Annotated in this window: 53 protein-coding genes and 1 tRNA gene (1 of these 54 running past the window's edge); 25 read left to right on the top strand and 29 right to left on the bottom strand. The window is 58.0% G+C overall.

The features are described 5' to 3' along the window. Positions 1-310 precede the first annotated feature (310 nt). The gene (locus tag ACIQUH_RS15505; protein WP_400816598.1) at positions 311-1,786 is read right to left on the bottom strand and encodes an NAD(P)H-hydrate dehydratase; all 1,476 of its coding nucleotides are present in this window, start codon (positions 1,784-1,786) and stop codon (positions 311-313) included. Positions 1,787-2,144: 358 nt separating this feature from the next. Here ACIQUH_RS15505 and ACIQUH_RS15510 point away from each other — a divergent pair, with 358 nt between their 5' ends. The 4 genes from ACIQUH_RS15510 to hspQ all read left to right on the top strand — a co-directional run bounded on the left by ACIQUH_RS15510 (position 2,145) and on the right by hspQ (position 5,403). After that, the gene (locus ACIQUH_RS15510; RefSeq protein ID WP_003508042.1) at positions 2,145-2,483 is read left to right on the top strand and encodes a P-II family nitrogen regulator; all 339 of its coding nucleotides are present in this window, start codon (positions 2,145-2,147) and stop codon (positions 2,481-2,483) included. A 71-nt stretch (positions 2,484-2,554) separates the two neighbouring features. Further along, positions 2,555-3,964 (top strand): type I glutamate--ammonia ligase, encoded by a 1,410-nt coding sequence (glnA, locus tag ACIQUH_RS15515; protein WP_003523416.1) that lies wholly within the window; start codon positions 2,555-2,557, stop codon positions 3,962-3,964. Between the two features lie 99 nt (positions 3,965-4,063). Further along, a complete protein-coding gene (locus ACIQUH_RS15520) occupies positions 4,064-4,990 on the top strand; it encodes a DMT family transporter (RefSeq protein WP_400816601.1) in 927 nt (308 codons plus the stop codon). Positions 4,991-5,073: 83 nt separating this feature from the next. Further along, the gene (gene hspQ, locus ACIQUH_RS15525) at positions 5,074-5,403 is read left to right on the top strand and encodes a heat shock protein HspQ (protein ID WP_400816603.1); all 330 of its coding nucleotides are present in this window, start codon (positions 5,074-5,076) and stop codon (positions 5,401-5,403) included. A 101-nt stretch (positions 5,404-5,504) separates the two neighbouring features. Here the strand turns inward: hspQ and ACIQUH_RS15530 are convergent, their stop codons facing one another. After that, positions 5,505-6,161: an invasion associated locus B family protein gene (locus ACIQUH_RS15530; protein WP_003523420.1), complete on the bottom strand. Its 657-nt coding sequence runs from the start codon at positions 6,159-6,161 to the stop codon at positions 5,505-5,507. 305 nt (positions 6,162-6,466) lie between these two features. Here ACIQUH_RS15530 and ACIQUH_RS15535 point away from each other — a divergent pair, with 305 nt between their 5' ends. From ACIQUH_RS15535 to ACIQUH_RS15545, 3 genes are read left to right on the top strand one after another with little or no spacing between them, the layout of a single operon-like run. Further along, positions 6,467-8,512, top strand: a complete 2,046-nt coding sequence (locus ACIQUH_RS15535; RefSeq protein ID WP_400816606.1) for an extracellular solute-binding protein — start codon at positions 6,467-6,469, stop codon at positions 8,510-8,512. Between the two features lie 44 nt (positions 8,513-8,556). Beyond that, a complete protein-coding gene (locus ACIQUH_RS15540) occupies positions 8,557-9,225 on the top strand; it encodes a DsbA family oxidoreductase (RefSeq protein WP_400816608.1) in 669 nt (222 codons plus the stop codon). A 51-nt stretch (positions 9,226-9,276) separates the two neighbouring features. Next, complete coding sequence (locus tag ACIQUH_RS15545; protein ID WP_400816610.1) at positions 9,277-10,218, top strand: DMT family transporter; 942 nt, start codon at positions 9,277-9,279, stop codon at positions 10,216-10,218. Between the two features lie 40 nt (positions 10,219-10,258). On the opposite strand, the gene ACIQUH_RS15550 is transcribed toward ACIQUH_RS15545, so the two are convergent. The 3 genes from ACIQUH_RS15550 to ACIQUH_RS15560 all read right to left on the bottom strand — a co-directional run bounded on the left by ACIQUH_RS15550 (position 10,259) and on the right by ACIQUH_RS15560 (position 14,880). Then, positions 10,259-10,597, bottom strand: coding sequence for a hypothetical protein (locus ACIQUH_RS15550; RefSeq protein WP_400816612.1), 339 nt, complete (start codon positions 10,595-10,597; stop codon positions 10,259-10,261). Between the two features lie 470 nt (positions 10,598-11,067). After that, a complete protein-coding gene (gene mfd, locus ACIQUH_RS15555; RefSeq protein WP_400816614.1) occupies positions 11,068-14,565 on the bottom strand; it encodes a transcription-repair coupling factor in 3,498 nt (1,165 codons plus the stop codon). A 3-nt stretch (positions 14,566-14,568) separates the two neighbouring features. Then, the gene (locus ACIQUH_RS15560; protein ID WP_077982075.1) at positions 14,569-14,880 is read right to left on the bottom strand and encodes a succinate dehydrogenase assembly factor 2; all 312 of its coding nucleotides are present in this window, start codon (positions 14,878-14,880) and stop codon (positions 14,569-14,571) included. A gap of 420 nt (positions 14,881-15,300) precedes the next feature. Here ACIQUH_RS15560 and recG point away from each other — a divergent pair, with 420 nt between their 5' ends. Then, the gene (recG, locus tag ACIQUH_RS15565; RefSeq protein WP_400816617.1) at positions 15,301-17,406 is read left to right on the top strand and encodes an ATP-dependent DNA helicase RecG; all 2,106 of its coding nucleotides are present in this window, start codon (positions 15,301-15,303) and stop codon (positions 17,404-17,406) included. Between the two features lie 12 nt (positions 17,407-17,418). Continuing rightward, positions 17,419-17,691: a hypothetical protein gene (locus ACIQUH_RS15570; protein ID WP_080834739.1), complete on the top strand. Its 273-nt coding sequence runs from the start codon at positions 17,419-17,421 to the stop codon at positions 17,689-17,691. Positions 17,692-17,715: 24 nt separating this feature from the next. Here the strand turns inward: ACIQUH_RS15570 and ACIQUH_RS15575 are convergent, their stop codons facing one another. From ACIQUH_RS15575 to pcsA, 12 genes are all read right to left on the bottom strand, one after another. Further along, positions 17,716-18,006: a type II toxin-antitoxin system RelE/ParE family toxin gene (locus ACIQUH_RS15575; RefSeq protein ID WP_400816620.1), complete on the bottom strand. Its 291-nt coding sequence runs from the start codon at positions 18,004-18,006 to the stop codon at positions 17,716-17,718. Further along, the gene (locus tag ACIQUH_RS15580) at positions 18,003-18,248 is read right to left on the bottom strand and encodes a CopG family ribbon-helix-helix protein (RefSeq protein ID WP_400816622.1); all 246 of its coding nucleotides are present in this window, start codon (positions 18,246-18,248) and stop codon (positions 18,003-18,005) included. The genes ACIQUH_RS15575 and ACIQUH_RS15580 overlap by 4 nt, the downstream gene beginning before the upstream one ends. A gap of 117 nt (positions 18,249-18,365) precedes the next feature. After that, complete coding sequence (locus ACIQUH_RS15585) at positions 18,366-19,034, bottom strand: DUF502 domain-containing protein (protein ID WP_020012801.1); 669 nt, start codon at positions 19,032-19,034, stop codon at positions 18,366-18,368. 13 nt (positions 19,035-19,047) lie between these two features. Beyond that, positions 19,048-19,551 carry a GNAT family N-acetyltransferase gene (locus ACIQUH_RS15590; RefSeq protein ID WP_400816624.1) on the bottom strand — a complete coding sequence of 168 codons (504 nt, stop codon included), beginning with the start codon at positions 19,549-19,551 and terminating at the stop codon, positions 19,048-19,050. Then, complete coding sequence (glmS, locus tag ACIQUH_RS15595; RefSeq protein WP_400816626.1) at positions 19,548-21,374, bottom strand: glutamine--fructose-6-phosphate transaminase (isomerizing); 1,827 nt, start codon at positions 21,372-21,374, stop codon at positions 19,548-19,550. The genes ACIQUH_RS15590 and glmS overlap by 4 nt, the downstream gene beginning before the upstream one ends. A gap of 204 nt (positions 21,375-21,578) precedes the next feature. After that, positions 21,579-22,940 carry a bifunctional UDP-N-acetylglucosamine diphosphorylase/glucosamine-1-phosphate N-acetyltransferase GlmU gene (gene glmU, locus ACIQUH_RS15600; protein WP_400816628.1) on the bottom strand — a complete coding sequence of 454 codons (1,362 nt, stop codon included), beginning with the start codon at positions 22,938-22,940 and terminating at the stop codon, positions 21,579-21,581. A gap of 222 nt (positions 22,941-23,162) precedes the next feature. Next, positions 23,163-23,900 carry a FadR/GntR family transcriptional regulator gene (locus tag ACIQUH_RS15605; RefSeq protein ID WP_400816935.1) on the bottom strand — a complete coding sequence of 246 codons (738 nt, stop codon included), beginning with the start codon at positions 23,898-23,900 and terminating at the stop codon, positions 23,163-23,165. Positions 23,901-24,111: 211 nt separating this feature from the next. Next, positions 24,112-25,185, bottom strand: a complete 1,074-nt coding sequence (locus tag ACIQUH_RS15610; RefSeq protein ID WP_400816630.1) for a BMP family ABC transporter substrate-binding protein — start codon at positions 25,183-25,185, stop codon at positions 24,112-24,114. Between the two features lie 38 nt (positions 25,186-25,223). Next, positions 25,224-26,144, bottom strand: coding sequence for an ABC transporter permease (locus tag ACIQUH_RS15615; RefSeq protein ID WP_400816937.1), 921 nt, complete (start codon positions 26,142-26,144; stop codon positions 25,224-25,226). After that, positions 26,144-27,235, bottom strand: a complete 1,092-nt coding sequence (locus ACIQUH_RS15620; protein WP_400816632.1) for an ABC transporter permease — start codon at positions 27,233-27,235, stop codon at positions 26,144-26,146. The genes ACIQUH_RS15615 and ACIQUH_RS15620 overlap by 1 nt, the downstream gene beginning before the upstream one ends. Beyond that, positions 27,225-28,784, bottom strand: coding sequence for an ABC transporter ATP-binding protein (locus ACIQUH_RS15625; protein WP_400816939.1), 1,560 nt, complete (start codon positions 28,782-28,784; stop codon positions 27,225-27,227). Before ACIQUH_RS15625 ends, ACIQUH_RS15620 begins: the two co-directional genes overlap by 11 nt. Positions 28,785-28,995: 211 nt before the next feature. Next, positions 28,996-29,721, bottom strand: a complete 726-nt coding sequence (gene pcsA, locus ACIQUH_RS15630; protein ID WP_400816634.1) for a phosphatidylcholine synthase — start codon at positions 29,719-29,721, stop codon at positions 28,996-28,998. A 209-nt stretch (positions 29,722-29,930) separates the two neighbouring features. Here pcsA and ACIQUH_RS15635 point away from each other — a divergent pair, with 209 nt between their 5' ends. Continuing rightward, on the top strand, positions 29,931-31,139 hold the full coding sequence (locus ACIQUH_RS15635; RefSeq protein ID WP_400816636.1) for a UbiH/UbiF family hydroxylase: 1,209 nt from the start codon (positions 29,931-29,933) through the stop codon (positions 31,137-31,139). On the opposite strand, the gene ACIQUH_RS15640 is transcribed toward ACIQUH_RS15635, so the two are convergent. Both ACIQUH_RS15640 and ACIQUH_RS15645 read right to left on the bottom strand, forming a co-directional pair. Next, positions 31,123-32,061 (bottom strand): AEC family transporter, encoded by a 939-nt coding sequence (locus ACIQUH_RS15640; protein WP_400816638.1) that lies wholly within the window; start codon positions 32,059-32,061, stop codon positions 31,123-31,125. The genes ACIQUH_RS15635 and ACIQUH_RS15640 overlap by 17 nt on opposite strands. 34 nt (positions 32,062-32,095) lie before the next feature. Further along, entirely contained in the window at positions 32,096-32,842 is a 747-nt protein-coding gene (locus ACIQUH_RS15645; RefSeq protein WP_400816640.1) for a cytochrome c biogenesis CcdA family protein, read from the bottom strand. A 281-nt stretch (positions 32,843-33,123) separates the two neighbouring features. On the opposite strand from ACIQUH_RS15645, the gene ACIQUH_RS15650 reads away from it, so the two are divergent. The 4 genes from ACIQUH_RS15650 (at position 33,124) to ACIQUH_RS15665 (ending at position 36,169) form a co-directional block, all read left to right on the top strand. Further along, positions 33,124-33,199 (top strand) — tRNA-Lys (locus ACIQUH_RS15650). A gap of 86 nt (positions 33,200-33,285) precedes the next feature. Further along, the gene (locus tag ACIQUH_RS15655; protein WP_400816642.1) at positions 33,286-34,449 is read left to right on the top strand and encodes a tyrosine-type recombinase/integrase; all 1,164 of its coding nucleotides are present in this window, start codon (positions 33,286-33,288) and stop codon (positions 34,447-34,449) included. A gap of 188 nt (positions 34,450-34,637) precedes the next feature. Beyond that, positions 34,638-35,687 (top strand): MobQ family relaxase, encoded by a 1,050-nt coding sequence (gene mobQ, locus ACIQUH_RS15660; RefSeq protein WP_400816644.1) that lies wholly within the window; start codon positions 34,638-34,640, stop codon positions 35,685-35,687. A gap of 89 nt (positions 35,688-35,776) precedes the next feature. Beyond that, positions 35,777-36,169 carry a hypothetical protein gene (locus ACIQUH_RS15665; RefSeq protein WP_400816646.1) on the top strand — a complete coding sequence of 131 codons (393 nt, stop codon included), beginning with the start codon at positions 35,777-35,779 and terminating at the stop codon, positions 36,167-36,169. Positions 36,170-37,296: 1,127 nt separating this feature from the next. Here ACIQUH_RS15665 and ACIQUH_RS15670 read toward each other — a convergent pair. Both ACIQUH_RS15670 and ACIQUH_RS15675 read right to left on the bottom strand, forming a co-directional pair. Further along, the gene (locus ACIQUH_RS15670; protein ID WP_400816648.1) at positions 37,297-37,893 is read right to left on the bottom strand and encodes a hypothetical protein; all 597 of its coding nucleotides are present in this window, start codon (positions 37,891-37,893) and stop codon (positions 37,297-37,299) included. Positions 37,894-37,984: 91 nt separating this feature from the next. Next, entirely contained in the window at positions 37,985-38,983 is a 999-nt protein-coding gene (locus ACIQUH_RS15675; RefSeq protein WP_400816650.1) for a restriction endonuclease, read from the bottom strand. A gap of 154 nt (positions 38,984-39,137) precedes the next feature. Here ACIQUH_RS15675 and ACIQUH_RS15680 point away from each other — a divergent pair, with 154 nt between their 5' ends. Next, complete coding sequence (locus tag ACIQUH_RS15680) at positions 39,138-39,410, top strand: hypothetical protein (protein WP_400816652.1); 273 nt, start codon at positions 39,138-39,140, stop codon at positions 39,408-39,410. 21 nt (positions 39,411-39,431) lie between these two features. After that, positions 39,432-39,887, top strand: coding sequence for a hypothetical protein (locus ACIQUH_RS15685; protein ID WP_400816654.1), 456 nt, complete (start codon positions 39,432-39,434; stop codon positions 39,885-39,887). 370 nt (positions 39,888-40,257) lie between these two features. On the opposite strand, the gene ACIQUH_RS15690 is transcribed toward ACIQUH_RS15685, so the two are convergent. From ACIQUH_RS15690 to ACIQUH_RS15710, 5 genes are all read right to left on the bottom strand, one after another. Then, the gene (locus ACIQUH_RS15690; RefSeq protein WP_400816656.1) at positions 40,258-41,241 is read right to left on the bottom strand and encodes an N-acetylmuramoyl-L-alanine amidase; all 984 of its coding nucleotides are present in this window, start codon (positions 41,239-41,241) and stop codon (positions 40,258-40,260) included. 67 nt (positions 41,242-41,308) lie between these two features. Continuing rightward, positions 41,309-42,682, bottom strand: coding sequence for a hypothetical protein (locus ACIQUH_RS15695; RefSeq protein WP_400816658.1), 1,374 nt, complete (start codon positions 42,680-42,682; stop codon positions 41,309-41,311). Between the two features lie 112 nt (positions 42,683-42,794). Then, positions 42,795-43,706 carry a hypothetical protein gene (locus ACIQUH_RS15700; protein ID WP_400816660.1) on the bottom strand — a complete coding sequence of 304 codons (912 nt, stop codon included), beginning with the start codon at positions 43,704-43,706 and terminating at the stop codon, positions 42,795-42,797. Positions 43,707-43,788: 82 nt separating this feature from the next. Then, positions 43,789-44,703, bottom strand: coding sequence for a M48 family metalloprotease (locus ACIQUH_RS15705; RefSeq protein ID WP_400816662.1), 915 nt, complete (start codon positions 44,701-44,703; stop codon positions 43,789-43,791). Between the two features lies 1 nt (position 44,704). Continuing rightward, the gene (locus ACIQUH_RS15710) at positions 44,705-46,393 is read right to left on the bottom strand and encodes a type IV secretory system conjugative DNA transfer family protein (protein ID WP_400816664.1); all 1,689 of its coding nucleotides are present in this window, start codon (positions 46,391-46,393) and stop codon (positions 44,705-44,707) included. Positions 46,394-46,519: 126 nt separating this feature from the next. Between ACIQUH_RS15710 and ACIQUH_RS15715 the strand changes: the two genes are divergently transcribed. From ACIQUH_RS15715 to ACIQUH_RS15735, 5 genes are all read left to right on the top strand, one after another. After that, positions 46,520-47,479, top strand: a complete 960-nt coding sequence (locus ACIQUH_RS15715) for a toll/interleukin-1 receptor domain-containing protein (RefSeq protein ID WP_400816666.1) — start codon at positions 46,520-46,522, stop codon at positions 47,477-47,479. A 10-nt stretch (positions 47,480-47,489) separates the two neighbouring features. Beyond that, complete coding sequence (locus tag ACIQUH_RS15720) at positions 47,490-47,948, top strand: hypothetical protein (RefSeq protein WP_400816668.1); 459 nt, start codon at positions 47,490-47,492, stop codon at positions 47,946-47,948. Positions 47,949-48,140: 192 nt separating this feature from the next. Then, positions 48,141-49,820 carry a ShlB/FhaC/HecB family hemolysin secretion/activation protein gene (locus ACIQUH_RS15725; RefSeq protein ID WP_400816670.1) on the top strand — a complete coding sequence of 560 codons (1,680 nt, stop codon included), beginning with the start codon at positions 48,141-48,143 and terminating at the stop codon, positions 49,818-49,820. Positions 49,821-49,904: 84 nt separating this feature from the next. Beyond that, positions 49,905-52,403 (top strand): filamentous hemagglutinin N-terminal domain-containing protein, encoded by a 2,499-nt coding sequence (locus tag ACIQUH_RS15730; protein WP_400816672.1) that lies wholly within the window; start codon positions 49,905-49,907, stop codon positions 52,401-52,403. 1 nt (position 52,404) lies between these two features. Continuing rightward, entirely contained in the window at positions 52,405-52,788 is a 384-nt protein-coding gene (locus ACIQUH_RS15735; RefSeq protein ID WP_400816674.1) for a hypothetical protein, read from the top strand. A gap of 91 nt (positions 52,789-52,879) precedes the next feature. On the opposite strand, the gene ACIQUH_RS15740 is transcribed toward ACIQUH_RS15735, so the two are convergent. Both ACIQUH_RS15740 and ACIQUH_RS15745 read right to left on the bottom strand, forming a co-directional pair. Further along, on the bottom strand, positions 52,880-53,155 hold the full coding sequence (locus tag ACIQUH_RS15740) for a hypothetical protein (protein ID WP_400816676.1): 276 nt from the start codon (positions 53,153-53,155) through the stop codon (positions 52,880-52,882). Between the two features lie 23 nt (positions 53,156-53,178). Further along, the gene (locus ACIQUH_RS15745) at positions 53,179-54,054 is read right to left on the bottom strand and encodes a phage integrase N-terminal domain-containing protein (protein WP_400816941.1); all 876 of its coding nucleotides are present in this window, start codon (positions 54,052-54,054) and stop codon (positions 53,179-53,181) included. A 1,028-nt stretch (positions 54,055-55,082) separates the two neighbouring features. Here ACIQUH_RS15745 and ACIQUH_RS15750 point away from each other — a divergent pair. From ACIQUH_RS15750 to ACIQUH_RS15765, 4 genes are all read left to right on the top strand, one after another. Next, the gene (locus ACIQUH_RS15750; RefSeq protein ID WP_400816678.1) at positions 55,083-55,289 is read left to right on the top strand and encodes a hypothetical protein; all 207 of its coding nucleotides are present in this window, start codon (positions 55,083-55,085) and stop codon (positions 55,287-55,289) included. Continuing rightward, positions 55,289-55,969 (top strand): DNA methyltransferase, encoded by a 681-nt coding sequence (locus tag ACIQUH_RS15755; RefSeq protein ID WP_400816680.1) that lies wholly within the window; start codon positions 55,289-55,291, stop codon positions 55,967-55,969. The genes ACIQUH_RS15750 and ACIQUH_RS15755 overlap by 1 nt, the downstream gene beginning before the upstream one ends. Positions 55,970-56,101: 132 nt before the next feature. Continuing rightward, positions 56,102-56,296 (top strand): hypothetical protein, encoded by a 195-nt coding sequence (locus ACIQUH_RS15760; RefSeq protein ID WP_400816682.1) that lies wholly within the window; start codon positions 56,102-56,104, stop codon positions 56,294-56,296. Next, positions 56,266-56,601, top strand: coding sequence for a hypothetical protein (locus ACIQUH_RS15765; protein ID WP_400816684.1), 336 nt, complete (start codon positions 56,266-56,268; stop codon positions 56,599-56,601). Before ACIQUH_RS15760 ends, ACIQUH_RS15765 begins: the two co-directional genes overlap by 31 nt. 12 nt (positions 56,602-56,613) lie before the next feature. Here the strand turns inward: ACIQUH_RS15765 and ACIQUH_RS15770 are convergent, their stop codons facing one another. After that, positions 56,614-56,927, bottom strand: the 3' portion of a protein-coding gene (locus ACIQUH_RS15770) for a Fic/DOC family protein (RefSeq protein WP_400816686.1). It continues 262 nt past the right edge of the window; only the last 314 of its 576 coding nucleotides appear in the window; the start codon falls outside the window, past its right edge; its stop codon occupies positions 56,614-56,616.

Consider the following 56,927-nt stretch of genomic DNA (forward strand, 5'->3'; position numbering starts at 1 on the left):
GATCGAGATGTGCCTTTGAGACGTCGCATCCGATGTAAACAGGGTGTACCATGGCAAGCCTCATCCTGTACTGCGAGGTCCGCGGTGACGGCCTCCATCAACTGTTCAGGTTGGGATTATCAAGAGCGGGCGGAGGCCAAAGCCAGCAAACGGTCTCAATCGACCAGGACCCCGACGGCCTTCCGCCCGCAACCCTTATAACACAAGTGCAATACACAGGACCCCGGATCAAGTCCGGGGTGACGAAGTGCGGATGATGGAACTGTGGTAAGATCGCAGGTTCAGCGAGCAGCCAGCAAATCAGACCAATTCACCCAAACGGCCGAACCGCATGGGCAAGGTCCTCCGCCGTCAGGCCGTCGCCTGCCCGGTGGCCGGCCTCGCCATGCAGCCAGACCCCGGCCGCAGCCGCTTCGAAGGCGGGAGCTCCCTGCGCCAGCAGCGCGCCGATGATACCGGCCAGCACATCCCCTGATCCGGCCGTCGCAAGGCTCGCGGGAGCATTGGTGTTGACCAGCGCCCGGCCATCCGGCGCGGCAATCACCGTATCCGCGCCCTTGTAGACCAGCACGGCGCCGCTGCGGGCCGAGGCGACCTGCGCCTTCTCGATCTTGCTCAGCATCTTGTCAGCGGCAAGATCGGGAAACAGTCTCGCAAACTCGCCCTCATGCGGCGTCAGCACGAATTTGCCCGTGCCAGACGTAATACGCTCGAACAGGACCTCCTTGTGATCCCTGAAAGCGGTGATTGCATCGGCATCCAGAACGACCGCCTTGTCTGCGAGCAGGGACATGAAGTGCCGCGCCTTTTCGAGGTCGCCGAAACCCGGACCGAGAACGAAAGTGCCATGACGCCCATCGTCCAGCCACGACCGCAGATCGTCGGCATCGTCGATCGGCGCATTCATCACCGCCGTCAGCGTGACGGACAGCACGTCGAGCGCATCTTTCGGGGCGGCGATGGTGACGATGCCCGCCCCCGCCTTCAGTGCCGCAAGCGCCGTCATGCGGCTTGCGCCGGTCGCATGGGCCGGGCCGGAAAAGACGGTCAGATGCCCTCTACGGAATTTATGGGTTTCCCTATCGGCATGAGGCAAGGCATCGCGCCAGACCAGCGGGCTATTTTCCGCCACCCATCCCGCATGGGTGTCAAGGATGCGGGACGGAATGCCGATATCGAACACCTCGAGTGCTCCGCAAAGCTCCCGTCCCGGCATCAGCAGATGACCCGGCTTGCGCGCCATGAAGGTCACCGTCCGCTCCGCCCTGAACGATGCGCCGAGAGGCACACCCCGCCTGCCGCAGAGGCCCGAGGGCAGATCGACGGCGAGAACCGGCACCTTCGCCTGCGTGACCGCCTCGATCACCCGGACAAGCTCCTGCGGAACATCGCGGGACAATCCGGCCCCGAACACCGCATCGATCACCACATCGCCGACAAGAGGCGCATAGCCGGCAAGCGGCAGCGGCGTCACGCCGCTCCGCTCGAATGCCGTCCGCGCATCGCCCCTGAGCGCGCCGACATCGCCGAGACGATGAACCGCGACAACCGCTCCGCTCTGCAAAAGCGCCCGCGCCGCCACATAACCATCGCCGCCATTATTGCCGCCGCCGCAGAGCACGACGAAACGCTGCGCCTGCGGATGGTGACGCAGCGCCGAGGCGGCAACCGCCTGCCCCGCCCGCTCCATCAGGTCATAAAGAGGAATGCCGGATTGCCCGGCCGCCGCGTCGATGCGGGCCATGGCAACAGGATCGATCAGGAAGAGGTGCGGGAGGGATTTCATGTCCCGATCATCCCTTCAAAACGCCGGAAAGGCAATCGATACAAAAATAAGCAAATCGCCATGTCTAAATAATAGACAAATGCATAAAATATAAACAAACAGCCATTTCTTTGTTCGCACCTTTCCAAATATTCAAAAAATCTAAAATAATACAAATTCACAGAAATGCTGATGGATTTTTCGGGTTTCCGCGAGAAATTCGCTGGAAAACGGTAAAAACCGAATGCATTTTGTGCCGGAAGGCCGGGGGATCGAAGTTTTTTCTTCAAGCCCGCTTCCGATCTGGCACAATACGTGCATTCTTGTGGCAGAGCGGGAGTTACCTGCTTTAACGGGAGAAGCGGAGAGATATTTTCTCATGAAAAAGATCGAAGCGATCATTAAGCCTTTCAAGCTCGATGAAGTGAAGGAAGCCCTTCAGGAAGTCGGACTTCAGGGAATCACGGTCACGGAAGCAAAAGGCTTTGGTCGTCAGAAGGGCCACACGGAACTCTACCGCGGTGCAGAGTACGTCGTGGACTTTTTGCCGAAAGTGAAAGTCGAAGTCGTATTGGCGGATGAGAATGCGGAAGCCGTCATCGAGGCGATCCGCAATGCGGCGCAGACCGGACGTATCGGCGACGGAAAGATTTTCGTTTCCAATATCGAGGAAGTCATCCGCATCCGTACCGGTGAAACAGGCGTGGACGCCATATAATCAAGAACGTCCCGAGCCGGGGAGGCTTGGGTTTTCACCTCGTCATCATCACACTCAAGGAAAACGTTTAAATGACGACCGCAAACGATATCTTGAAGCAGATCAAGGATAACGACATCAAGTTCGTGGACCTGCGCTTTACCGACCCCAAGGGCAAGCTGCAGCACGTCACCATGGATGTTGTCTGTGTGGACGAAGACATGTTCGCCGATGGCGTCATGTTCGACGGCTCCTCGATCGCCGGCTGGAAGGCCATCAACGAGTCAGACATGGTGCTGATGCCCGATCCGGCCACCGCCCATATCGACCCGTTCTTCGCCCAGTCCACCCTGGTCGTCCTTTGCGACATTCTCGACCCGGTCTCGGGCGAAGCCTATAACCGCGACCCGCGCGGCACCGCCAAGAAGGCCGAAGCCTATCTCAAGGCGTCGGGTATCGGCGACACCGTTTTCGTTGGCCCCGAGCCTGAATTCTTCGTCTTCGACGACGTGAAGTACAAGGCAGACCCCTACAATACGGGCTTCAAGCTCGACTCGTCCGAACTGCCGTCCAACGACGACACCGACTACGAAACCGGCAACCTCGGCCACCGTCCGCGCGTCAAGGGCGGTTATTTCCCCGTTCCGCCGATCGACAGCCTGCAGGACATGCGTTCCGAAATGCTGACGGTTCTGGCCGAAATGGGCGTCGTTGTTGAAAAGCACCACCACGAAGTGGCTGCCGCACAGCACGAGCTGGGCGTGAAGTTCGACACGCTGGTCTCCAGCGCCGACAAGATGCAGATCTACAAGTACGTCGTACACCAGGTCGCCAATGCCTATGGCAAGACGGCAACCTTCATGCCGAAGCCGATCTTCGGCGATAACGGTTCGGGTATGCACGTTCACCAGTCGATCTGGAAGGGCGGCAAGCCGACGTTTGCGGGCGACGAATATGCCGGCCTCTCCGAGACCTGCCTCTATTACATCGGCGGCATCATCAAGCACGCCAAGGCCATCAACGCCTTCACCAACCCCACCACCAACTCCTACAAGCGTCTGGTGCCGGGTTATGAAGCGCCCGTTCTGCTCGCCTACTCCGCGCGCAACCGCTCCGCATCGTGCCGTATTCCCTTCGGCTCCAACCCGAAGGCAAAGCGCGTCGAAGTCCGCTTCCCGGATCCGACCCAGAACCCCTATCTCGGTTTTGCGGCCATGCTGATGGCCGGCCTCGACGGCATCAAGAACAAGATCCACCCCGGCAAGCCGATGGACAAGGACCTTTACGATCTTCCTGCCAAGGAACTGAAAAAGATCCCGACCGTCTGCGGCTCGCTGCGCGAAGCGCTGGAAAGCCTCGACAAGGATCGCAAGTTCCTGACCGCCGGCGGCGTGTTCGACGACGACCAGATCGACTCGTTCATCGAGCTCAAGATGCAGGAAGTCATGCGTTTCGAAATGACCCCGCATCCGGTCGAATTCGACATGTATTACTCGGCCTGATCGGCATTCGGGACGCTCTTCGGGGCGTCCCTCTGCATTCCGGCGGTTTTCCAGGGAAGACCGCCGTTTTCTTTTGAAGCCCAGCCATCATTGCGAAGCATGTCGAACAAGCCAGCCTCTCAGCAACCACGCCTCACGGACTGGCTCATCTTTCTGGCGGTGCCGTTCTTTTTCTCCAGCAATGTCATTTTCGGCCGTGGCGTCGTCGGCGAAGTCTCGCCTTTCATCGCCGCCTTCATCCGCTGGATCGGATCGACCCTCATCATCGCCCCCTTCATGATCGCCGACTGGCGCAACTGCCTTGCTTTCGTGCGGCGCAAAACGCTGCTCTGGCTCGTCCTCGGCATTCTCGGCATGGGCATCTGCGGCGGCGTGGTCTATTGGGGCCTCACCATGACGACGGCCGCCAACGGCACGCTCATCTACACCACCTCGTCGCTGTTCATCATCCTGTTCCAGCGCATCTTTCAGGGCCGCCCGATCCGCAAGCTCGAAGTGGCCGGCATGATCATCGCCTTTGCCGGCGTGGCGGCCATCGTGCTCAAGGGCGACATGTCCGCCCTCTGGCGCCTGAATTTCAACATTGGCGATTTCGCCATACTGACGGCAGCCATCGCCTTTGCAGTCTATTCGCTGCTTTTGCGCGATCCGGCGGCGCGGCAGATGGCCTCCTTCAGCCTTTTCGGCCTGATCGCATTTTCCGGCGCGCTCGTACTGCTGCCGCCGGCCGCACTGGAACTGGCGCAGGGCGGTTTGCTGCCCGCCACCGGCACGGCCTGGGCGAAGATCGGTGGCATCATCCTGTTCGCCTCGCTATTGGCCTTCTATTGCTTCACCCATACCGTGCGCGTCTTCGGCCCCGTCACGGCGGGCGTCACGCTCTACATGATGCCGCCGGTCTCGATCCTCATGGCCACGCTGTTCCTCGGCGAGACCTTCGAGACCTACCACGCCATCGGCATCGTGCTCGTCACCGGCGGCGTCATCCTCGCCACAGCGCCCATCGGCGGAAAACGCCGAACCTGAACGACGGCAGACCGGCAGGAGACCGCCAGGTCTTGATATTTCGCATTCCGACACCAACTAATATTGGGAAAGGAAGTCATGCCATGAAACAAAGAAACGCAAAATTTACGCTTGGCGAGATCGTACGCCACAAGGTGTTTCCGTTCCGCGGCGTGGTGATCGACGTGGACCCGGAATATGCCAATACCGAGGAATGGTGGAACGCCATCCCCGCGGAAATCAGGCCGGATCGCGACCAGCCCTTCTATCATCTTCTCGCCGAAAACGAGGAGACGGAATATGTCGCCTATGTCTCGGAGCAGAACCTAGTCCATGACGAAAATGCGACGCCGCTTAGAAACCCCAATATCGGCCGCATCTTCGACAAGGCTCCGAACGGCGAATGGCGTCCGAAGATGTCGACGGCGCATTGACGCCCGTCAATCATCTCCCCGCCCTCCCAGGGTATGAAACGGGCATAAAAAAACCGGTCTGTCGCCAGACCGGTTTTCTGTTTTTGAAGCTTGCGCTGCAATCAGGGCTTCGGCGCGCCCTTGGCGGCGTCCTGAGCGGCTTCCAGCTTCTTGCGGGCTTCTTCAGCCTTCTTCTGCATGCCTTCCTGCAGGCTGCGCTGGCTTTCGGCCAGCTGCGACTGGGTGATCGCCGGGCCGTCATAGGCGCCGGTGAAACCGGAAAGCGCGATCTTGATGGGGTTCGGCGCGCGGCGGAAGTTGATGGAGGTGAAGACCACCTCGCTACCCTTCTTCAAGGAAGCGATCATGGCGTCCGTCAGCGGAACTTCGGCCGTGCACTTGTCGGGAAGGCAAACGGCGTAATCGAGCTTCTGGCCTTTGCCGCCATCGATCTGCATCATCACTCCCGGAGGAACGAGACGCGCGGTTGGAACGGAAACCTGCAGCAGCTTGCGGTTGACCTTGCCTTCAACGGTGATCAGGCCAACGGCGGTGATCATCTGGCCGTTCTGGGCAAGAACCACGTTCTGCACGACGCAGACATCGTTGTCTTCCTGCTTGGAGCAGGTCTTGAACCAGCCGAGCGGCGGAGCGCCGGCGCCCTGAGCGGCGGGAGCAGCATCCTGCGCCTGCGAGATGGCCGGAGCGGACATTGCGCCGAGAGAAAGGACCAGAGCGGACAGAGCCGTCCGGGTGAATGTGTTTGCCTTGTGCATCATAAGAGTTCCGTCTCCTGAATGTCTGCCAGAACAGAACCGCAAGGTCCTGTTCGCCGATGGCGGTATCCTTCTGCCCGTTCAACTGTCGTTTAAATGAGGCAAATGCGTGACCCGTCTCTTCCGGTCCCCCTGTTACATGCCGATCGCGGCGATATCCAGCACTTCTTTAACTTTTTCTTGAGCGGACCCAAGATTTCCCGCCCTCGCATGGGTCATGCAATGTCCGTGTGCTACATATCTGCCAGAATCATGACGATAAACGGGTCGTGACGCACATCGGACGGACAATTGGACAGGATAGTGACATGCGCAACCTTATGACGACAAAACACGTCAAAGCGGCTTCAAATGCCGGCGCATCTGTTATTCCCTCATTCCTGTGCCTGTCACAGGAATCCAGCCGACGCGCGTCTGCGCGGCGAGGAGAGTCCTTTCAGCCCAAGGACTTGGGCTGGCTGGATTCCTGTGACAGGCAGAGGAATGAGGGGGAGCATCTGCTGCGCCGGTCACGCGCTTTGTTCCGCACATTCGGTCTGACAATAGTTTTTGCAGCCGTGCTCCTGCCCGGAATATCGCAGGCACAGCCGCTTCACGGCATTTCCATGCATGGCACGCCCGCCCTGCCGGCAGATTTCCGCCACCTCCCTTATGTCAATCCGGACGTGAAGAAAGGCGGCCGCATCTCCTATGGCGTCGTTGGCACCTTCGACAGCCTCAATCCCTTCGTGCTCAAGGGAATGCGCACCACCGCACGCGGCGTCTGGGACCCGGAATTCGGCAATCTTCTCTACGAACCGCTGATGCTGCGCTCCAGCGACGAGCCTTTCAGCCTTTACGGCCTCCTGGCCGAAACCGCGGAGTGGGATGAGGAGCGCAGCTTCGTCCAGTTCAACCTCAACCCGAAGGCAAAATGGTCCGACGGCGAGCCTGTGACCGCAGATGACGTGATCTTCACCTTCAATCTCCTTAAGGAAAAAGGCCGCCCGCCCTTCAATACCCGTCTGGACGGCGTGGCGAAGCTGGAAAAAATCGGCGATCGCAGCGTGCGTTTCACCTTCAATGACAAGGCGAACCGCGAAACGCCGCTCATTCTCGCCTCCTCCACCCCGATCCTGCCGAAACATGCGATCGATCCGGAAAAATTCGAGCAAGCCGGGCTGGGGCCAGTCGTCGGCTCGGGTCCATACCGAATCAAGATCCTGCGGCCGGGCGAACGAATCATCTGGGAGCGGAACCCGGATTATTGGGGCAAGGATATTCCCGGTAAGGTCGGCTTCGACAATTACGACGAGATCAGCGTCACCTATTTCCTTCAGGTCACCACCATGTTCGAGGCCTTCAAGAAGGGCGATATCGACATTTATCCCGAAGGCGACGCCATCAACGGCACCTCCGATACCTCCCACTGGGGGCAGGCCTATAATTTCCCGGCCGTCCATCGCGGCGATATCGTCAAGGACGTCTTCCAGCCGCGCCTGCCCACCGGCATGTTCGGCCTCGTTTTCAACACCCGCCGCGCCGTCTTCGCCGACGAAAAGGTGCGCGAGGGCCTGTCCTATGCGCTTGATTTCGAATGGATGAACAAGAACATCCTCGGCGGCTCCTTCAAGCGTACGCAGAGTTACTGGCAGAACTCCCCGCTCGGCGCCTATGGCAATGCCGCAGACGAGCGCGAACTTGCCCTGCTTGGCGACGCCGCGAAAACCATGCCGCCGGAACTGCTGGCGGGAACCTATGCCATGCCGACCACCGATAGCACCGGCGCGGACCGCAAAGTTCTGAAAATGGCCGTCGACAAGCTGAAAGAGGCTGGCTACAGCATCAAGAACGGTAGGATGTCCGACGCCAACGGTCGTCAGCTCGCCTTCGAAATCATGACGCAGAACCCGGCGCAGGAGCGCATCGCGCTTGCCTATCAGCGTTCGCTGAACCTGATCGGCGTCGCCATGGGCATCCGCTCGGTCGATGACGGGCAATATCAGGCCCGCTCGAACAGCTTCGATTATGATATGATCATCCGCTCCCTGCCCTCCTCGCTCTCACCGGGCATGGAACAGCTCAACCGCTGGAGCTCGCTCTCGCGGGATGCGCAGGGCAGCTTCAACTATGCGGGCGCGGCAAATCCCGACATAGACCGCATGATCGAGGCGCTGCTGCAGGCGCGCTCGACGGAGGATTTTCAGGCCGCGGTGCGCGGTTACGACCGCCTTCTGGTCGCCGGCCACTACGTCATTCCGCTTTATTACATCGGCGCGCAATGGGTGGCCCGCTGGAAATATATCGACCGCCCGGATATGACGCCAATATCCGGCAATCAGAAACAGACCTGGTGGGACGCGCGGGCGCAATAAACCGCACCGCACCCATCCCCGGCAGAAAAAGGGAAGATAAAACCATGGAACGCATCGTTATCGACGTCGTATCGGATATGGTCTGCCCGTGGTGTTATCTCGGCAAGGCAAGGCTCGATCTCGCCATTGCCGAGGTGCAGGACGAAATCAGCGTCGACGTGAACTGGCGTCCTTACCGCCTCAACCCGGATTATCCGCCTGAAGGCGTCGACCAGAAAGCCGCTCTCGAGGAAAAGCTCGGCAAGGAGCGCCTGGAACAGGCCCATGCCACGCTGGTGCAGCTCGGCAGGGAAGTCGGCATCAACTACGATTTCGATGCGATTAAGATCGGGCCGAATACGCTCGACGCCCATCGGCTGTCGCTCTGGGCGCATTCGGAAGGCCGCGATGTGCAGGAGAAGGTCGTCACCGGTCTGTTCAAGGCCAATTTCGAGGAAGGGCGCAACATCGGCGATCACACGGTGCTGACCGATGTGGCCGAAAAATCCGGCATGGACGCCAAGGTCGTGGCGCGGCTTCTCGCCTCGGATGCGGACAAGGACACGGTCATCGCCGAAATTGATGCGGCGCAGCAAATGGGTGTCGCCGGCGTGCCGTTTTTCATCATCGACCAGAAATACGCCATAAGCGGTGCACAAACGCCCGACGTCTTGATTGCTGCACTGCGGGATATTGCAAAAATCAAGACGGACGAGCATAGATCGATGAACTGACGGTCAAATCACCGACGGTTTTCAGCAACTCGATTTTTCGCCGGTGTTTCCGTGTCCGACAAGACCCTGAAAGGCATTCTGCTCGCCTTTGCCGCCTTCGCTGCCTACGCCTGGAGCGATGCCAGCGTTAAACTCATAGAAGGCCAGATTTCGCCGATCGAATCGGCCTTCTTCGGCGCCCTGTTCGGCCTCATCGCCCTGCCCTTCATCCGCAAGCGCAATGATCGCTGGGTGGATGTGGTGAAGACGACGAACCGCCCTTTGTGGATCATCCGTTTTTTTGCCGCTGGCACGGGTGCCGTCGGCAGCGTAACCGCTTTCACCCATCTTTCCATGGCAGAAGCCTTTGCGCTGATCTTCCTGCTGCCTTCCTTCGTCACCATCATGTCGGTGGTGTTTTTGAAAGAACAGGTGGGCATCCGCCGCTGGTCGGCGGTCATCATCGGTTTTCTCGGGGTACTGGTCATCCTGCGTCCGGGCTTTCGCGAACTCGGCGTCGGCCATCTCGGCGCCATCATCGGCGGCTTCAGCGGCGCGCTCAGCATCGTCATCTTCCGCGCCATGGGCCCTTCGGAAAAGAACGTCTCACTTTATGGCGCCGGCGTGCTGGGCTGTCTCATCATCAGCGGCATCGCCATGGTGCCGACCTTTGTCATGCCAGGCGGCGAACAATGGCTGCTGCTGGCAGGCTATGGGCTGCTCGGCGCACTCGGCAACGTATTGGTGATGTATGCCGCCCAATATGCGCCGGCCGCAATGATCGGCCCGACGCAATATAGCCAGATGCTCTGGGCCATCCTGTTCGGTTATCTGATTTTCGGTGACCGCATCGACGGATGGATGCTGATCGGCATCGCCCTCATCGTCGGCTCCGGTCTGCTGACGCTCATCCGCGAAAAGCAGAGGAAAGTGCCGCTGCCCGCCTCCATCGCTGCGACCGACCAGAACGTGGCCGTGGGGATCACGCCGGAAGACGCGCCGCGGACCCTTTAGTCAACGGCGCGTTCCTGCATCGCTGCTTGAGCGGCAGGGCTCAGTCGCAGACCCGTGCGCGATACATGTCGCCCCAGGCATTCTGCCGCCAGACGACATGGCAACGCGGATATACCGGCTGATAGATCACCGGAGGGCCGTAAACCGGCGGACCATAAAAGGGATCGCCGTAATAGGGGCCGCCATAGGAATGCCGCGCCCCGGCGACGATAGCGCCGCCGATAATTGCGCCGGCAATTCCCGCGGCAATACCAGCGCCGCCATGCCCGTGTCCGAAATGGTTGCGTGCTTCCGCCTGGCCGGTGGTGGCAATTGTGGTGCCCGCAATTGTCAAAGCAACCAGACCTGCGGTGACGAACCTGTTCATGTTGGTCCACATCGTCTTGCTCCTTCGTCTTCCCACTCGCGCGTCATATTGGGCGCAGCAGAGGACATGAAAACAAGACTACGCCCGCCGAAGCTACCGCCGCATGTCCGTTTCATTACATCCCGGTAATGTTTGCAGAGCCTTGGGAGCGGGAGGTGAGGTAGAGCAGACGGATGGCAGATCCTTCCGTTTTCGTTTGTCCGGGAGTGTTTTAGGTGTTGGGTTTCGGGAAGTATTTATTGATAGCGGATCGAGGGTGGGTGGGGTTTTACCCCCCTCTGCCCTGCCGGGCATCTCCCCCTCAAGGGGGGAGATCAGCAGGAGGCCCTACCGCCACTTCATTCTCTGACCCTGAGATGGGCGAAACTTCGTCGCAGATCGATCTCCCCCCTTGAGGGGGAGATGCCCGGCAGGGCAGAGGGGGGTAAACCCCACCCATCTTCGGTTAGTTGCCAAATGGACAAGCTCCCGAAAGCTCAGATCTACGACCGCGCCAGTTCCGCCAGCTGCGTCATGATCATCGCCGCACCCGTCAGCCGCTTTTCCGGCGTCGGCAGATCGCGATTGAGGAACAGGCTGTGGTCAGGACGGATTTTCGCCATCGAGCCCTGCTTGCCGATGTAACCGACCAGCGCCGCCGGGTTCGGGAATTCCTTGTTGCGGAACTGCACGACGACGCCCTTCGGCCCGGCATCCAGCTTCTCGACATTGGCCGTGCGGCAGAGCGACTTGATGTAGACGATCTTGAGAAGATGCTGCACCTCTTTCGGCAGCGGGCCGAAACGGTCGATCATTTCCGCACCGAAACCGTCGATCTCGCTGATATCGGCAAGCTCGCCGAGACGGCGATAAAGACCCATGCGCAGATGCAGATCGGGAACGTAGTCTTCCGGGATCATCACCGAGGTACCGACGGAGATTTGCGGCGACCAGCCGCTATCCTGCACCTGCTCGTCACCCTTCACCTCGGCCACCGCCTCTTCCAGCATCTGCTGGTAAAGCTCGAAACCGACTTCCTTGATGTGACCGGACTGTTCTTCACCCAAGAGATTGCCCGCACCGCGAATATCGAGGTCGTGGCTTGCCAGCTGGAAGCCGGCACCCAGCGTATCGAGCGATTGCAGCACCTTCAGCCGGCGCTCGGCAGTCGTTGTCAGCACCTTGTTGACCGGCAGGGTGAAGAGCGCGAAGGCGCGCACCTTGGACCGGCCGACGCGGCCGCGCAGCTGGTAAAGCTGGGCGAGACCGAACATATCGGCCCGGTGCACGATCAGCGTATTGGCAGTCGGCACGTCGAGGCCGGATTCGACGATGGTGGTCGACAGCAGCACGTCATATTTGCCGTCGTAGAAGGCATTCATGATGTCTTCAAGTTCACCTGCCGGCATCTGGCCATGCGCCACCGCCACCTTCAGTTCCGGCACATCCGATTGCAGGAACGCGTGAATATCGGCAAGGTCGGCAAGACGCGGGCAGACATAAAAACTCTGGCCGCCGCGATAATGCTCGCGCATCAGCGTCTCGCGAATGACGAGCGGGTCGAACGGCGAAATGAAGGTACGCACCGCCATGCGGTCCACCGGCGGCGTGGTGATGAGCGACAACTCACGCACACCCGTCATGGCCAGTTGCAGCGTGCGGGGAATGGGCGTCGCGGATAGCGTCAGCACATGCACGTCGCTCTTCAGCTCCTTCAGCCGCTCTTTGTGCTTCACGCCGAAATGCTGCTCTTCGTCGATGATCAAGAGGCCGAGATTGGCAAAGCTGATGCCCGCGCCAAGCAGCGCATGGGTGCCGACAACGATATCGGTCTTGCCATCCGCCACTTCCTTTTTCGTCAACGTCAGTTCCTTGGAGCCGACAAGGCGCGAAGCCTGCTGCACCCGGATGGGCAGGCCACGGAAACGTTCCGAGAAAGTGCGGAAATGCTGGCGGGAAAGCAACGTAGTCGGCACCACCACTGCCACCTGCACGCCATTCATGGCGGCGAGGAAGGCGGCGCGGAGCGCCACTTCGGTCTTGCCGAAACCGACATCGCCGCAGATAAGGCGATCCATCGGCCGGCCGGCACCGAGATCTTCGCGAATGGCCTCGATGGCATTCAGCTGGTCTTCCGTCTCATCATAGGGGAAACGGGCAGCGAATTCGTCATAAAGCCCATCCGGCGCCGCCAGCACCGGCGCATGGCGCACCAGACGCGCAGCCGCAATGCGGATAAGCTCATCGGCCATATCGAGCAGGCGCTTCTTGAGCTTGGCCTTGCGCATCTGCCATGCGCCGCCGCCAAGCTTGTCCAGCTGCGCTTCCGCCGCATCCGAGCCGTAACGGGACAGAAGATCGATGTTTTCAACCGGCAGGAACAGCTTGGCATCGTCGGCATAATGCAGTTCCAGACAGGCGCGCGGCGCGCCCGCCGCCTCGATGGTGCGCAGGCCGACGAAGCGGCCGATACCATGTTCGGCATGGACGACCAGCGAGCCCTCATCCAGCCCCGCCACTTCCGAGATGAAATCCGCACCGCGCTTGCGGCGCTTGGAGCGCCGCACCATGCGGTCGCCGAGAATGTCCTGCTCGCCGATCACGGCAAGATTGCCGGTCTCGAAACCCGCTTCGAGGCTCAGCACCGCCGAGGCGGCCTCGCCCTTGCCGAGCGTCTCCACCTCTTTCAGCGCGGTGACGGGTTTGATCTTCTCAAGCCCGTGTTCGTTCAGCACCTGCAGCAGCCGGTCGAGCGAACCCTCCGACCAGCCTGTTATCAGCACCTTCCAGCCCTTGGCGCGGCGCTCGGCAATATGCTTCACCGCCAGATCGAAGACGTTGATCCGCTCGGCGCTCTCGCCTTCGGTCGGCGGACGCGCCCAGCGCGGCCCGACATGGGCGTCCAGCGTCGCGACCGGGCGGCCTTCGCTGTCCTGTTCGTTGAAAGGTGTCAGCCGAACCGCGTTGACGGCGGCGAGTGCTGCATCGAAACTCTTGCCATCGAGATAAAGCTGGCCGGGCGAAACCGGCTTGTATGGCGCGCCCTGCGTCGAACCCTTGGTCTCGCCGGAAGCCCGCCGAGCGTCGTAATAATCGAGCACCAGCTTGGAGCGTTCCTTCGCCGCCTCGCGCGCCGTGTGATCGGTGACGATGCGGAAACCCTTGAGATAATCAAAGGCGGTTTCCAGCTGCTCGTAAAACAGCGGCAGCCAGTGCTCCATGCCGGCATAACGGCGGCCTTCGGAGACGGCCTGATAAAGCGCATCGTCACGCGTCGCAGCACCGAACAGCGACAGGTAATTCTTGCGGAAACGGCTGATCGTATCCGGCGTCAGCGTCACTTCGCTCATCGGGTTCAGATCCAGCGAACGCGCCTGGCCGATGGTGCGCTGGCTGGCCGGATCGAAGGTGCGGATGCTCTCCAGCGTATCGCCGAAGAAATCGAGCCGCACCGGCTCTTCCGTGCCCGGCACGAAAACGTCGAGAATGCCGCCGCGCACGGCGAATTCGCCCACTTCACGCACCGTCGCCACCCGGTCGAAACCGTTGCGCTCCAGCCTTGCTGCAATCTCTTCCATGCGAATCTGATTGCCGGGTCTGGCCGAAAAACCGAGGCTCTCGATAATGTCGCGCGGCGCCATCTTCTGCAGCATGGCGTTGACGGTGACGAGCACGATGGCCGGATGCGATTTCTTTGCGTGGGCGATGAGGCCGGAAAGCGCCGCCAGCCGGCGCGCCGAGGTGTCGGCGCTCGGTGACACGCGGTCATAAGGAAGGCAGTCCCAGGCCGGCAGCGTCATCACCGGAATATCAGGCGCAACAAAACCGAGGATCTGTTCGAGATCGGCAACCCGCTGGCCATCCGACATCACATAGGCGACCGACGTGCCTGCCCGCGCCATGTCGGCCAACAACAGGGCTTCCATGCCGGAAGGCACGTTTCCGATGGTCAGCGGCGTATCGGCCGACGACACCAGCTTTGCATCGAATCCGGCTATCATGTTTCAGGCTTTCAGGGTGTCAGTGGTGACGAGATCGAAATCGGGACGGTAGGAGGCGATCTTTTCAAACAGCGGTGTCTGGAATTTTTCCGGGATGGCAAGGGCGCCCGTCACCATCTTAACGAGGTCGTTATCCTCTTCCGCCATGATGACTTCCAGCTCGTCGAGCTGCTCATCGGAAAGCCCGGCAATATTGTCTTCCGCGAATTGCCCGAGCACCAGATCCATCTCGCGAATGCCCCGGTGCCAGCAGCGGTAAAGAATCCGCCTGCGTCTCGGATCGAGGTCGGCACTCGTGCGCACCAGTCCAGTCATCGCATTTTCCTTCCCATATGGATCGCCGCGCGTGATTCATTGGTTCCATCTGCGGTTTCATCTGCCGGTCCATCCCCACCACCCTCATTCCTGTGCCCGTCACAGGAATCCAGCCGACGCGCGTCTGCGCGGCGAAAGGAGTCCTTTTCAGCCCAAGGACTTGGACTGACTGGATCCCTGTGACAAGCACAGGGATGAGGAAGAGGAGAGCATCGTGAAAAACAGCAGGCTCCGAACTTGCAGCGCGCCCTTCAATCTTTGCCTCGTCTATCGTGACCTCCTATAGAACAAGAAGCGAACGCTTGGGAACCGGTTTTTATCGAAATAATGCCACGGCGATGAAAATCTGCCGGTGATAACCCGCCTTTGTGACCAGCCAAGTCTTGCATAAGCCGCCCCCTTCCCTGATTTTGCTGACCCATGCGCCCGGCCATTCTCGATCCGCTGTTTGCCTCCGTCTCCACCCTTGCCGGTGTGGGGCCGAAGCTCGCCGATCTTCTGGCGAAATTGCTGAGCCGGGAAAGCGCCGACGACACCCGCGTTATCGATCTCCTCTTCCATGCGCCCTCCAACGTCATCGACCGCCGCAACCGCCCCGGCATTGCGCTGGCCAGCCCCGGCGCCATTGTCACCATTCAGGGACGCATCGACCGGCACCAGCCGCCGCCACCGGGAAACCGCTCCGCGCCCTATCGCGTCTTCCTGCATGACGAGACCGGCGAACTGGCGCTGACCTTCTTCCGCGCCAAGGGCGACTGGCTGTCCAAGGCCCTGCCGGTCGATGAAGAGGTTCTCGTCAGCGGCAAGGTGGACTGGTTCAACGGCCGCGCCTCCATGGTGCATCCGGATTTCATGGTGAAGCTGTCAGAGGCGGAGAACCTGCCGCTGGTCGAAGCCGTTTACCCCATGACCGCTGGGCTATCACCCAAGGTGCTGCGCCGCGCCATCGAAGGCGGGCTGTCGAAATTGCCGGTCTTTCCGGAATGGATCGACGAGACGCTGAAAACCCGCCAGGGTTTCGGCGATGTCGCCTCAAGCTTCCGCGAGCTGCACGATCCGCGCGACAGCGCCGATATCGAGCCGCAGGCCCCGGCGCGCAGGCGGCTTGCTTATGACGAATTCCTCGCCGGGCAGTTGTCACTCGCATTGGTGCGCCAGCGGCTGCGCAAGGTGGCGGGCCAGCCGATCCGCGCCAGGGGCGATATCGCCGCAAAAATCCTCTCGCAGCTACCCTTCTCGCTGACCGCAAGCCAGAGCGCCGCGGTGAAGGATATCCTCACCGACATGGCCGGCGAAGACCGCATGTTGCGGCTACTGCAGGGCGATGTCGGTGCGGGCAAGACGCTGGTGGCGCTGATGGCCATGGCAACGGCGGTGGAGGCCGGCGGACAGGCGGTGCTGATGGCGCCCACCGAAATCCTCGCCCGCCAGCATTACGCCACCATCTCGAAGCTCGCCAATGCCGCGGGCATCACCGTCGAGGTCCTGACCGGCCGCACCAAGGGCAAGGAACGCCGCGAGATCGAGGAGCGCGTCGCATCAGGCGAAGCGCAGATCGTCATCGGCACCCATGCACTGTTTCAGGACAGCGTGACCTACCGGAACCTCGTGCTGGCCGTGGTGGACGAACAGCACCGTTTCGGCGTGCACCAGCGCCTGCGCCTCACCGCCAAGGGCATCACACCGCACATGCTGGTCATGACCGCCACGCCGATTCCGCGCACGCTGGTTCTGGCCGCCTTCGGCGATATGGATGTCTCCAAGCTCACGGAAAAACCTGCGGGCCGCAAACCCATCCAGACGGTGACGATCCCCACAGAGCGGATCGGCGATATCGTCGAGCGGCTGCGTGCGGCGCTGAAGGATGGCAAGAAGGCCTACTGGATCTGCCCGCTGGTGGAGGAAACGGAAGAATCCGACCTGATGTCGGCCGAAGAGCGGCACGCGGTTCTCTCGCAGATGCTCGGCGCCAATATCGGCCTCATTCATGGCCGCATGAGCGGCCCGGAGAAAGACGCCGCCATGCTCGCCTTCAAGAGTGGCGAAACCCGGCTGCTGGTGGCGACGACGGTGGTGGAAGTCGGCGTCGATGTGCCTGACGCGACGATCATGGTCATCGAACATGCCGAACGTTTCGGCCTCGCCCAGCTTCACCAGTTGCGCGGCCGCGTAGGGCGTGGCGATGAGGCCTCCACCTGCATCCTGCTCTACAAGGGACCGCTCAGCGAAAACGGTCGCGCCCGGCTTTCCATCCTGCGCGACAGCGAGGACGGCTTCCTGATCGCGGAAGAGGATCTGAAGCTGCGCGGCGAAGGCGAGCTGCTGGGCACTCGCCAGTCCGGCACGCCCGGCTTCCGCATCGCCAGCCTCGAGGCCCATGCCGACCTTCTGGAAATCGCCCGCAAGGACGCGGCCTATGTCATCGAGCGCGACCCGGAACTCACAGGCCCGCGCGGCAATGCGCTGCGCACCCTGCTCTATCTGCACCGCCGCGACGAAGCGATCCGCTTCCTGCATGCCGGCTGAAAGTGAACCGCCATGAACATGATCGACCCCCGCCGCCCGCCACCCGCTTTCCGCAAGGGCTACGCGCTGTGCTCGCCGCAGAACATCCTGCAGCCCGAGACATTCGCGAAGAGCGCGAAAAAGGCGATCGGCAAGGCGTTCAAGAAACCCGGACGCAAGAAGGCCTGGAGCCAGGCGCTGGAAGAAGGCTGGAGCGTGCGGCTGGTCTATATGCGGCTTTTCGTTCCCGTATTCCACGCGACGAATACGGGAACGGAAGTGGATGATCTGGATGACGAGGATTGACCATGAAATCTGGAGACTGTTTGGCTAAAGCGCCGAAGGCCAGCGCTGCGATGTGTGGATGATCGTCAAAATTTCGATATCCTCGCCCACGCGATAGGCAAGGATGTAGGAAATTTCGGAAAGCACGGCTTCCCGTGTTCCTCTGATGCGTCCGACCCGCCCCATGGCTGGCTGTTCCACCAACATATCAACCGCTGAAACAATGCGGGAAATCACCCGGGCTGCAGCCGCTGGATTATCCTTTTCGATATGAGCACCAATTTCATCGAGCCGTCGCAGCGCCCGTAAGGTCCAACGAATTCGCCGGTCACTCATGACGGCCGAGTAGATCTTACATATTTGCCAACAATGTTTGCGAGCTCCTCAGGCGTCCCGAACTCGCCGCGATCGGCTTCCGCCACACCGGCCTCGATCTCCGCAAGCTGCCACTCCTCGCGGGCAACAAAATCCTCAATCGCCCGCGCCGCCATGTAGGATCGCGACCGATCAAGTTTTTCCGCCAGCTGGTCGAGTTTGTCGGCAACGTCATCAGGCAGACGCACAGTGAATGCAGTCATGATCGCAACCTCTTTCGGTTCACCACGATTATTAGTGAACCACATTGGTTCGTCAACCATATGACCTTTCATTCTGCCGTGAGAACGGATGAACGAATCTGGCGCCTCGCAATACCTTCAAACCGGCGCGATCATCTTCGGCGGCGTGAAATCAGGTGCCACCAGACCGCCTGAAATCAGCAGTTTCGCCGCATCTTCCGGCGTCATGTCCAGCATCACGATCTTGTCTTTCGGCACGAACAGCAGGAAACCCGCCGTCGGCACCGGGGTCGGCGGCAGGAAGACGGCGACCATCTGCTGGCCCATCTCGTTGAAACGATGCGCAAGCTCGCCCTTGGCCTCGGAGGCGACGAACACCATCGCCCAGGTGCCGGATGAGGGAAACTCGATCAGGCCGACCTTCTTGAAGGAGTTCGAATGCTCCTTGAGGACGGATTCGAACAGCTGCTTGATGCTCTTGTAGATCGGCCGCACCAGCGGCATGCGGTTGAGGATGGATTCGCCGACGCCGAAAATCCATTTGCCGATGAGGTTATTACCGAGAAAGCCGATGAGCGTGATGCCGATGACGGCGATCAGCAGGCCGAAACCGGGTATCGCCACATCGAAATATTGCTCGGGATCGTAACGGGCCGGAATATAGGGTTTCACCCAGCTATCGGCCCATTGCAGGAAACTCCACACCAGCCACATGGTGATGGTGACGGGCGCGAGGATCAGAACGCCCGTGAGGAAACTATTGCGCAGGCGGGCTGCGAATGAAATTTTGACTGGAATATCGGTCATTTACCGTTCGGAATTAAGCGTTGTCGCCATCGAAACCCGGATGAAAACCGACAATGCCGGATGGAGTTCCACCATGCAAGCGAAGAACTGTGAAATATTCGTCAGGAATCCCTTCCGCATTCACCCCTTCGACATGACGAAAACCGAAGCGGCCATAGTAGTCCGGATCCCCCGCGACAACCACGCCGGAAGCGTTCAGACGCTCCAGAACGGCTAGCCCGTCCCGCACCAGCCCGGAGCCGACGCCCTGTCCCTGCCGTTCCGGTGTCACGGAAAGCGGCGCGAGGCAGAACCAGCCGGTCTCGCCGCTGGTGAGCGTCACCGGCGAGAAGCCGACATGGCCGATGATGCCTTCGCTGTCCTCGGCAACCAGTGAAACGGTGAGCGCATCCGCCTTACGCAGCCGCTCGACGATCAGATGTTCCGTCTTGTCGCTATAATCGACGTCACGGAAGGCCTCTTCCGTAACGCGAGCGATCGCTTCCTCATCGCCCTGCCGCTCCGGCCGGATGATCATTCCACCGTCACCGATTTCGCCAGATTGCGCGGCTGGTCCACATCCGTGCCCATGAAGACGGCGGTGTGGTAAGCCAGCAGCTGGATCGGCAGCGAGAAAACCATCGGCGCGATCAGCTCATCGACATTGGGCAGCGTGATCGTCGCCATGGTGTCGAGCTTGGAAGCGGCGGCACCCTTCTCGTCGGTGATGAAGATGATGCGGCCACCGCGCGCGGCGACCTCCTGCATGTTCGAAACGGTCTTTTCGAAGAAGCGATCATGCGGCGCGATGACGATAACAGGCATGTTCTCGTCGATTAGCGCGATAGGCCCATGCTTCAGCTCGCCCGCGGCATAGCCTTCGGCGTGGATATAGGAGATTTCCTTGAGCTTCAGCGCGCCTTCCAGCGCCAGCGGGAAGCTGGTGCCGCGGCCGAGATAAAGCACGTCCTTGAAACGCGACAGATCGCGAGACAGCGCCTCGATCTGCGGCTGAATGCTGTTCAGAACCTTGCTCATGATGCGCGGCATCTCGGTCAGATGGCGAACCAGTTCGGTTTCCTGCTGGGGCGTGATCGTGCCGCGCGCTTTTCCGGCGGCAACGGCAAGCGAAGCGAGCACGGCAAGCTGGCAGGTGAAGGCCTTGGTGGAGGCCACGCCGATTTCCGGACCGGCAAGAATCGGGAAGATCGCATCGGATTCGCGCGCCATGGTGGATTCGCGCGTATTGACCACCGCGCCGATCTTCAACCCCTCCTGCTGGCAATAACGCAGGGCCGCCAGCGTATCGGCGGTCTCGCCCGATTGCGAAATGAACAATGCGGCCTGCGTGGGAACAAGCGGGATCTCGCGGTAACGGAATTCCGAGGCGACATCGATTTCCACCGGCAGGCGCGCATAACGCTCGAACCAGTATTTACCGATCAGGCCGGACAGATAGGCGGTGCCACAGGCGGAAATGGCAAGTCCGGAAAGCTTAGCGAAATCGATTGCCTTATCGGCTTCCTTGACGGTCTTGCTGGCGAAATCCACGTAATGGCTGAGCGCGTGGGAAATGACTTCCGGCTGCTCGTAGATTTCCTTTTCCATGAAGTGGCGATGGTTGCCCTTGTCGACCACATACGCCGTCGCCTGCGAGATTTGCCGCTCGCGCTTCACCGGCTTGCCGGAGAAATCGATGATCTCGGCACCCTGCCGGGTCACGATGGCGCAATCGCCATCCACCAGATAGGTGATCTCGTTGGTGAAGGGCGACAGCGCGATGGCGTCGGAACCAAGGAACATTTCCCCCCGGCCATAACCGACAGCAAGCGGCGGGCCGGAACGGGCCGAAAGCAGCGTGCCGGGATCGTCCTTGAACATGACCACCAGCGCATAGGCGCCCGTCACGCGGTTCAGCATCTTCAGCATCGCTTCGCGATGGCCGAGACCCTCGCGGGTATATTTCGCCAGAAGCTGCGCCACCACTTCGGTATCGGTCTGGGTGGTGAAACTCGCGCCCTCGGCGGTCAGTTCCTCGCGCAGTTCCGCGAAGTTCTCGATGATGCCATTATGGACGACGGCGACGCCGTCGACGAAATGCGGATGGGCATTGGTTTCGTTCGGAACGCCATGGGTCGCCCAGCGGGTGTGGGCAATGCCGACGACGCCCGGCAGCGGCTCTTCCGAAAGCCTTTTTTCCAGATTGAACAGCTTTCCTTCCGCCCGGCGGCGATCCATCGCGCCATTGTCGATGGTGGCGACACCCGCCGAATCGTAACCGCGATATTCGAGACGCTTCAGCGCATCGACAAGTCGTTCAGCAACGGGCTGGGTTCCGACAATTCCGACAATTCCGCACATATATTTCTCCAGACGGCGATCTCTTCGCCGAAACTTTCAGAGCATTTTCGCATTTCCCTGAAATGCAAAAAAACTCCACCTTTTTGTTCTGACGCATTTCCGGACGTAAAACCGCTGCACAATTTTACTGGAAATGCTTTAATCGTTTCCCTGAAATCGGCAATTACGCCGCCGGTCACTTTCGGTATCGCTCGGTAACGTCTTTCAAGAGGATTTTTTCTTCGCTTCCTTCAGCGCTTTTGCCCGCTCGCGCACCACGGTTGCCCGGCCCGGCTTCACTTCCTGACGTGCGCGTCCAAACGCCAGCGCTTCGGCCGGCACATCATCGGTAATCACGCTGCCGGAGGCGATATAGGCCCCTTCCCCGATCGTCACGGGAGCGACCAGCGACGAGTTCGAGCCGATGAAGCTGTTCGCACCGATGCGCGTTTCGGCCTTGTTGTAGCCGTCGTAATTGCAGGTGATGGTGCCCGCACCGATATTGCTGCCCGCGCCGATGAAGGCATCGCCGATATAGGTCAGATGATTGACCTTGGCGCCCTCGCCGATCTCGGCCTTCTTGACCTCGCAGAAATTGCCCACCTTGGCGTTGGCATGCAGGTTCGCGCCCGGACGCAGCCGCGCATAGGGGCCGACGGCCGCACCTTCCGCCACATGCGCCCCTTCCAGATGCGAAAACGCATGGATGACGGCGCCCGGCTCGACGGTGACGCCGGGACCGATGACGACATTCGGTTCGATCAAAACGTCCTGACCGATCTTCGTGTCATAGGACAGAAACACGGTTTCGGGCGCAATCATCGAAACACCCTCCACCATCAATTCGTGGCGACGGCGCTCCTGCCAGAGCTTCTCGATAAGGGCCAGTTCGGCGCGGTTGTTGCAGCCGACCAGTTCCGTTTCGGGCGCATCGATGGCGACGGCGCGGCGGCCGAGGGAACGGGCGATCTCGACCACGTCGGTCAGATAATATTCGCCCTTTACATTGGCATTGCCGATCCGGTCGAGCAGGTCCAATGCGTTGCGGCCGTTGATGGCCATCAATCCGCTATTGCACCAGGTGACCTTACGCTCCGCATCGGTCGCATCCTTCTCCTCGCGGATGGCGACAAGTTCGCCATCCTTGACCAGAAGCCGGCCGTAGCCGGTCGGGCGATCGGTATGGAAACCGATGACAGCGACATCGGCGCCGGCGGCAATCGCCTCACGCGCCCGGTCGAGCGTTGCGGAGGTGATGAGCGGTACATCGCCATAAGCGACGATGAGATCGTCGAAACCGCGTTCGATGGCTGCGCGCGCGGCGAGGACCGCATGGCCGGTGCCCTTGCGTTCCGTCTGCAGGAAAGCTTCGACCTGAAGGCCCTTCATGCTTGCGGCCGCAGTGACATTATCGGCATCGCGCCCGACCACCAGCGACACCGTCCCGACGCCCGATCCAGCCACCGCCTCAATCACGTGCGCGATCATCGGACGCCCGGCGACCGGATGCAGCACCTTCGATTTCGACGATTTCATGCGCGTGCTGTCGCCCGCTGCGAGAATAACGGCTAGAGAGCTGCGCTCCATAAGACCTCCAACACCCCGTTAGCGGCTGCCTGGCAGCCGGTACAGCGGCATATGTTTGACTTCACGCCGTCCGCAGAACGAACGGGCGCATCGGTAATTTCATTCCGGAATTGCTATAACGGCGGCCCACTTAAGAAACCATGCAAATCTGCACCAAATTTCCGCAGCGATTTTCATCAAACGTGATTGCAACGGGATCGCATCCCGCCCAAAGGGCCTGATTTATCGCCGGGGGTTGCGGGCCGTGAATTCCAGCACCTGCTGGCGGCCGTTTTCAATCAGCCTTTCCATCTCGCGGCGCGCTGCGGCTTCGTCGCGCAGGCGAAACGCCTCGACAAGCCGCAGGTGAGAAGCGGACACGTCGGAAATCTCGTTGGGATCGGTTTCCGGGTTGCTCATCCGGAAAATGCCCGCCAGAGCCGCCTTTATCAGCGAACCGACGGTGCGCATGAACGGGTTACCGGACATTTCGGTGATGAGGACATGGAAGTTCATATCCGCAAGCGCCCGTTTTTCCTTGGAATAGGCCGTATTGCCCATCTCATTGGCATAGGCGGCAAGCTTGGCGATATCGGTATCCTTTGCCCTAATGGCGGCAAGCCCTGCGCCATAGGGCTCGAAAGCCTTGCGGATATCATAGAGATGCAGCAGGAACTCGTCGCTCACGCCCGCCTCGAAATGCCAGAGCAGCACCTCGCTGTCGAACATGTTCCAGCTTTCGCGCTCCGTCACCCGGGTGCCGATACGCGCCTTCGGCGAAATCATGCCCTTGGCGGTCAGCGTCTTCATCGCTTCGCGCAGCACCGTGCGCGATACTTTCAGCCGCTCCATCAGCTCGGCATCACCCGGCAGGATGTCACCCGTCTTGAAGGTGCCGGAGACGATATCGAGACCGATCTTGTGAACGACCTGTGCATGATTTGTCCGCAGTTTTCGAAAACCGATCGCCGCATCGAGCATTCCGCGCTGCAAATGTCATGTCCTTCCGTTCGGCTGGCGATCTCAAAAATCGCGCCAGACGTGTGTATCTCAAGTCAGACTATAGTGAAAAACATCAAGTCGCGTGAAAAGCAAAGGCAAACTTCGTCCACAGCGTAAAACGCGTAAAAATAAGCAAGGCCGCACATGAATTCATGTGCGGCCTGTCATCAATAATGGAAGAGAATCCGCATTATTGCGGCAGCTTGTCGTCCACGCCGGCCACGTAGAAGTTGAGGCCGAGCAGAACCTTGTCTTCAGCCTTCTCGCCGGCCTTCAGCCATTCGGAGCCGTCCTGCTTCTTCACCGGGCCGGTGAAGGGGTGCAGCTCGCCCGACTTGATCTTGGCTTCGGTTTCCTCGGCCATCTTCTTCACGTCGTCGGGCATGTTGGTGTAGGGCGCCATGGTCAGGATGCCGTCCTTCAGGCCGTCCCAGACGGATTCGGACTTCCAGGTGCCGTCGAGAAGCGCCTGTGTGCGCTTGATGTAATAGGCGCCCCAGGTGTCCTTGATGGCGGTCAGCTGCGTCTGCGGACCGGCGGCGATCATGTCGGAGGCCTGACCGAAGGCCTTGATGCCGCGTTCGGCCGCAACCTGCATCGGCGCCGTCGTGTCGGTGTGCTGCGTCAGGATATCGACGCCCTGATCGATCAGCGCCTTGGCGGCATCGGCTTCCTTGCCGGGGTCGAACCAGGTATTGGCCCAGACGACCTTGAGCTTGAAGTCGGGATTGACGGACTGCGCGCCGAGAACGAAGGCATCGATGCCCATCACAACTTCCGGGATCGGGAAGGAAGCGATGTAACCGGCGAGACCCTTCTTCGACATCTTCGCGGCGATCTGGCCCTGAATGTAACGGCCTTCGTAGAAGCGCGAATTGTAGGTCGCGACGTTTTCGGCCGTCTTGAAGCCGGTGGCGTGTTCGAACTTCACCTTGGGGAACTTCTGGGCGACCTTCACGGTCGCATCCATGAAGCCGAAGGAGGTGGTGAACACCAGTTCGCAGCCCGAGCGGGCCATGCGCTCGATGGCGCGTTCGGCATCCGGGCCTTCCGGAACGCTTTCGAGGAACGGCGTTTCGATCTTGTCGCCGAAATGCGCCTGCAGTTCCTGACGGCCGATATCATGCGCCTGCGTCCAGCCACCATCGGTCTTTGAACCGACATAGATGAAGCAGACCTTCTTGGCGTCCGCGGCCTCAGCCGAGGAAACGACGCCGCCGAGCGCCGCGACGGAGGCGGCAAGTGCGATGATCAGTTTTTTCATTTTTACCCCTGTTGGTTTGGAGACTTGAGGATTCTTCTTCACCTGTCCGGCACGAAGGATTTGCCCAGCGATGCCGGTGTGTTGATCAAGGTCGTGCGGCGATTATGCGAGATGATGACCAGCACGCCAATAGTTGCAAGGTAAGGTAGCGCCGAAAGCAATTGCGACGGCACGCCGATGCCGAAAGCCTGAGCATGCAGCTGGCCGATGGTGACGGCGCCGAACAGATAACCGCCCGCCAGCAGACGCCATGGACGCCAGGAGGCGAAAACGACGAGCGCCAGCGCAATCCAGCCGCGCCCGGCCGACATGTTTTCCACCCATTGCGGCGTATAGACCAGCGACAGCTGCGCCCCCGCAAGACCGGCACAGGCGCCGCCGAACATGACCGCCAGATAGCGCGTGCGGATGACATTGATGCCAAGCGCGTGGGCCGAAGCGTGATTGTCGCCGATCGCCCGAATTTTCAGGCCCGTGCGGCTTTTGAACAGGAACCAGCTGATGCCGAACACCAGCGCGATGGACATGTAGAAGATCAGATCCTGCCGGAACAGCAATGGCCCGACGAAGGGGATTTCCGACAGCACGGGGAAGACAATCGGCTGCAGCTTGATGCCCGGCAGGCCGACGAAACTTTCGCCCAGCATGCCGGAGACGCCAAGCCCGAGAATGGTGAGCGCCAGACCCGTCGCCACCTGGTTGGTGACGAGCGTCAGCGTCAGGAAACCGAAAAGCAGCGAAAAAATCGCGCCGGAAGCGATACCGGCCAGAATGCCGAGATAGGGAGATCCCGTCATATGCGCGGTGGCGAAGGCGCAGACCGCACCCATGATCATCATGCCCTCGACGCCGAGATTGAGCACGCCCGAACGCTCCGCCACAAGCTCGCCCGAAGCGGCAATGACAAGTGGCGTGGCAGCGGTGATGACGGTGAGGAGGATGGCCTGAAGCATATCCATCATGCCGCTCCTTCTTTGCGATGTGTCTTGCCGGTAAAGACAACCCGGATGCGATAGAAGATCAGCGTGTCGCAGGACAGCACGAAGAACAGCATCAGCCCCTGAAACACCCGCGTCACCTTGTCGGAGACACCAATGGAGAGCTGCGCCGCCTCGCCGCCGAGATAGGTCAGCGCCAGCACCAGCCCGGAAAGGATGATACCGAGCGGATTGAGACGGCCGAGAAAGGCGACGATGATGGCGGTGAAACCATAACCCGGCGAAATGCTCGGCTGGAGATGGCCGATGGAACCGGAGGCTTCCGAAATGCCCGCAAGCCCGGCCAGCGCGCCCGATAGCAGCAGCGAAAACCACACCATGCGGCTCGATGAGAAACCGGCAAAGCGGCCTGCCCGTGCCGATTGGCCAAGCACGGTGACTTCAAAGCCCTTCAGCATGTAGCGCATCATGAACCACAGCGCGATGGCGGCGACGATGGCGAACACGAAACCCCAATGCGCCCGGCCCGAGGCCAGCATTTCCGGCAAAACCGCGCTGTCGTTGAAGGGCTTCGTCTGCGGGAAGTTGTAACCGCCCGGATCGCGCCAGATGCCACGCGTCAGCCAGTCGAGGAAAAGCTGCGCGACATAGACCAGCATCAGGCTGACGAGGATTTCATTGGTGTTGAATTTCGTCTTCAACAGCGCCGGAATACCGGCATAAAGCGCGCCGCCAACGGCGCCCATCACCATCATCAGCGGCAGGATGAGCGGCGAGTGCCAGTCGGGATAAAGCACCGGCAGGATGGAACCGGTGATCGCGCCGATGGTGAATTGCCCCTCCGCCCCGATATTCCAGTTATTGGAGCGATAACAGATCGACAGTCCAACGCCGATCAGGATCAGCGGTGCGGCCTTGATCGCCAGCTCATGCAGCGACCAGACCTCCAGCAACGGCTCGACAAAAAAGGCGTAAAGCGCATGCGCCGGATTTTTGCCGAGCATGGCGAACATGATGGCGCCGACCAGCAGCGTCAAAACCAGCGCCAGAAGCGGCGAAAGCAGGGTGAAAAGCTTCGAGACCCCTGCGCGTTTTTCAAGCTCAATGCGCATGCTGGGCGGCTCCCGAATGTGACGTATGAATACCGCCCATCAACAGGCCGATCTTTTCGAGTGTCATCTCTTCCACCGGATGGGCTTCGGAAAGCTTGCCGTCGGAAATGACGGCGATATTGGTGGCGACCTCGAAGATTTCATCGAGATCCTGGCTGATGACGATGACGGCCGAGCCGGCCCTGGCAAGATCGACCAGCGCCTGACGGATGCGGCTTGCGGCACCCGCATCCACACCCCAGGTCGGCTGGTTGACAACAAGCACGGAAGGCTGGCGATCAAGCTCGCGCCCGACGATGAATTTCTGCAGGTTGCCGCCCGAAAGCGAACCCGCCAGCGGATCGGCGCCGCTCTTGCGCACATCCATGGTTTCCGAAATGCGCCGCGCCGCCGCCTTGATAACCGACCCCCTGACGATGCGCAGGAAACCACCGGTTAGAAACGCCTTGCGGTCGGACCGCGCCCGCGCCAGCAACAGATTGTCGGAAAGGCTCATGCCGGGAACGGCAGCATGGCCATGCCGCTCTTCCGGCACGAAACCAGCGCCCATCAGCCGGCGGCCATTGATGCCGAGACGGCCGACCGGCTTGCCGCGCAGATGGATCGCGTCATTATTATAGACGGGATATTCGCCCGAAAGTGCGTCGAACAGCTCGCCCTGCCCGTTGCCGGCCACACCGGCAATCGCCAGCACCTCGCCGGCGCGGACCTGCATTGAAACGGATTTCAGCGCCACGGCAAAAGGCGTGCGCGGCGCAACCGAAAGCCCCATCACCTCGATCTGCGGCGCGCCGAGCGCTTCGCCCGTGGCGCGCGAAACGCTTGCGACATCGCTGCCGACCATCATGCGCGCCAAGGATGCCGGCGTTTCCCTGCGCGGATCGCAGGCGCCCGTCACCTTGCCGTGACGCAGGACGGTGGCGCGATCACAGATACGCTGCACCTCTTCGAGGCGATGACTGATATAAAGCACCGAGCGGCCTTCGGCCTTCAGTTTTGCCAGCGTCTCGAACAGCTTGTCAGCCTCCTGCGGCGTCAAAACCGAGGTCGGCTCGTCGAGAATGATAAGGCGCGGGTTCTGCAACAGGGCACGGACGATCTCGATGCGCTGGCGCTCGCCGACCGAAAGATCGGCCACATGCGCATTGGGGTCGAGCGGCAGGCCATAGGCCCGCGACAGCGTTTCCGCTTGCCCGGCGATTTCCTTCAATGAAATTTTCGGATCGAGCGACAGCGCGATATTTTCAGCGACCGTCAGCGCTTCGAACAGCGAAAAATGCTGGAAGACCATGCCGATGCCCAGCCGACGGGCCTCGCTTGGCGAGCCCACGGAAACCGGCTGGCCCTGCCAGATGATCTCACCCTCCGTTGGCGAAAGCACGCCGAACAGCATCTTGACCAGCGTCGACTTGCCAGCGCCGTTTTCCCCCAGAAGCGCGTGGATTTCGCCGGGCGCAATATCGAGATCGATGCCGTTGCAGGCGGCGAAATTGCCGAACAGCTTGGTCAGCTTGCGAACGGACAGGAGAGGCACGGCCTCCGGCGCCAAAGTTCCAGTCACGAGTTCCCTCTCTCACCGACCGCCGCGCCTTCTTCGAAGCGTTTCCAGCGATCGTGGTCATTGTTCCCAATCGGACGCCAATGCGTATGCAATCTCATCCAATCAAGACTTATTGATAACTGTTTTGCTGCTGCGCACAACTGAAAAAGACGTCGCTTAAATGCAATTTGCACAAGCAATAAACGACTTTACCTTTTTCTCATTTCGCGCCGAGCGACGGGAAAAACTGCAAGATTCCCCCGATGCAATAAAGATAGATACCGCTCGCCACAAAGCCAATCACCGCCCATGTCGGCGTCTGGAAATGCATCAGCAGCGCGTAACCGCCAAGTGCACACCAGATGGCCACGACGAGGAGATTGAGCGGCCGCAGCCGCTTCACCCGCACCGGATGCAGAAAATTGATCGGCAGGAAAGTCAGGAACACCGACACCGTCACCACCGTCATGGCCGTGGTCGCGCTGGCATCCATCACGAACAGGGTGAAAATCACCATGTTCCACACGACAGGGAAGCCGGAGAAGAAATATTCATCCGTCTTCATGCCCATATCGGCGTAATAGATCGCGCTGGACACCACGATCATGCCGGCCGCCACAAAGGACCAGGGTTCGCCGATCATGCCGCTCTGGTAGAGCGCAAAGGCTGGCAAAAGCACATAGGTGACGTAATCGATGATATTGTCGAGCGTATCGCCCGACCAGTTGGGCAGAACGTCCTTCACCCTGACCTTGCGGGCGATGGGACCGTCAATGCCATCCACCAGAAGTGCCAGCCCCAGCCACCAGAACATGTCAACGAAGCGGTGTTCTGAAGCGGCGACGACACCGAGAAACGCCAGGAATGAGCCGGAGGCCGTCAGAATATGAACGGAAAAGGCGCGGATTTCCGCGTAGGGAACACGCTTGTAGTTGAAAATTTTCATGGTCAGCGTCTGCGCCCCGCTTTTCATCCGCCCTGTTCATTCCGGTATGCGGCCATTCACCACGCTTTGCAACCGGCTCAATCCGCTTATCCTAGGACTAATATAGCGGTACAACCAACGAATCTTCGCGACCCTATGTTCCGGACCCGAAGTGGATTTGCCCGTGCAAAGGCACTATGATGGTCTGGAAATAACAACGGATCAGGACCATGAGACACTTCGATATCGCCATCACCGGTGCGGGACTTGCAGGCCAGATCGCGGCAATCGCGCTGGCGCGGGCGGGCCGCCATGTGGCGCTTGTCGCGCCCTCAAGCGAAAAGAAGGACCGGCGCACGACCGCGCTGATGGACCAGTCGATCCGTTTCATGGACCGCCTCGGCCTCTGGTCGCGTATCGCACCTTCGGCCGCACGCCTTTCCACCATGCAGATCATCGACGGCACCGACCGGCTGCTGCGCGCACCGACCGTGCAGTTCCGCTCCTCCGAAATCGGGCTCGACGCCTTCGGCTGGAATATTCCGAACGAAGCGCTGCTCGGCGTTCTCGGGCAAGCGGTGGAGCAGGAACACAATATTACCCGCCTCGACACGACAGCCGAGACGATCGACATCGGCAACGACCGCGTGACCGTGACGCTTGCGGACGGCGAAACCCTCTCGGCCGATTTCCTCATCGGTGCGGATGGCCGCAAATCGATGGTGCGGGATGCGGCCAACATCGGCGTCAAATCCTGGTCCTATCCGCAGACCGCCATTGTCTTGAACTTCGGCCATAGCCGGTCACATGGCAATGTCTCGACGGAATTCCACACCCCTACAGGCCCTTTCACCCAGGTTCCCCTGCCCGGCAACCGCTCCAGCCTCGTCTGGGTCGTTACCCCGCAACAGGCAGAAGAACTGACGGCACTGCCGCTGGAGGCGCTGAGCCTCCGGATCGAGGAGCGCATGCAATCCATGCTCGGCGCGGTAACCGTCGAGGACAGCGTTCAGGCCTGGCCGCTTTCCTCGATGACCGCACATCGCTTCGGCAAGGGCCGCGTGGCCCTCATCGGCGAGGCGGCGCATGGTTTTCCGCCCATCGGCGCGCAGGGGCTGAACCTGAGCCTGCGCGACATCATCGCCCTGACGGAACTGCTCGGCGCCGTCTCGGACCGACCGATCGCGGCCGATGCCGGCGCGAGCTTCGACCGCAGGCGACGCGCGGATGTCTATAGCCGCACGCTGAGCGTCGATCTCCTGAACCGGTCGCTGCTTTCCGACCTCCTGCCGGTGCAGATGGCGCGCGCGGCCGGCCTGCATGTCCTCTCCGGCATCGGCACGCTCAGAAGCATGGTCATGCGCGAAGGCATCGAGCCGGGCCGTGGACTGAAGGCCCTACCCTCCTTGCTGTTCGGCAGCTTCAAAAAGGCTGGATGAAATAGACCACGCCCGTCAGCGTGAAGACCGACAGCACCGTCGAGATCAGGATCGTGGCCGACGCCCGCTCCTGCCAGACGTGGTATTGCTGGCCGATGACAAAGACATTCGTCGCGGTCGGCAAGGCAGCCAGCAGCACCGCGGAATAAATCCATATCGGCTCGAATCGACCGAGCGAGGAGAGGACCAGATACGCCGCAAGCGGATGCAGGATTAGCTTGGCCGGCACGATATAGCTGATTTCCATGGGCACCCGTTTCATTGGCCTGAGCGCCAGCGTCACGCCCATGGCGAACAGAGCGCAGGGCGCCGCCGATTGCGCCAGATAATCCACCAGCCGCTGCACAGCCTCCGGCGGCTGCCATGACAGCGAGGCAGCGAGAAAACCGGCGATGACAGATACGATGAAAGGATGGGTGATGACCTTGCGCGCCACATCCAGCGCAAGCCTTGAGGCAGAACGCTTGTCACCGCCCGCAACCGCCATCATCGCCGGCGCGACGATGAAATGGGCGGCGTTTTCAAGGCAGACGATCAGCGCCACCGGCACCGCCGCCTTTTCGCCAAGTGCGAGAAGCGCAAGGCCCGGTCCCATATAGCCGATATTGCCGTAACTTGCCGCAAAGCTCTGGATCGTGGTTTCGGCGAGGCTGTTTTTCCGCACGAACCGGCCGATCAGGAACACCAGCAGGAATATCCCATAGGTGCAGGCGAGACTGGCAGCGACGAAATCCATACGCGCCAGCTCTTCCACCGGCGTTTTCGAGACAAGCTTGAAAAACAGCGCCGGAAGTGCGGCATAGATGATGAAGGTATTCAGCCAGCCCATTGCCTCAACCGGCTGCTTCGTGATGCGCGCCGCGCCGTAACCGATGAAGATCAGGCCGAAAAACGGCAACAGCAATCCCACGATATCGGCCACGATCATTCCCCTCGCCTGTAATGTCCGGGGAGGCTTAACCGATTTTCATCAGGATCGGAAAGGTCTCCTGGAACCAGATCGCCACATTGGTGATGAAACCGGACATGAAAGCGAGACCGGTCAGCACCAGCAAAACGCCGAGCAGCTTTTCCACGAGGCCGAGATGGCGGCGGAAACGCACGAGGAAACGCATGAAGGAACCGGAAAAAGCCGCGGCAATCCAGAACGGCACGGCAAGACCAAGAGAATAGACTGCAAGCAGCGCTGCACCGTCGCCAACCGTATCCCGCGAGGCGGCGACGCCAAGGATCGCCCCCAGAACCGGGCCGATGCAGGGCGTCCAGCCGAAGGCGAAGGCAAGGCCCATGACATAGGCCCCGGAAAGCGTGGCCGGCTTGCCACCGCCCTGAAAGCGCGCCTCGCGCGAAAACAGCCCGATGCGGAACACCCCGAGGAAGTTCAGGCCCATCAGAATGATGATGAAACCGCCGATCTTGGCGAGAATGTCGAGATTCTGGCGCAGAAGCGTGCCGATCGTCGAAGCGCCTGCCCCCAGCGCCACGAAGACCGTGGCAAAACCGAGCGTGAAGAAGAAGGCCGAAAACAGCACGGCCCTGCGAATCTCCGGCCGCGGCGCGGTCTCTTCCGTCCTGAACTGCTCAACCGAAACACCCGCCATATAACAGAGATAGGGCGGCACCAGCGGCAGGACGCAAGGCGACAGAAATGAAAGAGCGCCGGCCAGAAGCGCACTGAACAGGGAAATATCGGCAATCGACAAGAAGAACTCCGCATCCCGCAAAGCCGCCGCGATTCCTCGGATTCGCCGCCACTTCACGCTTCATTTTCATGCATGTCATTGCTGCAAAAGGATTTCACCCGTTTGCCCGACATGTCTGAAGCCGGTTTTATCCCCAGCCGCCCCCTCTCTCCAATCACCTTTTCGGGGGTGCGACAAAAAAAACCGGATTGATTGTCGAAACCGCTTTTTTTGGGTTGACCGAACGGATCGCTCTACCTATGTTCCGCGCACTTCCGAAGGGCAGCCAAGCCCCGACACGGGAGAGCGTAGCTCAGCCGGTAGAGCAACTGACTTTTAATCAGTAGGTCCAGGGTTCGAATCCCTGCGCTCTCACCAACGGAAACAAGCACTTACCGTTGAAAATCAGCTAAAAATCGCTAAAATTACCCTCACACATGTCTCGCACAGTCTGAGAGGGTAAAATGACCTCACATACCGTCTTCGGTGACAAGGTTCGCGTTTATCGCCGCGCCAACAGTTCGCTGTGGCAATGCTCCACCTACCTTGAGGGCAAGGAGTGGCGCGTCAGCACCAAAACCGATAGCCTGTCTCTGGCAAAAGAGTTTGCCGAGGACTGGTATCTGGAGCTTCGCGGCAAGAGCCGGATTGGTCAGTTGAAGACCGAGCGGACGTTCGCGGACGCAGCCAAGCAGTTCCTGCTGGAATACGTCCCACTCACCAACGGCGAGCGCAATCCGCGCTATGTGAAGGATCACGAGGCGCGTATCGACAACCATCTGCTGCCTTACTTCGGCAAGATGGGTCTCAGCACCATCACGGCAGGCAAGGTGCAGGAGTTTCGGGTCATGCGGCTCCAGCCGCACCCGGAGACCGGCAAGGTGCCCACGCGCAGCACCTTGCACCATGAAACGGTCACGTTGAGGCAGGTTATGAAAACTGCCCTGCGGCATGGCTGGATCAGCCACCTCCCCGACTTCTCCGCCCCGTACAAGGCGTCGGGCAAGATCACGCACCGCGCGTGGTTCTCGCCCGAGGAATACAAGCAGCTCTACACCTACACCCGTGAGCGCGCCAAATCCGCCCAAGGGCTGAACTGGCAGCATGCCGCCGAGCAGTTCCATGACTATATCCTGTTCATGGCCAACACCGGCCTGCGACCCGATGAGGCCAACCGGCTGGAGTACCGTGACGTAACTATAGAGAAGGACGAGGAGACCGGTGAGCGCATCCTGCTGATCGAAGTGCGCGGCAAACGGGGTTTCGGCTACTGCAAGAGCACCACGGGCGCGGTGCATCCATTTGAACGGTTGGTGAAGCGCAATACCGCCCAGCCGACCGATCTGGTGTTTCCCCAGGATCACAAGAAGCAGTTCAACCGCGCCATGACGGATTGCGGGTTCAAGCTCGACCGCGAGGGCAATCGTCGTTCAGCGTATAGTCTCAGGCACACATACATTTGCCTGCGCCTGCTGGAAGGTGCCGACATCTATCAGGTCGCCAAGAACTGCCGCACAAGCGTGGAGATGATCGAGAAGCACTATGCCGTGCATCTGAAAAACACGCTGGACGCCAAGGCCATCAATGTGAAGAGAAAAGTGAAGAAGGTGGTGGCTGCCGAAGCCTAGCCCATCTTGAACATTCCCGGTTGGCATGCATCAATGCGTAACAGCGCACCTACGCATCGCCAATGTGTACGCATTGAAGCGGCGGCGATGCTCTGCACGGTTTTCTGACCAGCCGCACAGCGTCTGGAGAAAACCGGCAGGTGCGTCAGGGGACACCCCTGAACCCCGTCCGTGCCGGAGCAAGGTGAATGGCTATCTATCACCTGAATGTCAAAAACATCAGCAGGGGCGACGGGCGCTCCGTGGTCGCGGCCGCCGCGTATCGCGCGGGCGAAATTCTCACGAATGATGCCGAGGAAAAGCTCTCGGATTTCGCAGGACGGCGTGATGTAATCACCAGCGGCATTCGCATACCTGCCGGTGCGCCGGACTGGATGGCCGACCGCACCACTTTATGGAATGCAGTGGAACTGTCCGAAAAGCGTCATGACGCACGTTTAGCCAAAGAGATCGAATTCGCCCTGCCCCGTGAGCTGCCGCGCACTGCGTGGCTGGTCGTGGCGCAGGCCATGGCTGATGCGTACACCGCGCAGGGCTTCGTAGCCGACTTCGCCATCCACGACGACGGCACCCAGCATAATCCGCATGTCCATATCCTGCTGACCACCCGCGTCATTACTCCGGACGGGTTCGGCCCCAAAATCCGCAGCGCGGACGGACGGCAATTCATCAGCGAGGCGCGATTGACGTGGGAGCGCATCGCCAATGCCGCCTTGACCAAGGCGGGCGTCACCGTCACCATCGACAGCCGCAGCTACGCCAAACGCAAACTTGACCGGCAACCGGGCCAGCATCGCGGCCCAGACCAAGACGAACGGCGTGCCCGCAGGCAGCGCCAGCGCGAGAGGGAAAAGATGGTTCCTAAACATGATGACCGTGACCTGCCGGTCCCCGACCCGGATGGCTCACCCATTCACCCCCGTGAGCTCGCAGCCGCCGAAGGGCGGATGCTGCGCGACCTTGAACGGGAGGAACCTCCCGTCTTTCAAGAGCCGAACGGCGATCCTGCTGCCGCACGGCAGGCGATTGAGCGGCAGAACAGCCGCGAGATGAGCGAGGATGACGCCACCGCTTACCGCCTCGCACCGGAGAATACGCTGGACTGGCTCAGTCTTCCGATCTCCCCCGAGGATGAGGCCACGCTGGAGCGCTGGGAAAACCATCTTGATTGGCTGGAGGCAGATATCCGCAGCCCTCATTCATCCGACAACGAGCATGAGCCAGATCGGGAGCGCTGAGAGGCGATCATTTTCACGCGGAGTTGCGTGGCAACACGCCAACCGGGTTCGCACAGTGTCCCACGCACCGATGACAGGAGAGATTGCGGATGTCTGCCACTCAACTGACGCCCGAAGACGAACTGCAACTCCTCTATGAAGAGGCCAAGTGGTTGGAGGAGACTCTTGCGTCATGTGACCGCGACATGGCATCGGCCATTCAAGCTCATAAAGATGGATTAAGCCTGCGGGACGATATCTTCGCCGACCTTCAGGATAGGGCGACAACCAAGGCCGAGTTGTCTTTCAAGCGGGGTCAGTTGAGTGCCCAGATCGAGCAACGGGAGGAACTGGTACGCGCGCAGGAGCGGCAACGTGCCGAGGAGCAGCAGAACCGTGCCACGCTCAGCGTGCTCGACAACCATCTGGACTGGTTGGATATCGAGGTACGGCCCCTGCCCGCGCCGTCTCACGACGAGCTTTGGCAAGAACCCGAGCGCTGATGGATTCTATCAACGACGTTTACTAGGTTGAAACGCAGGACTAGTCGACAGAACGATTAGCAGCTTGTCTTACAACAGCGACGTGTTAAATAATCAGCATTATTTTTGCTCTTTAGGCGTTGAATCAGGCATCTGGTGGATTGGATTGATAATGAATCTGTCGGGCTCTGAAATCCAAGCCTTGCCGATATATTCTTATGGGGCGAGGCGACTGAGGGTCTTCAGACAACGAGAATTTCTGATGTGTGGTGATACCTTTGAAAGAGCCGTCGCATTACCGGAAAAGAGTTTAAGCTGCGAGGAAATTTTGACTTTACACCGCAAGCCAACGGTATAGTATTTTTTTCATGAAAAAGTACAGCATCAAAGTTTTCCTTTTCGCGTTAATCGCCACCTTAAATCAGTGCGCCGTAGTTACGGTTATACCTCCGTCCAGTCTTGATGCGGTATCCTTTTATCAGCCAAAATGATTCAGAAGACTTGGATTATATCCCGGAGGGCGAGAGGCTGGTGGCTTTATGGCGTTGCTTTTCTAATATTCACGTATATTATTGAAAATTATGTAGACTATTCAAATGTTTTCGCAGTGTTGAGAGATGCAAGTATTTGGCTTAAATTAGCTGTAACTTTCTTTACTGGCCTCATAGAGGCGTTTATCCTAGCAACTACATTCTTTCCTGGCACAACGATCTTGATCGGGATCGCAGTGCTATCACGGTCTTTTCCTGAGCTGATTTACGGCGTTACGAGTGCGTCTGTTGGCGTTCTCGCTGGTTGCTACTCCTCGTACGAGTTCGCACATCGCCACCTTAAGCTTAAGTGGATCCCAAACCTTAAGCTGGTTATTTGGGCAAACGACTTGCATGCGAAGTGGAAGTGGCCAAGTGTAGCCGCCGCCTCAATAACGCCGACCCTTCTGTCCGGCCTCTACACTTATTGGGGCATTATCGGCAGAAGCCGGAAAACGGTGGCTCCCCTCCTTCTGATGAATTTCGCGATGCTGCTTGGGTGGTACAGCGGAGTAGGTCTTCTGGCACAATGGTTTCGGGACGACTTTCTGGTATTCCAAAGTGGGCATGGCTACTGGATTGCTGGCGCCCTTATTCTTATTGGGTGCTGCGTTTTCCTCAACGATCTTTTACGCCAAGGATCGTAACGGAGTGCCGTCGAGCTGCCAAACTCACCAAAATCCCACAAATAAACGTCATACCCCTACCCCAAGTAATGGGGCTGTAAAGAGAGGGTAGTGCAAACTCAGATGCTCGTAGATCATGTGATGGCGGCAAATACAACGCTATAACTTCTTCCCGTGCCGCGATGCCAAAAAATCCCGCAGCAAGACCCAGTCCGAGAGTCGCTATGATTGCAAGTGTAGCCGCCATTACGACAAAGTCGTTTTTCACCGACTTGATACGATGACGTGTGGGGTTGCTGCGATGGAAGGCAAACCAAAGCTGAAAAGCTTGAGCCAGACATACAAACAGTGCCAAAATAAAAGTGTAAAATTGAACTTCCCACTCTGACATAGCTATAGTCCAAGGGTTGCTGAGGCTTGCGACCAGTTGAGGGTCCGACCGCCCTGCAAGAGCCATGTTGCCACGTAGCAAACTTAGATTCACATGTAGCAATGCGGGGCCAAATAATGAAACTAGAGACGTTGGCTGGATAGCCGATAAGACGAGCGTCCAAAACATTTCAGTGCAGTGGTAGAAAAACTTGCGCAAGATTAGCCTACTTCTTGAAAGGGCAACCTTCGAATTATTGAATGAAAATCTGCCATCCTTCAAGCATAGGTTTAGAAATGAGATTATCCGCTTAGGTCGCCGTTGACTTCCGCTCAGGAAGAAATTCAGGATGCGAATGGGGTTGGATATTCAAGACGTACTGAACCACCTTCAGATTAAGCGCATTCAGTACCGCAGCCCGGAAATCTTCAATCGTATTGAGCTTTTCTTTACGAGCCTCGCGACGCCACGACGTTTTCTCTTGACCAGCCTTTTGCCAGTCCAGAAGTCTGACCAGAGCCCTATGGGCAAATTCTATGCCGTCACCCGAAGCCGTATGCCGAACCCAAATATGATCTGCCTGATGGTCTTCGGATGTTTCCAAATCCCACGTTGTTAGCAGGGATACGACGTCGGAAGACAGACCTGTAATGGGTTCTCCGGAACCATTGGTGTAAACCAATTCCGAAAACCGAACATTCCATGTTTCCGTCTTTTCTCGATCAGATTCTTCAACCTCAACAAGTTCCTCCTTTTTTAATTTTATATGAATTCCGGCACGAGCCCCAATCTTGTACACAACATCTCCCGCAAGTACGCCAAGAAGATTTTCCTTGATTGCTAAATCGTAAGAAATATTGAAATTCGCCTTCGCCTTCTTCATGTGCCGTGCTTCGAACACCATCCACATGGAATGGAATTTCCATGCGATTAGGAGAGAAGAGCCTATCATATCGGCATAGTTTTTGAGCTTTTCAAAGTAATCAGGGCGAAACGATAGTGTTTGAGCCTTCTTGCTCTTAATTTCTATAAGGACAGGCCGCTCGTCCTTTTGTGTTGAGAAATGAGCAAGCATGTCAGGCACCTGATAACGCTGACGGGATGCCTTCGGCATCTGATGTTGGTCAAGTTTGTGAATCAGATCGCATTTGCCCAGCCAAGAGCATAAAACGGCAAATTCGTCTTCTACAGGCAGACCAATATCAAGTCGCCGCACTCGCTCTGCAACCAAACTGGCATCAGCATCCCAACCCAACTCTTCTAGGGTCTCGTGAATTAGTCTTTCTAGATCGTCCGGTCTATCAGCCACATTTCAACCCTGATTGTTCGTTGTCCTCCCACTTTTATGTAACGAAACTTGATCTGGAACAAGACCGCAGGTAGCACTTGCATAAGACCGCAACCCGTCCCATCATGCTGTCATGACAACAGTTTACACAGGTTCAGCAATAGGCGTCCGCGCGATGTCCGAAGATCAACGTGCCAAGACGCGGGAGGAACTGGCGTGGCTGGAGACCGATCTGATACGCCGCCGCAAGCGTCTAGCCTACTGGACCTTCCGCAAGCATCAGGCCGAAACCATGTCCGGCATTCCCGAGGACTTGCGGGAGGGTGCATTCTACTTCCATGCCCGTGCGCAAGAGCTGGTGAACTCCGGCGAGCGCCTGCGGGCCTATCTGGTGATTGAACTGCAAGAGCAACCCGACCACCTGCCCGCCTACCACTACGCCCACTAACGTCCCTTTGCGGAGGCCCCGATGGACTTGCAGGCCGAACTGGACCGGTTACGCGAACGCGCCGCGACGCTGGGAGACACCATTCAAGACATGGACTACCAGATGGAACGGGCCATGCATGCCGTGGCCTCCGAAACACAGGATGTCGGGCGTGCGATGACCGTGCTCAGCGAGCGGCATAACGCCCAGTTGGGTCTCATGTTCGATCTCGGCAAGGTAACCGCGCAGATCGAGGATCTGGAAAATCGTCTGCGTGAGCTGGACGAGCGCCCCCGTGAACAAACTATTGCGGAAGAATGGGATAAACTCGTGTCACCGGTCGAGGACCGTTTGGATTGGTTACATTCGCCGCTCGCCGGTGATGGCAATGATCATAGTAAGCGGCGTTCTCACGATGAGAGCGAACCGCGAACGCGAGATGACGCGCCGCGTGGAGAACAAGAGCAGGAAGATTATCTGGATTTGTGGAAGCGGTAATTTGAAAGCCTTGATCTTATTTAAGGTTTGCGAATTATATGAGCGTCGTGCATCCCGATGAAGCCCATTTTGATTTTCGATAATTATTTAGGTCTCCGTGCGCCTCAAACATTTCTATTTTAGCGAATAGCCGGAATTGAGACATAAGCCTATGGTGAGTGCCGCCTTGCGAAGTGACGCTAACGTCGAATTCCTATTGCAAACACCAGCAATAGTCCCTGCGGCCCTACTAGTTTGAGCGTCAATGCAGTCGGGGCGTTGTCTTATCACCCCGACTGTGCCAACTCTGGAAAGTCCTGCGCGGTACACCGCCAATGGAATCTATTCGGCAGAGACGAAAAATGTATAGATCGTCGAAGCTAAGCAAGATTTAGTCAACGAGGTTAGATCTAATCCAAAGGGGCTCGATACCGATTGAAGACCAACCGTCTGCTGTCGAGTGAACGAACACTTCATCTCCACGCATGAAGGTCTTCAACGTGGGAAACTGTGTCCCGGGACCTGCTCGCCCATTTGTGCCATCTATGTTCACGATCCGACGGGTGACAGGTTTGATCCATTTGCTGTAGATCCAATATTCGAGGGAGTTGGCAATTTTAAACCACCCGTTATGTTCGCGGAAAATACGGATAATCGCACCCACGTCCAACGGCCCCTGACCTTGAACAACAGCAAAGCTGGCTCCCGCGCCTGCTCTAACATTCAATGAATCTGTCGTCACAACACCGAAAGATGGAATCTCAACCAGATGAGGCAATCCAGCGCCGTCGAGAATCTGTTGAACCAACGGGAGAAAATTCTGTTGGCAGTCTTGCACCCGATTGCCCCCGAAAAATCCCGTCCCTGGGCACGATTTTGCCGCGCCTAAGCCATTCTTTCGCTCACCGGTATTGAGGTCATACCAGTGGTGATAAACAATGTTGTTCGTCGTTACGGGGTTCAGTCCAAATTTCCGCGCAAGCGATGCTGTAGCGCGCAAGATGCTGTTTCTCTGGGATTCAGCCATATCATCCTGGCCGGTATCAAAATCACCTACATTTTCAATACAAATAGAGCCGGAGTTGTTCCCATATATACAGGCGGGCACCTGATTGAGAGGTCTGCCTGTGACAACATCACCATCCGGAAATATCGAAAAGTGTTGCCCAATATCTGACCAGCCGTTGTGGTTTACATGATGGTCTCTCATCCCTTTCTGCATGCTGAGATGATTTTCACCAGTAAATTGAGCATATCTAGGGCTCCAAGTATGGTGCTGTTGAATCTTGTTGATGGTTCGAGAAACAGAGATTGAGGCTATCCATTTTTCAAAATCTTCAATAGAAAACCTTGTGAAGCCGTATTGCGTCTGCATGTCACGCGCCCCTTTTAGTTAAATTTGAAATCTAAAAATGCCTTGGCGATGCAATGATGCGAAATTGTTATCGAAACGCGCCCAAAAGTTCCTTCGTTCGCTCGCCTGATTGCGCATAAGCTGCGTCTAGATCTCCTTTAAGAGCCTGCTTCGACGGTTCGTCCAACCTGCGCCATCCGTCCTGAGCCGCAAACAGCCAGTTGTAGCGGGCTTCACTGTCCTGCGTGGTCGCAGCGCGACCAATTGCCAATTTTGTCACCTCGGGGTCTCCAAGGTCGAAGAGGAATTCGGTCGCGTAAATCCGCACAGTGCGATCACGGTCACCAGCCAAGTCGAGCAGCGCGTCGCGATTGTCCGTTGAAAGAAGCGGAGCAACAATTACACCTTGCGCCTTGTCACGCCGCAGCATCTCGGTCAAAGCGACCGCTACACCAAGCTTCGTTCTATAGTTTTCTTCTTTGGCGTCGAGCAAACTCAGAACTTCCGGAACTTTCTCCGGAGGAACCGCTGACAAGGCACTACGAGCCGCACGGCGAATCTCGGTCACATCAGAATTGAGCTCAACCGCTGTCTTGAGAATATCAATTTCCGCGGTTTTTTCACTGGGCGGAAGTTCTTGCGCAAACGCGCTTCGGATACCCGATATCAACTGCGCAAAACCCATCAAAGTTGGAGCAGATGCTATCGGTGCATCACACGGATCCGCACGTTTCCCGCCCCATCGGCCTATAACGCGATCGCCTTGACGTGTGTCTATCACTTCCCAGTCTTCCCCGGCTTTTCGGAGAACCCAATCCAGTGGTTTTTTTGCTCCCATACCGTTTTCAATACAACTCACCGGTATACCGATAGTGACCAAAGGTGCCGTTTCTTCGTCCGGAGGCTCCAATTTAAAGGATGCAATCTCTACCTCCTTTGTTTGATCGCCAAAAATAGCGAAAGAAAATAGATCGGACCTGTTGATTACTGTGCTTCCGACGACAGTCTGGCCAAAGACGAGTGAGATTTTTGTCGGCGGGCCAGGGATATCCCGAACTGACCCCCGTACGTAGTCTTTGCCCCGCGCACTCATCTCATCGATAATGCGCTGATGGTCGGCGCTGCGTTGATGTTCTAGGAAGGCCGTCAACACTAAAGCCAGAGCCGCAACGCCTGCTAAAACAAAAATCTTTCCGCGCATGGTCGCTTGGCCTCCGAACGCTGCCAGAATAATCGCGATACCAGCGCTGAGTAGCAAACTACCATTAGCTTGCAGTTGCCAATTGCCGACATGTCCTGCAAGGGCACCCGCAACAAGAAGGGCACCCATAATCATTGCGAGCCAGACAAACGGAGTGATTTTGTCTGGAAAGCTGATTTCGACGAGTGACAATTGTTGTCCACCACCGGACTTTCCGACGTCAACTGGCTCAGCCACCGGACCTGGTTGAAGATCTGCCATGCGATATCCTCCGACATCCAAGTATATAAGTTGATTTAAGAGTTAAGTTTCGAATTTGGCTTTAATTAATGATGCAATTGAGAATTTAAGTAAAATTTATCGCTCAATATTACTAACGAACCCATTTATGTCGATGACTGTAGACAACAGCGTCGAACAATTCATTGGTTCCACTTTTACAAGCTGCCTTATGCACTTCTCGCGAGATGCTTTGCCAACCCGAGCCTTCCAAATCAGCCTCAATAGTGTCTGCCATCATCAGGGGCTTACCTAGATGAGTGCGCCATAGAGCCCAATCTTCTCGAATGGCGGCGGCAATTCGCGCTTTAGTGTAGGTTTTGCCTAGGAATTTATCTGATTTAGATACGTCGAAAACGTCTTCGTAAGTTTCGTCAGAATAAGCCTTTTCATCCCATTTAATACCAAGTGGCCCAGTGTAATCGACGGCAACCCCGTTACGAAACCAAGTGTTTCTTGGCTGACGACCTTTATCAGTGTCATTTAGCCCTGAACAACCATTCGGATAGGCGCGCGACGAATTGCAGCGGCTTTCCACCACGCTTCCAGCGACCGCAAACTGCGCGCCATTAGAGCTAATGACGTGCGAGCGAAGTTCCGCTAGACAAGTCGGCATCTGGCTGTCATTGGCACCTACCGCGCGGCAGGCCTGGACACTCCAACTCGCAAGTTGCTGTGCAGAAGGCTGCAAAAGGATCACCTGCGCGCGCAAGGGTGGGAAAGCCTTTTTGCCGGCGTCAGCTGAAGCATATACGCAGCGTTTGGTAGGGAATCCCTCATATCCGGGAACTGTGACGTCTTCGCAGTTTCCTCCCCCTTCCAAGTAACGAGAGCGAGTGACAAGTGCCCACGCGGCCATTTCGGTTGGAAAAAAAGAATCAGAAACGGGAAAGTTTGGAGTTGCACCCAAAGGCGAGCACTGGAACTCCGCATAGGCGGGTGTTGAAGCGACGCCTGCGACCACCATCGACCACATAAACTTGGTTAGAAAGAATGCCTTTGACACTGTTTAAGCCTCCCCAAATAAATGTGCATCCTCGCGCTTAATCGTGAGCGGAAATTGATACGGCCTCGCATATTCTTGACGCTCAATCGTGGGCATAAGCGATATCTTCCACCTTCGGCAAAACACGAGATGCTGCACTCAGCGTCCCCTCGGCGTTGAGCAAAGGAATCTGATGCAGAAACGTCTCCGCCTCCAGTGCCGCCAGCCGCTCTTCCAATGTCGGATGCGTGGAGAACAGCGAGCCAGCGGCAATCCCCCGGAACATCAACCGGGCTTCCTTGCGCTCAAAATCACTCAAGTCCGGCCCATTATGCAGCTTGTCCAGCGCCGCGATCATGTGTTCCTTGCTGGTCAGCGCCGCGCCGAACGCATCGGCCCAGTATTCGCGCTTGCGCGACAGGCTAAGCACATACAGTTCCGACACCCATGTAAGGAACCAGCGGCCCCAACGTTGCATCGTCTCGGAGAAGCCGAGATACCAGACGAGCGAGTTCTGGAACGAGCGTGCCAGCCCCATGCGGCGCATGTCGTTGTTGGCGATGTGGCCAAGTTCGTGGCCGATGATCGCATCCACTTCCGCTACGCTCAGAGTATCGAGTAGCGGCTGGCCGACCACCACCATGGCGTTGTCCGCATTGGAGCCAATAGCGTAGGCGTTGTTGTGCGGCATGGTGCCGACCCACGGGCGGGCGCTTAGGCCGAGACGTGCGGCGAGAATGTAGACGCGTTGGGCCAGCGGATCGTCTTCGTTCAGAAGGGTAATGCCGTGATCCTTAAGCGCGTTCTCACGCTGGCGGCCCAGTCCCACCAATCCCCAGACCGTGCCCCACAGCGGCACGGCAAGAAAACCACCAAAGGCACTACCTGCCGCCACGCCCAGCCCGATACCGAGCGGCGCGGAAATCAGGCTGCCCCATACGAGACCCGCCCAACTGCCGGCGACGAGCCCGAGCCAGGTCGGAAACGTGCTATGCTTGAGAGGTGTCTGCTCTGTCATCTCATTCCCCCTTGGTCATCATGCCGATACGTTGCCTGCAATTTTCGCTTTTCTCGTGAACCACGAGCTGCGTCTTGAACGGGCGCAGCCCTGCAATGTCGGTGATACCGTAGCGCCAGCCTTCGCCCTGCCAGCCGCCAAGCAGTTCCTTGATCTCGTCATGCGTCATCAGCGGCCGCCCCAGAAATTGGATGCCCTCGGTCATTGAAAACCCGCTGTTGGTTGAGCCGTCGCCCATCTGACCGCTCAGATGCGAGGACACGTTGGTGCTGGAGCTGGTGGTTCGGATGGCGTGGGTTTTATGGCCAAGATAGTCACCCACCATCTTGGCGGTCTCGTTGTCATTAATGCCAAAGAATTGCTTGACCGCGCAATTGAGGAACGGACGCCAACTGTTGCCGGGATAGTGTTGCTCAATGGAATAGATATCTTGCAAGAAAAACCATAGGCGTACCCCTGCCCCCGCATGGGTGCGGATAGCATCGCGGAATTCAGGGAACGGGCCGATGTTGAGGAATTCGTCCAGCACGAACAGCACCGGAATGTCGGGAACGCGCGGGTTGGCCAGCATGGCATCAAGCGCAGCCTTGAGAACGACCCGCAGGTAACCGGAAAACGTCTGCATCATATGGAAGGGGATTTCGATATAGACCGTCGCGGTATGGTCCTTGAGGCTTTCAAAGCTTACATCGTTACCATCGACGCTATTCCGGATATCGATATCCCGCCACTCATGGAGCTTGCTGGCCAGCGTTTCTTCCAGAACCTTGAGACCGCGTTCTGCATTCTTGGCAAGCAGCGCACGTCCGGCGTCTGCGGAGGATGGATGCCGCGCCATCCTCTCCGCCCAAGCCAGCAAACTCTCTCCCTTCAATACGGCGAGATCGCTGACCGTCGCGAGCGTCCGCCGATGAGGCGGCGCATTGTCGCGGACGTGCATGATGAACCCCGTCATGATCCCCACCGCGTCGTCCATAAAGAACGATGAGGCGTGGGGGTCTCGCGGAAACATCATCTGCGCTATGGCACGGGCATCAGACTGTCTTTTGATACGGCTTAGCGGGTCGAAGCGGTGCACGGGCTTGCCGGACCCGTTATCGAGCGGCGCAATCCGGTATACCGGCCCGAGCGTGCTGCGCCATTTCGAGGTCGCCTCGAACAGTTCGCCTTTCGGGTCGAGCACCACGCAACTGCCCTGGTAACGCAGCAGGTTGGGAATGATCGTGGTGAGCGCTTTGCCGGAGCGGGTTGGCGCGATGGTTAGCAGGTGGCCGTCGCCATCCCAGTGCACGAATCCAGAAGGGCTCGCTTGGTTGTCGTCAGTGAAGCTGCCGAGCAGGATCGAGCGGGGATCATTGAAGGCAGCGCGATCGCGCAGGTGGGATTTGAGGTCGGCGGACGTGGGCCAGCGGGCGGAACCATAGAGAGGTGGCGGGTCGGCAAGCTGGCGTTCGCGTTCCTCGCGGGCAATGCGGTCGCGTTCGGCCCGCTCCAGCCGTGGGCCGGGGTCGCGGCCCACGCGAATGTCGGCTTCTACGGCGTCAGCCACCTCAGGGCCGTAACGCTCCTCAACCTCGTGTCGTGCGAAACGAGCTTTGAGATTGCGTCCGGCTTTAAAACCCCATTTTCCCCATTTGGCGGCGAGGCTGAAGCTGCGCTCCAGATCACCGAAGGGATCAAACTTGCTCATGTGACTGCCCCCAGCCTAGAAATCGAGAATATCAATCAGAAAGTGAAAATCAATCGAAATTCGCGTCGCAATCTTGCAAGAAAACGGCAACAGACTACATAGTAGCGGTATGAAGCCGGGGGTGAGATGCCAAGCGTTTTCTTTTCTTATTCGCACATCGATGAAGCTTTACGTGACCAACTCGAAAAACAGCTTGCCATGCTCAAGCGGCAGGGCGTGATCGAGACATGGCATGACCGCCGTATTGGCGCGGGTCAGGACATTCACGCAAGTATTGACGACCATATCAATACAGACGACATCATCCTCTTGCTGGTGAGCGCTGATTTCATTGCGTCGGACTACTGCTACGACATTGAAATGCAGCGCGCGATGGAGCGTCACGAACGCAACGAAGCCATCGTCATTCCTGTCATCCTCCGCGCCTGTGACTGGCATTCGGCACCCTTTGGAAAACTCAATGCTGTTCCTCGTGATGGGAAGCCTATTACCCAGTGGACCGATATTGACGAGGCCATGCTGCAAGTCGCCAAGGCCGTGCGCGAGGCAAGCGCGCGATTTATGTCAAATCCTGTGACAGAGGTTCGTTCGCAGTCACCCCAGCGTCCAGCGGATATAGACCGCACTGGTCTGCGTTCCAGCAACATGCGCCTCACCAAAACCTTTACCCAAAGGGAAAAAGACCAGTTTAAGCTCGATACGTTTGAGTATATCGCGCGCTTCTTCGAAAACTCATTATCGGAACTAGGAGAACGGAATCGAGGGTATGAAGGCGTTTTCCGTAGGATTGATGCCAATCGCTTTTTTGCCACCATCTATCGCGATGGCAAGGATGTGGCACGCGGAACCGTTTATATCGGCGGGGATGTATGGGGTCGGGGTATTTGCTACGTGGAGGGAGAAACCACGGCTAGCAACAGTACGAATGAGTCACTCAGCGTCGAGTCGGACGACCAGACGCTTTATCTGAAAAGTATGGGGATGGCCTCGTTCGGAGGAAGTCGTGAGCAGAAGCTGTCCCAGGAGGGTGCTGCCGAACTCCTCTGGGGCATCCTTATCGGCCGTCTTCAAAACAGCTCATATTGAGGAGATTCCCATGCTAGCGCCTCAAGAGTTTACAGTTGGAAGCTTTGCGACCGCCACACCTTCGAGCCTCATCTTACCTCGCAGCGCATCAGAATTTCCCATGTTAGTGGGACATATTGATGGTATTCTCGCCGGAGCCATCTTGTCTGAACAGTATGCATTTGAGTGTATTGAGGGTGATCCTTCGGGCAACTGGGCCGGACTAATCATTCCAGATGTACGAGTGGAGGTTGACGAAACCAGCGTTTTCGCGGCCGATCATATAGCCGGTGCACCAGGTACAATGATCCGATCTGACACACGCCTACTCCTCCGTGTAAAACGTGACCGTTCACAGGTAAGCGAAAGGGCAATCACTCTACACGAAGAACTGCCGCCAACCGACGACCGCCGGGCGGGCTTCCAGCATTGGCAAATCGTCATTGGTGAAGGTGTCGAAAAGCGCGTTCTCTGGAAAACACAACAATAGAGGGTGCAAGAGGTGATCGCGTTGCTATCGCAGGCCCCTTCGCCGAAGTCTACCGATAACAGAATCATGCAAAAAAATCCTGATCAGAGTTGCGTAATCGGCACATTTTTCTTTTTAAAATATAGATTTGCAATGGAAGGTTGACTCCGACCTCGAACCCGTTGTTACTACACATGGCTTCGGGGTTTATTTATGCTATTGAATAGAACGATTTATATTTCGCTTGCCGTATTACTCTTAAGTTTCAACATCTCCCTCGCACAGTCGATTCCGTCAACTGTCGCGCCGGGACGGGAAGCAGAACAGTTCCGTCAACCGGAGAGGCCGCTGTCGCGGCCTCCTACACCAACCATTCAATTAGAAGGCGCAACGGCTCCCGAAGGAGCCTCCGCTGTTTCTCTTGTTGTCACGCGAATTAATGTCGAAGGCTCAACGGTCTACTCCGCACAGCAACTGGCAGCCTTCACATCTGGTCTGACCGGCAAGCGTATTTCACTTCAAGAGGTCTACGACGTAGCCAGCAGACTCACCGGCAAGTACGGTGGCGATGGTTACGTGTTCTCGCGCGCAATCATCCCTCCGCAAGCTCTCGATCCAAATGGCGCAGTGATCACACTTCAGGTCATTGAAGGTTACGTTGATCACGTCGAATGGCCGGAAGATCTAGCGGGGCGTTATCCGAGTCTCTTTGCAGCCTATACAGCAAAAATAACGGCCGCTCGTCCGGCAAACATAAAGACCATTGAGCGCTACCTGCTGCTTGCGAACGACCTGCCGGGCTTGACGGTTCGTTCCCGCTTCGAAGCGTCCAAGGCCAATTCAGGTGCGACCACCCTCAAGGTTGAACTGGACCGTAAACCGTTCGCATGGAGCGTACAGATAGACAACCGGGGCACCAAGGGCCGTGGCCCTTGGCAGTATTTGACGTCGGTGGAAGCTAATAATGCACTCGGACTGCAAGAGCGTATGGGGCTTGTTTATGCGGGCTCCTTCGATACCGAGGAGCTGCAATACGTTGCCGGTAACGTCAGTGTTCTTTTGAACGCCGAAGGTCTGACCTCGTTCAGTTCGATCAGTTACAGCAAGGGCGATCCGGGAATTTACGAGTTGCGTCAACTGGGATATGGCGGCGAAAGCTTCAGTTTTGAAACCGGACTCTCCTATCCGCTTCTCCGCTCGCGTGACGCAAACCTCATTCTGTCCGGAAGCTTCTTCCTTGAAGATTCACACGGCGAAACCGACAATCTTCTGATTAGCCGGGATCGCATCCGTGGTTTCCGCCTCAAAGCCGACTATGAAAACGCCGACGAATATAACGGGATCAATCAAGCCCGCCTCACGTTGTCGCAAGGCATCAGCGGCTTAGGGGCCACCCATGCCGACAATCCCTACGCCTCCCGCGACAAGGGCAAACCAGACTTCACGTCTGTCAGCCTGTATCTGAGCCGTCTGCAAGGATTGGGATCAGGTTTTAGCATCTTTGGTGCCGTCAAGGGCAGCTATTCTTTTAATCCCCTCCTGGCCGCGGAAGAATGCAGCTACGGCGGGCGTTTCGCCGGAAGGGCCTTTGATCCTTCGGAGTTGACAGGCGATCGGTGCTTCACCGCGCTCGCGGAACTTCGCTACGACCTGCCAGAATTGGCTCCGGATATTTCGCAGGCTCAACTCTACCAATTCGTTGATTTCGGCTCCGTTCACCGGATCGACCCAGCCGCAGGAGAGGACAGAAGCGCTGACGGATCGTCCGCGGGCATTGGCTTTCGGACAGGTTGGCAAAATCACCTCAACATGGATGTCAGCGCGGCCAAGCCGCTCCACGGCCGGAGCGACAAGGACTGGCGCTTTTTTCTTGCGGTAAACACCCGTTTCTAGGGGGATAGAATGCGTTTTTGGCGACTTTGCTTAGCAAGTACGGCCCTTGTACCACTGACCGGTCAACCGCTCTGGGCAAATCCCTTGGACGGCAACGTCGTGCAGGGACAAGCGACCATTCAGGGCGCGGGTACAAACGATTTAACCGTGACACAGCACACGGATCGCGCCGCAATCGAATGGAGAAGTTTCGATATTGAAAACGGTGAGCGCACCCGTTTCGTCCAACCGTCCGAGAGCAGTGTCATTCTCAATCGCATCACCGGCAGTCAAGCGGCCTCCCGTATTTATGGCACACTGGAATCCAACGGCACGGTCTACCTCATCAACCCCGATGGTGTGCTTTTTGGGCCATCCGCTACGGTAAATACGGGCAGCCTACTTGCGACGACCCACGACATTACCGATACTGATTTTATGGCCGGACGTGATCGCTTCTCATTAACGACCGATGCGCGGGCATCGGTGGTGAATGAAGGTTTGATTACTGTTCGTGACGGCGGATTCGCCGCCCTTGTTGCTCCCGGTGTGCGCAACGACGGTGTCATCACCGCCAATTATGGCTCCATCGGCATGTCGGCGGTTGGGAACCAGTTTTCTCTCGATTTACGCGGCGACGAACTCATCAACTTCGCCGTCAGCGACGAAATTGCCGAAGACGTCAAGGATGTGAAAACCGGGCAAACTCTGTCCAGCCTTGTCGAAAACAAGGGTAAGCTGAAAGCGGATGGCGGGCGCGTTGCTTTGACCGCAGCAACAGCCCGTAAGGTGGTTGATAGCGTGATCAACACCAGCGGCGTGATCGAGGCTAATACGGTCGCCTCCACGGGCGGCAAGATTATCCTCGGGGCCGCAACGGCTGGCACCAAGGCAGCCGGTTCTCCCAAGCAGGTGGTGCGCGTGTCCGGCAAGGTCAGTGCCGCTGGCAAAAAAGCGTCTGAAAAAGGCGGCACCGTTCAAATTACGGGTGAAGCTGCACTTCTGAGTAAGGCGACAATTGACGCGAGCGGTGGCGTAGGTGGCGGTAAGATACTGGTCGGCGGCGACTATAAAGGTGGTGAGCGTATCGCGGACGCTCCGATCGCCTACGAGGATTACCTTATCCCGACATCCGATTACGTCTATCTGGACAGCGCCACCACATTAAACGCATCGGCTATATCGAAAGGAAATGGCGGGAAGGTTATTCTTTGGGGTAATCAGGCGAACCTGTTCACAGGAAGCGTTATCAATACAGGCGGCGTCCATGGCGGCACTGGCGGGTTCGTGGAAGTGTCCAGCCCCAACAGCCTGTCGTTCGCTGGAAACGTTAATACGGGCGTGGGTGGGCAGCTTCTGCTTGACCCACACAATCTGATTATCGGGGCGTCCGACCTGGGATACACCGACAACAACTCGACCGTTGATCGCTGGCTAATGCCGCAATTCTACAATCCAAGTTCAACATCGTACATTTCCGCCGCAACCATCGAAAGCATCATGCGGACCAATGGTATGGTCACGTTGTTTATGAGTTCCGGCACGTCCGATAAACGCGGGCTGGTCTCCATCGACAGCGACATTATCGCTCCCGCCGGAAATACCAATCTCTGGATTATTCAGGGCACGGGATTTGAACTGAGCGTGCATTTGAATGCAGTGGTGGATTTCAGCGCATCCACCGGACAGTTCCGGATCGGCTCGACCGTTGCGCCTGCCCAGCGTATCACCGCCTCCGCCAACGGAAAGATTGTAGGGAATACAGGTTACATCTCGCTTGACGCACTACAGGTCGGCAGCATTTCCGACCCCATACGGGTCGAGGTCGTGCCAGATAGTGATGCTACGGCAGCCAATTACGTTTTCTGCGCAAATTACGGGGTCTGTTCCGATACAGGGACACGCATCACAGTAGCCAACCAGTATGCCGTGAATTCGCAGGAGTTCCGCGACCATGTATTTGTTGTAGTGAGTCTTCGGTTTGACCAGACCATTACGCCGCCGACAAGACCAACCGATCCAGAACCACCTGTTGTGGAACCACAGCCCCCGGTCTATCCTGAAAATCCTATTGCCGGACCCGAACGCCCCACCGGGCCTGAGATGCCGACAACACAGCCAGAAACTCCTACCCAACCTCCGTCAGAAAATCCGTCCGCCTCAGATAACAGTGATTACACTCTTTCGCTGTTAGAAAAACTGCGAGATGCCACAAGTTCTCTAGCAAATTATCTGGCGTCGTATTTCGATGATGTCGCAAATAAAGGTGATTCCAACTATGGAAAAGCGGTCCAAGTCGTAGATAAAGCGGGAGCAATTGGATCCATCGGTGCAACCGTCCACAATTTCAATAGAGACGCGCAAGAAGATCGAAGCAGAATCACAGCTGAACGCGCTGAGCGTGATGCTGCACGGATAATATCTAGTTCATCGAATATGTCCACAAACCCAATAGCCCAAGCGGTTCTTACTGATGAGTATGTGTCCGGAAACTATGGGAAGCTCAAAGGTCAGGAAATCCGCAACGATAATACGATATATGCAAATTTGAATATGTATGGTTCCGATTTTGTGGCCGAAATGCATCGTCAGGGGAGATATTGATATGTTCTGCATGCATAAATTATGCATATTGGTTTGTGCATGTTCTTTAATTGCATTGCCGCTGGAAGCAGCAGATTCAGCAACGGACGACGTTTACACGGCTTGCTATGCAAAAGTTTATATTAACGGAATTAGAGACGCGAGTGGGCGATCATCCGCGAATAGCTCAGTAGATAATAATATTGCGAAAATGGGCGGAGCGTTTGGTATTGGTGCGGTCGCTGTTCGAACTTGCAACACAGTTATAGAAGACAAAGGGTTTAACAATCCCATTGAAAGAGAGCGCGCGCTTTTGCGGTTTGCAAAATTTTTAGAGAGCCAGAATGTTTGGATGAAAAAACAGTGCCTTAACGACAGAATTTGCCGAGAAAATTACGAAAAGTAAGAATCTTTTTAAATAAAAACAGACGCTAGTGAACCATATTGGGTCATCGCTGTACCTCTGCAAAATCAGGTTTTGCGGCAAAAAGCTTCCACTACCACGAAATCACCAACTCTGGATGCTCCGTCGCAATCGACGGCCTAAACGCGTCCTGTTCAAGGAATCGCGGTCGCCACGTATAGGTGAACTTCTCCCCCTCCAGCCACTCCTGCAATATACGCGCAGCCTCCGTTTCCGACAAGTCGAACGGCAACTCCTGCACCACGCGATACTGCCGATGCCCCTCAAACGCCACGGCATCAATAGCCGTGGCGATGGTGGCGGGATTGAACAGCGTCTTGGCGTAGTGGGCGCGGCGGTTCATGGCCATAAGGCGATTGCCGTCTGACCTTTTCACTGGAACGCGCTCCCCAGATAGATGTCGGTGATCTTGAGGCGGCCATGACCGAGTTCGGCGGAAATCTGTCGCCGTGCAGCGCGATCGGCCTCGCGTTCTTGTTGCGTCATGGTGGCCCAGTCCTTGCCGCAGTTGAGCGGGCAGGCTTGCCCAGTCAGAACCTTGTAGCGGTTCTGGGCATAGGCGTGCCGGAACCCGTGCGTATTGCGCAGGTTGACCTTGAGTGTCTGGTACTCGAACCGCTTGAGATGTTCGACATAGCTGAGTTCGGCAGGGATCAGGGAACCGCGACCGGGCACCAGTTTCATGACGTGCTGGAGGACGTGGCGTTGTTCCAGCGTCGTGATCGGCACCGTGCGCGCCCTACCGCCTTTGGTCCAGCTTGCTTGTAGCGTAATGTGGTCACCGCGTATCGCAGCCTGCGGCTGAAATTTCATCGCCTCCTCGCGGCGTAGGCCGAAGGCCGCTTGCAGCAGCAGAGAAGCTTGGATGTACGGGCATTCGATCGCCTTGAACTTGGCGGGATCGAGGGTTTGCGCGCGGTTACGAGTCACCTCGCCGCGTTCGGCCACGCCATAGTAGGCATTGTCGCGGTTGACCACGTTGGGCTTGTTGACCTTTTCGGCCCACCAGCGCAGCCAGGTCAGTCGGTTGCGGATGCTGGCGTCGGTGGTATCGGCATCGAGCCATTTTTCCACCAGCGCGTCGATATGTTTGGGTTTGAGCGAGCCTGCGGACGGCAGTTTATAGCCAAGATCGCTCAGATCGTTGGCCATTGCGGTGAGGCCGCGCTTGCGGTTGGTCTGCGTGCCGAACGAGCCATCTTTGTTACGTTGCGTTAGGCGTACGAGGTCCATAGTCAGGTTGTCCATCATGTTCTCTTCCGTTGAGCGGTGAGTGTTGATGGCTGATGGCCTGTCCTTGGATCAGGTCACCCCGCGAAGGTCATTCGCGGCGAGCGCCGGAATGCGTCAGTCAGTGGTCCTTTCGTGGTAAAAGCCGCCCGAGCCAGCCGAGAGGCTGGCCTGTGTGGTGTGCCCTGTTGGGCACCGGCACCCGTTCGTATGAGGAACAGGTGTCGGGAACGGATGCCGCTGCGGCGGCGCGCGAATATATGAAGCAGGCATGGTAGCCCTCCTTTGGCTGGGAAAACGGTCGGTGAGATGGATCAGCGTTAGGCATGATCTGGCGAGATAATGAACGCCGCCGGTTCGTAATTTCCAGCGTCCTGCGCTGAAAATGACCAGCGAGGCGGAGCGTTGGCACGCGCGTCATTGCGATGTCATGTGGCATCCTTTGCGTGCAAGCGGCTGCGGCTCTGGGTTTGGCAGCGGTCCGTCACTCCCTAATGAATAAGGGAGTGACGGACCGCCGTCGCCCGCACGGTCGGATGTGCGACATCCGACCTATCCCGCGTTCTCGCTCCGCGTGTCGTGATCATGCCGCAAGAAGGGTCAGCAGGACGATGGCACCCTGCCCTGTCTCCGCCAACCCGCAAGTCGTGTGCCGCCGCGAGCGGTCTCCCGAGCACAGACTGGCGGAACGCCGGATACGACAGGGCGGGCGGGGGCCATCTGCCGACCCTTCTCACGGCACGTCCCGCCCCTGCTCCGCTCACGCGGGAGCGCGGGCGACGGAGGCCCGATGCGGAGCCTTCGGCGTCATCTCGTCGGTGAAGTGGTTTCGATGTGGCGTGTGCGTGGGTGTCCGTCGTCACCGTCACGCCCGCGACCGGCAGAGGTCGTGGTTAGTCCCTGCGGACCGCGCCGCAAGGCATCCAGCCGTATCCCAAAGGGAGCCTCGGCCGGAGCCTCCTTGCGCCCCGTCCCTCTCCCGTGACTTGGGGCACCCCGACCGGTCGCGAAGGGCGTGACCGGAGTAACCAACGGGAGATCCCGACATGAACACACCCACCATTCCTACCCATCACGTCTTCGTGGTGGACGACGAAGGCACCAACGCCTTCTGGACCAAGATCGGAGCCGCGTGGCAGCATGCCGACGGCAAAGGGTTCAACATGACCCTCAACGCGATCCCGCTCGACGGCCGCGTCGTCGTCCGCAGCGTCAAGGCCGCTGAAGAACGTACCGGCAAGGGGCGCAAGTAATGCGCCCCGCCTACTCCGCCCGTAATGGCCATCTCGTCTTCGAGATGGCCGTTCCCGAAAATGCGGTCATCCATGGTGATTGCATTCCCGTCATGGCCGGACTGCCCGCCGAAAGCGTGGACTTCGTGTTGACCGATCCACCATACCTCTGCAACTACCGTGACCGGCAGGGCCGCACCATTGCCAACGATATCCATGGTGATTGGCTGGAGCCCGCTTTCCGCGAAATCTACCGCCTGATGAAGCCTGATACGCTGTGCATCAGCTTCTACGGCTGGACCGCGACCGAAACATTCCTGGCGGCGTGGGCCGCCGCCGGATTCCGGCGCGTCGGGCACATCGTGTTCTGCAAGGACTATGCATCCCGCAAGGGCTTGTTCGAAGCCCGTCACGAATGCGCCTACGTGCTGGCCAAAGGCCGCCCGCAACTCCCGGCTACGCCGCTGTCGGACGTCTCCGGTTGGGTCTATACCGGCAACAAGCTGCATCCAACCCAAAAACCGGTCGAGGTGCTGGAGCCGTTGATCCGCACGTACTGCCCGCAGGGCGGGCTGGTGCTGGACCCGTTCTGCGGGTCCGGCTCAACGCTGGTCGCTGCCCAAGCCTGCGCACGACGCTATCTCGGCATTGAACTTGATCGGAATCATGTAAAGGCCGCGCGCATGCGTCTATTTAATTGACGACATAGTTTTTTTTGCACGTCGAACCTGCCAAGGTCCGGTGTCCCCATACACTCAAAATAGACGCAGAGACCGGCACACAACAAGAAATAGAGTCTTTCGTTTTACGGCTGATCGCCAAAGGGATACGTCATGCTCTATATCGCTGAAATTGCTTCATCTTCAAAAGACTACGATGGTTTGTTTGGCCTTGTCGGGATCGCATTAGTCATGCTTACCGCAGTCGGGGCCAGCTTTTTTGCATGGTTCCAGCTTCAAAGGGCGGGGCGTCAACGCATTGCAGAGGCACGGCTGGGATGGCCGATAAGTACCGCCCGCTTGCGGTAAAACTGGACCGTATATTGGTTGAACTTACTCGCCTGATGCATCCCGGAAAACTGCCTCGCTCCATCCGGCGACGTCGCCTTCAGGCCGAAGCGCGGACGGTCGCCGTTGAAATGCTCCTCATGGTCAACCCTGATGGTGATACGGCGAGCTCTTTCGCTGAATATGATATGGAAGCGGACTTGAGCTCACGTCTCGCGCGGGTTGGCGTTGCAGTCGATATGGGCTATGTCCGCCAGCAACGAAAAGTTTTGAAGCATAACTGGAATGCCGCGAAACAGGAATTCTCGCGTAAAACCTATCTTTGAAATTCACAACCATCACAGTACACGCTGGATTTCCTCAGCGAGAGGCTGGAGATTGCCGCTGAAACTGCCAATCATGGCGTTCAGAAAATGTTCTGGTCGCAAAAGATCCTCATTCAAGTTGAATCCCGCATGGCGCGTGAGGAGTGTCAAAAATACAAGCTGAATACGCCCATTACCTTCCCTGAAGGTATGAATCGCGTTCAATTCAGCAAGGAACCATGCCGCTTCCTTTGCAAATTCCGCAGCATCATTCGCTTCAGCCAGAGAGTTTCGGTCCGCAAGTTTAGCAAATAGCTTGGTCGCCTCCGGCACGATGTATTCGGGAT

The sequence above is a fragment of the Agrobacterium sp. NPDC090283 genome, from assembly GCF_044769685.1.
Lineage (GTDB): Bacteria > Pseudomonadota > Alphaproteobacteria > Rhizobiales > Rhizobiaceae > Agrobacterium.

Excerpts from the sequence above, each read along its gene's own strand:
- ACIQUH_RS15505 (WP_400816598.1), bottom strand. The coding sequence starts at position 1,786 with ATGAAATCCCTCCCGCACCTCTTCCTGATCGATCCTGTTGCCATGGCC.
- ACIQUH_RS15510 (WP_003508042.1), top strand. The coding sequence starts at position 2,145 with ATGAAAAAGATCGAAGCGATCATTAAGCCTTTCAAGCTCGATGAAGTG.
- glnA (WP_003523416.1), top strand. The coding sequence starts at position 2,555 with ATGACGACCGCAAACGATATCTTGAAGCAGATCAAGGATAACGACATC.
- ACIQUH_RS15520 (WP_400816601.1), top strand. The coding sequence starts at position 4,064 with ATGTCGAACAAGCCAGCCTCTCAGCAACCACGCCTCACGGACTGGCTC.
- hspQ (WP_400816603.1), top strand. The coding sequence starts at position 5,074 with ATGAAACAAAGAAACGCAAAATTTACGCTTGGCGAGATCGTACGCCAC.
- ACIQUH_RS15530 (WP_003523420.1), bottom strand. The coding sequence starts at position 6,161 with ATGATGCACAAGGCAAACACATTCACCCGGACGGCTCTGTCCGCTCTG.
- ACIQUH_RS15535 (WP_400816606.1), top strand. The coding sequence starts at position 6,467 with ATGCGCAACCTTATGACGACAAAACACGTCAAAGCGGCTTCAAATGCC.
- ACIQUH_RS15540 (WP_400816608.1), top strand. The coding sequence starts at position 8,557 with ATGGAACGCATCGTTATCGACGTCGTATCGGATATGGTCTGCCCGTGG.
- ACIQUH_RS15550 (WP_400816612.1), bottom strand. The coding sequence starts at position 10,597 with ATGTGGACCAACATGAACAGGTTCGTCACCGCAGGTCTGGTTGCTTTG.
- mfd (WP_400816614.1), bottom strand. The coding sequence starts at position 14,565 with ATGATAGCCGGATTCGATGCAAAGCTGGTGTCGTCGGCCGATACGCCG.
- ACIQUH_RS15560 (WP_077982075.1), bottom strand. The coding sequence starts at position 14,880 with ATGACTGGACTGGTGCGCACGAGTGCCGACCTCGATCCGAGACGCAGG.
- recG (WP_400816617.1), top strand. The coding sequence starts at position 15,301 with ATGCGCCCGGCCATTCTCGATCCGCTGTTTGCCTCCGTCTCCACCCTT.
- ACIQUH_RS15570 (WP_080834739.1), top strand. The coding sequence starts at position 17,419 with ATGAACATGATCGACCCCCGCCGCCCGCCACCCGCTTTCCGCAAGGGC.
- ACIQUH_RS15575 (WP_400816620.1), bottom strand. The coding sequence starts at position 18,006 with ATGAGTGACCGGCGAATTCGTTGGACCTTACGGGCGCTGCGACGGCTC.
- ACIQUH_RS15580 (WP_400816622.1), bottom strand. The coding sequence starts at position 18,248 with ATGACTGCATTCACTGTGCGTCTGCCTGATGACGTTGCCGACAAACTC.
- ACIQUH_RS15585 (WP_020012801.1), bottom strand. The coding sequence starts at position 19,034 with ATGACCGATATTCCAGTCAAAATTTCATTCGCAGCCCGCCTGCGCAAT.
- ACIQUH_RS15590 (WP_400816624.1), bottom strand. The coding sequence starts at position 19,551 with ATGATCATCCGGCCGGAGCGGCAGGGCGATGAGGAAGCGATCGCTCGC.
- glmS (WP_400816626.1), bottom strand. The coding sequence starts at position 21,374 with ATGTGCGGAATTGTCGGAATTGTCGGAACCCAGCCCGTTGCTGAACGA.
- glmU (WP_400816628.1), bottom strand. The coding sequence starts at position 22,940 with ATGGAGCGCAGCTCTCTAGCCGTTATTCTCGCAGCGGGCGACAGCACG.
- ACIQUH_RS15605 (WP_400816935.1), bottom strand. The coding sequence starts at position 23,900 with ATGCTCGATGCGGCGATCGGTTTTCGAAAACTGCGGACAAATCATGCA.
- ACIQUH_RS15610 (WP_400816630.1), bottom strand. The coding sequence starts at position 25,185 with ATGAAAAAACTGATCATCGCACTTGCCGCCTCCGTCGCGGCGCTCGGC.
- ACIQUH_RS15615 (WP_400816937.1), bottom strand. The coding sequence starts at position 26,144 with ATGGATATGCTTCAGGCCATCCTCCTCACCGTCATCACCGCTGCCACG.
- ACIQUH_RS15620 (WP_400816632.1), bottom strand. The coding sequence starts at position 27,235 with ATGCGCATTGAGCTTGAAAAACGCGCAGGGGTCTCGAAGCTTTTCACC.
- pcsA (WP_400816634.1), bottom strand. The coding sequence starts at position 29,721 with ATGAAAATTTTCAACTACAAGCGTGTTCCCTACGCGGAAATCCGCGCC.
- ACIQUH_RS15635 (WP_400816636.1), top strand. The coding sequence starts at position 29,931 with ATGAGACACTTCGATATCGCCATCACCGGTGCGGGACTTGCAGGCCAG.
- ACIQUH_RS15655 (WP_400816642.1), top strand. The coding sequence starts at position 33,286 with ATGACCTCACATACCGTCTTCGGTGACAAGGTTCGCGTTTATCGCCGC.
- mobQ (WP_400816644.1), top strand. The coding sequence starts at position 34,638 with ATGGCTATCTATCACCTGAATGTCAAAAACATCAGCAGGGGCGACGGG.
- ACIQUH_RS15665 (WP_400816646.1), top strand. The coding sequence starts at position 35,777 with ATGTCTGCCACTCAACTGACGCCCGAAGACGAACTGCAACTCCTCTAT.
- ACIQUH_RS15680 (WP_400816652.1), top strand. The coding sequence starts at position 39,138 with ATGTCCGAAGATCAACGTGCCAAGACGCGGGAGGAACTGGCGTGGCTG.
- ACIQUH_RS15685 (WP_400816654.1), top strand. The coding sequence starts at position 39,432 with ATGGACTTGCAGGCCGAACTGGACCGGTTACGCGAACGCGCCGCGACG.
- ACIQUH_RS15690 (WP_400816656.1), bottom strand. The coding sequence starts at position 41,241 with ATGCAGACGCAATACGGCTTCACAAGGTTTTCTATTGAAGATTTTGAA.
- ACIQUH_RS15695 (WP_400816658.1), bottom strand. The coding sequence starts at position 42,682 with ATGGCAGATCTTCAACCAGGTCCGGTGGCTGAGCCAGTTGACGTCGGA.
- ACIQUH_RS15705 (WP_400816662.1), bottom strand. The coding sequence starts at position 44,703 with ATGACAGAGCAGACACCTCTCAAGCATAGCACGTTTCCGACCTGGCTC.
- ACIQUH_RS15710 (WP_400816664.1), bottom strand. The coding sequence starts at position 46,393 with ATGAGCAAGTTTGATCCCTTCGGTGATCTGGAGCGCAGCTTCAGCCTC.
- ACIQUH_RS15715 (WP_400816666.1), top strand. The coding sequence starts at position 46,520 with ATGCCAAGCGTTTTCTTTTCTTATTCGCACATCGATGAAGCTTTACGT.
- ACIQUH_RS15720 (WP_400816668.1), top strand. The coding sequence starts at position 47,490 with ATGCTAGCGCCTCAAGAGTTTACAGTTGGAAGCTTTGCGACCGCCACA.
- ACIQUH_RS15725 (WP_400816670.1), top strand. The coding sequence starts at position 48,141 with ATGCTATTGAATAGAACGATTTATATTTCGCTTGCCGTATTACTCTTA.
- ACIQUH_RS15735 (WP_400816674.1), top strand. The coding sequence starts at position 52,405 with ATGTTCTGCATGCATAAATTATGCATATTGGTTTGTGCATGTTCTTTA.
- ACIQUH_RS15740 (WP_400816676.1), bottom strand. The coding sequence starts at position 53,155 with ATGGCCATGAACCGCCGCGCCCACTACGCCAAGACGCTGTTCAATCCC.
- ACIQUH_RS15745 (WP_400816941.1), bottom strand. The coding sequence starts at position 54,054 with ATGGACAACCTGACTATGGACCTCGTACGCCTAACGCAACGTAACAAA.
- ACIQUH_RS15750 (WP_400816678.1), top strand. The coding sequence starts at position 55,083 with ATGAACACACCCACCATTCCTACCCATCACGTCTTCGTGGTGGACGAC.
- ACIQUH_RS15755 (WP_400816680.1), top strand. The coding sequence starts at position 55,289 with ATGCGCCCCGCCTACTCCGCCCGTAATGGCCATCTCGTCTTCGAGATG.
- ACIQUH_RS15760 (WP_400816682.1), top strand. The coding sequence starts at position 56,102 with ATGCTCTATATCGCTGAAATTGCTTCATCTTCAAAAGACTACGATGGT.
- ACIQUH_RS15765 (WP_400816684.1), top strand. The coding sequence starts at position 56,266 with ATGGCCGATAAGTACCGCCCGCTTGCGGTAAAACTGGACCGTATATTG.